The sequence below is a fragment of the Streptomyces sp. NRRL F-5630 genome, from assembly GCF_000719475.1.
In the GTDB taxonomy this organism is placed as follows: domain Bacteria; phylum Actinomycetota; class Actinomycetes; order Streptomycetales; family Streptomycetaceae; genus Streptomyces.
The window spans coordinates 1-57,671 of the sequence record NZ_JOGO01000032.1 but is presented as its reverse complement, the minus strand read 5'-3'; the positions used below and the strand labels follow the sequence as shown (position 1 = coordinate 57,671).

Here is a 57,671-nt window from a genome sequence, read left to right as displayed (position 1 = left end):
TCGGCACCGAGGGCCGTCTCGGCGGGCAGGCGGAGGTGCAGGGCGTCTCGGGCACGTGGAAGGACCTCACGCAGTCCGTCAACGGCATGGCGAACAACCTGACGCTCCAGGTGCGCAACATCGCCGAGGTGACGACGGCGGTGGCGCGCGGCGACCTGTCGAAGAAGATCACCGTCGACGCGAAGGGCGAGATCCTCGAACTCGTCACGACCGTCAACACCATGGTCGACCAGCTCTCCGCCTTCGCGGACGAGGTGACCCGTGTGGCCCGCGACGTGGGCACCGAGGGGAACCTCGGCGGTCAGGCGCGGGTGCCCGGAGTGACGGGCATCTGGAAGGACCTGAGCGACAACGTCAACATCATGGCGAACAACCTCACCTCGCAGGTGCGCGGCATCTCGCAGGTCGCGACGGCGGTCGCCAACGGCGACCTGACCAAGAAGGTCACCGTCGAGGCACGCGGCGAGGTCGCCCAGCTCGCCGACACCGTCAACATCATGGTCACGACGCTCTCCGCCTTCGCCGAGCAGGTGACGCGCGTCGCGCGCGAGGTGGGCACGGACGGCATCCTGGGCGGCCAGGCGCGCGTGCCGGGGGTCTCGGGGACGTGGAAGGACCTCACCGAGTCGGTGAACTCGATGGCGTCCAACCTGACGGGGCAGGTCCGCAACATCGCGATGGTCACGACGGCCATCGCCAAGGGCGATCTGACGAAGAAGATCGACATCGACGCGCGCGGCGAGATCCTGGAGCTGAAAACGACCATCAACACGATGGTCGACCAGCTCTCCAGCTTCGCCGAGCAGGTCACCCGCGTCGCCCGCGAGGTGGGCACCGAGGGCATCCTCGGCGGCCAGGCGCAGGTCCGCGACGTGGACGGTACGTGGCGCGAGCTGACCGACTCCGTGAACGAGATGGCCTTCAACCTGACCGACCAGGTACGGGGCATGGCCTCGGTCGCGACGGCGGTGACGCGCGGAGACCTCAACGTTTCGGCCAAGACGCAGGCGTCCGGCGAGATCCTGCGCCTCCAGGACACGATCAACACGATGATCGGCAACCTGCGGGACACGACGCTCGCCAACGAGGAGCAGAGCTGGCTCAAGGGCAACCTGGCGCGTATCTCCGGACTGCTCCAGGGCCGCCGCGATCTCACCGACGTCGCGCAGCTCATCATGAGCGAGCTGACCCCGGTCGTGACCGCGCAGCACGGCGCGTTCTTCCTCGCCGAGCCGCTGGAGGAGGGCGCGGAGGTCACGGATGTCGACGACGAGGCGTACCAGTTGCGGCTGATCGGCTCGTACAACTACGCGGCCGGCATGATGCCGACGACCTTCCGCCCCGGCGAGACCCTCGTCGGCACGGCGGCGCGCGAGAAGCGGGTCCTGACCGTCAACAAGGTGCCCGTCGACTACATCAAGATCTCCTCGGGGCTCGGGCAGGCGACGCCCGCGCAGGTCGTGGTGCTGCCGCTGCTCTTCGAGGGCAAGGTGCTCGGCGTCATCGAGCTGGCGACGTTCAGCCAGTTCACGCAGATCCAGCGGGACTTCCTCGCGCAGATCGCCGAGATGATCGCGACGAGCGTCAACACGATCAGCGTGAACTCGAAGACCGCCGTGCTCCTCACCCAGTCCCAGGAGCTGACGGCGCAGCTCAAGGACCGCTCGGCCGAACTGGAGCAGCGGCAGAAGGCGCTCCAGGAGTCCAACGCGGAACTCGAGGAGAAGGCCGCGCTCCTCGTGCGGCAGAACAGCGACATCGAGGTCAAGAACGGCGAGATCGAGAACGCGCGGCAGGTCCTGGAGGAGCGCGCCGAGCAGCTCGCGGTCTCGATGCGCTACAAGTCCGAGTTCCTCGCGAACATGTCGCACGAGCTGCGCACCCCGCTCAACTCGCTGCTGATCCTCGCGAAGCTGCTCGCGGACAACCCGGAGCGCAACCTCTCGCACAAGCAGGTCGAGTTCGCCGAGACCATCTACGGGGCCGGTTCGGACCTGCTCCAGCTCATCAACGACATTCTCGACCTGTCCAAGGTCGACGCGGGCAAGATGGAGGTCTCGCCGACGCGGATCGCGCTCGTCCAGCTCGTCGACTACGTCGAGGCGACGTTCCGGCCGATGACGGTCGAGAAGAACCTCGACTTCTCGGTACGGGTCTCGCCGGAGCTGCCGGCGACGCTGCACACCGACGAGCAGCGCCTCCTCCAGGTGCTGCGCAACCTGCTGTCGAACGCGGTGAAGTTCACGGGCAGCGGGGCGGTCGAGCTGATCATCCGCCCGGCGGGGGCCGATGTGCCGGACGCGATCAGGGAGCAGTTGCTCGAAACCGGCTCGCTCACCGAGCCGGACGGCAAGATGATCGCCTTCTCGGTCACGGACACCGGGATCGGTATCGCCGAGAGCAAGATGCGCGTCATCTTCGAGGCGTTCAAGCAGGCGGACGGCACGACGAGCCGCAAGTACGGCGGTACGGGCCTCGGACTCTCGATCAGCCGGGAGATCGCGCGGCTGCTCGGCGGCGAGATCGACGCGCAGAGCCAGCCGGGACGCGGCTCGACGTTCACGCTCTACCTGCCGCTGCACCCCGGTGACGTCCCGGCGCGGGGCGGCATGACGGACCTCGCGCCCGCCGTCGAGACGGGCGACCGCTTCGTGCCCGGCGAGCGCCCGATGACGCCGACGCTCACGGGCGGCGCCCTCACCCCCGTCCGCGACAACCGCAACGGCCCCGCCGAGAAGTTCCGCCGCCGCCGCAAGGCGATGCAGGCGGAGGAACTGCGGCGCAAGCGGGAGGAGAAGCGGGCGCGCGGGGAGACGGAGGACGCCGCGGACGCGGGCGACGGCGGGGAGTCCGCCGGGGTCTCCGACGGCGCCGGGACGAGTACGGGTTCCGGGGCGGCCGGTGACGCGGGCGCCGGTGACGCGGCCTCCGTCGGCCGGGCGGACGGCGCGGCGGCGGAGGGCGCGGCGCGGGACCTGGGCGCGGCGGAGGCCGGTGACGCGGCCGAGGCCGCTGACGCGGCGGGTGCCGGTGGCCCGGCGGACTCCGGGACGGACACGGGGGACGAGCGGGCCGAGGACGCGGCCTCCGGCGAGGACGCCGCGGCCGGTGGGGACCAGGTCCCCGGTGACGCGGACGCCGAGGACGAGGAGGCTCTCGACGACACGTCATGGGACGAGGAGGACGACGAGGACGGGCTGGAGGAGGCCGAGCCGTCCCGGCTCGCTCCCGGGGAGCTGCCGCCGCAGCGCCACACCTACACCTTCCACGACGAGAAGGTCCTCATCGTCGACGACGACGTGCGCAACGTCTTCGCGCTCACCAGCATGCTGGAGGAGAACGGGCTCTCCGTGCTCTACGCCGAGAACGGGCGCGAGGGCATCGAGGTGCTCGAACAGCACGACGAGGTCCGGGTCGTCCTGATGGACATCATGATGCCGGAGATGGACGGCTACGCGACGACGACCGCGATCCGGCGGATGCCGCAGTTCGCCGGACTGCCGATCGTCGCTCTCACCGCCAAGGCGATGAAGGGCGACCGGGAGAAGGCCATCGACTCGGGCGCGTCCGACTACGTCACCAAGCCGGTCGACCCCGACCGGCTGCTGACGGCCCTGGAGAAGTGGCTGCGCAAGAAGTGATCGCCCTGGCGATGCGCCGGTGGAAGTGCTGCCGTGCGCCCCGCCGTGCCCCCGGTCGTGCGCCGGGGGCACGGCGGCTCGGGCGCCCGGCCGGTGACGTGCGACGCCGGGGCGCCTGCCTCGGCGAAGCCGGAGCGTCAGGCGGCGCACGGAGCGGCCCCGGAGCAGGTGTGACCGGGGGGATGCGGGGAACTTTCCCCTGGGTCCGGGCGTTCTCACCTCGTACAGCGTGACTTGACGGTGACTGGGTGTGGCGACAAGTGGGGTGCGGCTACGATGACCGGCACAGGAACGGGCGGCGCCACAGAGCCGTCTACCGGGGCGGAACCCCACGGAATGCCGGAGCGAGGAGGGCGGGCCATGGTCCAGAAGGCCAAGATTCTCCTGGTCGATGACCGGCCGGAGAATCTGCTCGCGCTGGAGGCCATCCTCTCCGCGCTCGATCAGACTTTGGTCCGGGCGTCGTCGGGAGAGGAAGCGCTCAAGGCGCTGCTGACGGATGACTTCGCGGTCATCCTCCTTGACGTACAGATGCCCGGCATGGACGGCTTCGAGACCGCGGCGCACATCAAGCGCCGTGAGCGCACCAGAGACATCCCCATCATCTTCCTCACGGCCATCAACCACGGTCCCCACCACACCTTCCGGGGATACGCGGCGGGCGCGGTCGACTACATCTCCAAGCCCTTCGACCCGTGGGTGCTGCGCGCGAAGGTCTCGGTCTTCGTCGACCTCTACAAGAAGAACTGCAAGCTCAAGGACCAGGCCGCGCTCCTCCGCCTCCAGCTCGAAGGCGAGGGCGAAGGGGCGGGCGCCGAGGACACGGGCGGCGGGACGCGCCGCAACGGCAAGGCCAACGGCGGGGTCGTCGCCGAACTGTCCTCGCGGCTCGCGGCGGTCGAGGAGCAGGCCGAGGCGCTCTCCAAACAGCTCGACGACGCCGCCGACGCGGCAGCCGTCGCCACCGCCGCGCACCTGGAGCGCAAGCTGACCGGCCTGCGCCGCGCCCTCGACGCGCTGGAACCCGGCTCGGGCGGCTCCGGCACGCCGAGTCTCCCGGCCCAGGGCTGACCCGCGAGGCATGGCGCGGGGCGTGGGGGCGCGTTGCTCCTGATCCGGGCGCGGCAGGCGGCCCGCTCCGAATGCCGCACGCCGTCCGCTCGGTGCCGCGTGCCCCTGCCGGGCGGTCAGGCTTCCGTACCGGTCTCCGGCCGCTCCGCGTGAGGGCGCGTCAACCCGGCGTGCATCCACGGTGCGACACGAACGGGTGAAGCCGTAGTCACAGGTGTCCTCCGTGGTCGTGCCCGGTAACCTCAGCACATGGCTTCTCGTTCCTCCGGCAAGGGCTCTCCGAGCGCGGCGGGTCCCGCGCGACCGCGTGCCGGTGGAGGGGGCGGGGCGAGAGGCCCCGCGAAGAAGTCGGCCGCGGCGGCTCCCGCGAAGAGGACGCCCGCGAAGAAGGGCGCGGCCAAGGCACCGGCGAAGAAGGCCGCGGTCAAGAAGGCGCCCGCCAGACCGGCCCCCAGTCCCACCAACGGCATCTACCGGCTCGTCAGGGCCGTGTGGCTGGGCCTCGCGCACGGCATCGGGGCGATGCTGCGCGGCGTGGGGCGCGGCGCCAAGGGCCTCGACCCCGCCCACCGCAAGGACGGGCTCGCGCTGCTCCTCCTCGGCCTCGCCCTCGTCGTCGCCGCGGGCACCTGGTCCCGCCTCGACGGCCCCGTCGGCGAACTCGTCGAACTGCTCGTCACCGGCGCCTTCGGCCGCCTCGACCTGCTCGTGCCGATACTGCTCGGCGTCATCGCGGTGCGCCTCATCCGCCATCCCGAGCAGCCCGAGGCGAACGGACGCATCGTCATCGGCCTCTCCGCGCTCGTCGTCGGCGTCCTCGGGCAGGTGCACATCGCCTGCGGCGCGCCCAGCAGGGACGCGGGTATCGAGGCGCTCCAGGACGCGGGCGGGCTCATCGGCTGGGCCGCCGCCAGCCCGCTCATCTTCACGATGAGCGAGGTCCTCGCCGTACCGCTGCTGCTCCTGCTCACCGTCTTCGGGCTCCTCGTCGTGACCGCGACGCCCGTGAACGCGATCCCGCAGCGGCTGCGGCGGCTCGGGGTACGGCTCGGGGTCTTCAGCGAGGACCCGGCGGCCGAGGTGGAGTTCGCGGCACACGACGCGCGGGAGGACGACGCGGAGGAACTCGCGCACGCGAGGCGGCGGCGGGCGCCGTCGCGACGTCGCGCCGCCGCCCCGTACGACGTCGACGCGGAGGAAGCGGCGCTCGAACGCCGCCGCAAGGGCGGCAGCGGCGTCTTCGAGGACCGCGACCTCGACCCCGTGGACGTCGCGGCGCGCGCCGCCGCCGCGCTCGACGGCGCGGTGCTGCACGGCCTGCCGCCGTCCTCGCTCGTCGCCGACCTGACCCACGGTGTGGGGACGGGGCGGCGCGAGGGCGAGTCGACGACGCCCGTACCGACGCCGCGCGAGAAGGCGGCGACGTCGGACGAGGAGGCGGCGTCGCGGAATGCCGGGCGCGGGGGCGCCTCCCGCGGGGCCCCGGGGCGCGACGCAGGCGCGACGCCGCGCGGCGGACGCGAGGCCGGGGGCGAGGCGGCGTCCGGCGGCGTACCCGACCTGACGAAGAAGACGCCCGAGGCGCCGCGCGACCTCCCGCCGCGCGCCGAGCAGCTTCAACTCTCCGGCGACGTCACCTACGCGCTGCCGAGCCTCGACCTCCTGGAGCGCGGCGGCCCCGGCAAGGCGCGCAGTGCCGCCAACGACGCGGTCGTCGCCTCGCTCACCAACGTCTTCAGCGAGTTCAAGGTGGACGCGCGCGTCACCGGCTTCACGCGCGGCCCGACAGTGACCCGGTACGAGGTCGCGCTCGGCCCCGCCGTCAAGGTCGAGCGCATCACGGCGCTCACGAAGAACATCGCGTACGCCGTCGCGAGCCCCGACGTACGCATCATCAGCCCCATCCCGGGCAAGTCCGCCGTCGGCATCGAGATCCCGAACACGGACCGCGAGATGGTCAACCTGGGCGACGTGCTGCGCCTCGCGGACGCCGCCGAGGACGACGACCCGATGCTCGTCGCCTTCGGCAAGGACGTCGAGGGCGGCTACGTCATGCACAGCCTCGCGAAGATGCCGCACGTCCTCGTCGCCGGCGCGACGGGCTCCGGCAAGTCCTCGTGCATCAACTGCCTCATCACCTCGATCATGATGCGGGCGACGCCGGAGGACGTACGCCTCGTGCTCGTCGACCCCAAGCGCGTCGAGCTGACCGCGTACGAGGGCATCCCGCACCTCATCACGCCGATCATCACCAACCCGAAGAAGGCCGCCGAGGCGCTCCAGTGGGTCGTGCGCGAGATGGACCTGCGCTACGACGACCTCGCCGCCTTCGGCTACCGGCACATCGACGACTTCAACAAGGCGATCCGCGAGGGCAAGCTCACGACGCCCGAGGGCAGTGAGCGCGAGCTCCAGCCGTATCCGTACCTGCTCGTGATCGTGGACGAGCTCGCCGACCTCATGATGGTCGCGCCGCGCGACGTGGAGGACGCGATCGTGCGGATCACGCAGCTCGCGCGCGCCGCCGGCATCCACCTGGTCCTCGCGACGCAGCGGCCCTCCGTCGACGTCGTCACGGGGCTCATCAAGGCGAATGTGCCCTCGCGGCTGGCCTTCGCGACGTCCTCGCTCGCCGACAGCCGCGTCATCCTCGACCAGCCCGGCGCGGAGAAGCTCATCGGCAAGGGCGACGGGCTCTTCCTGCCGATGGGCGACAACAAGGCGACGCGCATACAGGGCGCCTTCGTCACCGAGGAGGAGATCGCCGCCGTCGTGCGCCACTGCAAGGAGCAGATGGCGCCGGTCTTCCGCGACGACGTCGTGGTCGGCTCGCAGCAGAAGAAGGAGATCGACGAGGAGATCGGCGACGATCTCGATCTGCTGCTCCAGGCGACCGAACTCGTCGTGACGAGCCAGTTCGGCTCCACGTCGATGCTCCAGCGCAAGCTGCGCGTCGGCTTCGCGAAGGCGGGGCGCCTCATGGACCTCATGGAGACGCGCAACATCGTCGGCCCGAGCGAGGGCTCGAAGGCGCGCGACGTCCTCGTCAAGCCGGACGAGCTGGACGGGGTCCTCGACGAGATCCGAGGGGGCGGGGGACCGGGGAGCGGTGGTGCCTCGGGGGCCTCCGGTACTGCCGGGACCTCCGGGGCCTCCGGGGCCTCCGGGGCCCCGGGCGCGGGGGACGGCGCGGGGGGCTGACGCGGCGCCGAAGGGGCGACGTGGCAGGGGGCTGATGTGGCGCCGAGGACTGACGTGGCGCGCAGAACTCACGCGGCGCCGAGGGCCGACGCGGCACGCAACCCTTTCGGCGGGTCGCGCGTCAACCGGGGGGAAAGCGATCCGGTGACGCGGCGCCGCCTCGTGGCCCAGTGCTCTTCATCCGTTCAGGTGCGGTGAGGGCGGGGGCCGGGCAGACGTGCGCGGAGTGCGGGATGTGTGGAGATTCCGGGGCCGGGGGCGTCCCGGGATTTCCGGGCATTCCGATGGCGTAAAACCCCGTCCGCCGGGTTGCCCGAGCCTTTTACAGCGCCCCTAGACTGAACCTCCAGCAGATGGCTGCACGCTCGAAAGGCGCTCTCGTGTCCATCGGCAACTCCCCAGCAGAAGAACGCCCTTCCGACGACGGTCCGTCCCTCGGCGAGACGCTGCGGCGAGCCCGCACGAAGGCCGGGCTGCGGGTCGAGGACCTGAGCGCCTCGACGCGTATCCGCGTCCCCCTCGTCCAGGCCATCGAGAACGACGATTTCTCGCGGTGCGGCGGCGCCGTGTACGCCCGGGGACACCTGCGGGCCCTCGCGCGCGCCGTGGGCCTCGACCCCGAACCCCTGCTCGCGCGCTACGACGCGGAGCACGGCGGTGCGCCGCTGCCCACGCCCGGCGCCCCGCTCTTCGAGGCCGAACGCATCCGCCCCGACCGCCGGCGCCCGAACTGGACCGCCGCCATGGTCGCTGCGATCGTCGCGGTCGTCGCCTTCGTGGGGTTCACCTTCGTGAGCGGCGGCGACGAGCCCGCGGGGGCGAAGCGCCACGCCGCCGAGGGCGCCCCGGCGGGTTCCAGCAGCCCGAGCCCCTCCGCGACCGCGTCGCCGAGCGAGAGCCCGTCGCCCGCGAATCCCGCCGAGAGCGCGGTGGCCGCCGTGCCCGCGGACAAGGTGACGGTGAAGCTGAGCGTGCCCGAGCGCCGCTCCTGGGTCTCGGTCAAGGACCACACCGGGCGCAGCCTCTTCGACGGGGTCCTGGAGCAGGGACAGCACAAGACGTTCACGGATGCCGAGCAGGTCGATCTCGTCCTCGGCGACGCGGGCGCGGTGCGGGTCTCCGTGAACGGCAAGCCCATCACGGACAAGTTCCGACCGGGCCAGGTCCAGCGGCTCTCGTACACCAAGGGCGACCCCTCGGAGGGCTGAGCGGGCGCGGGATACGGGGCGGGGACCGCGCGCACCGCGTGCGGGCAGCGGCGCGTCCACGGCGGGGGGCGTGCACGACGCGCACCGCCGCCCGGGACGTACCGCCGCCCCAGCCGCACCGCGCCGCCACCCCGTCCTGTCGCGTGTCCCCGCCGTACCGCGCGCCCCGGGGCCCTCGCCGTTTCGATACGTACACGTGCCCGAACCCGTACCGCCACCTGCGCGGAAGGCGCCGTCCGGGGACGAAGTAGTCTTGAGTCCATGCCCGAACGCCGCACCGTCGCTCTCGTCACCCTTGGCTGCGCCCGTAACGAGGTGGACTCGGAGGAGCTGGCAGGCCGCCTGGAGGCGGACGGCTGGGACCTCGTCGAGGACGCTTCGCACGCCGATGTCGCCGTCGTCAACACCTGTGGCTTCGTGGAGGCCGCCAAGAAGGACTCCGTCGACGCGCTCCTGGAGGCGAACGACCTCAAGGGCCACGGCAGAACGCAGGCCGTCGTCGCCGTGGGCTGCATGGCCGAGCGGTACGGCAAGGATCTCGCCGAGGCACTGCCCGAGGCGGACGGTGTGCTCGGCTTCGACGACTACGCGGACATCTCCGACCGCCTCCAGACGATTCTGAGCGGCGGCATCCACGCCTCGCACACCCCGCGCGACCGCCGCAAGCTCCTGCCGCTGAGCCCCGCCGCCCGTCAGGACACGGCCGGCGTCGCGCTGCCCGGCCACGCGCAGCAGGCCCCGGAGCCCGAGGACGTCGCGCCCGCCGACCTCCCCGACGGCCTCGCGCCCGCCTCGGGCCCGCGCGCCCCGCTGCGGCGCCGCCTCGGCGCCAGCCCCGTCGCCTCCGTCAAGCTCGCCTCGGGCTGCGACCGGCGCTGCTCCTTCTGCGCCATCCCCTCCTTCCGCGGTTCCTTCATCTCCCGCCGTCCCTCCGACGTGCTCGCCGAGACGCGGTGGCTCGCCGAGCAGGGCGTGCGCGAGGTCATGCTCGTCTCCGAGAACAACACCTCGTACGGCAAGGACCTCGGTGACATCCGCCTTCTGGAGACGCTGCTGCCCGACCTCGCCGCCGTGGACGGCATCGAGCGGGTGCGCGTCAGCTATCTCCAGCCCGCCGAGATGCGGCCGGGGCTGATCGACGTGCTCACCTCGACGCCGAAGATCGCGCCGTACTTCGATCTCTCCTTCCAGCACTCCGCGGCCGGTGTCCTGCGCGCGATGCGGCGGTTCGGCGGCACCGATAGCTTCCTCGGCCTGCTCGACCAGATCCGGGCGAAGGCCCCCGAGGCCGGGGTGCGCTCCAACTTCATCGTCGGCTTCCCCGGCGAGACCGAGGAGGACGTCGCCGAACTGGAGCGCTTCCTGACCTCGGCGCGCCTCGACGCGATCGGCGTCTTCGGCTACTCCGACGAGGAGGGCACCGAGGCGGCGACATACGAGACGAAGCTCGACGAGGAGGTCGTCGCCGCGCGCCTCGCGCGCGTCTCGCGGCTCGCCGAGGAGCTGACCGCCCAGCGTGCGGAGGAGCGGATCGGCGAGACCATGGAGGTGCTCGTCGAATCGGCCGCCACCGAGGACGAGCCGGCCCTGGGCCGCGGGCCCCACCAGGCCCCCGAGACGGACGGGCAGATCATTCTCACCGGCGGGGCGACGCTGCCGGACGGTGCTTCGCTCCGCGTCGGCCGTATGGTCGTCGCCAAGGTGATCGGCACCGAAGGCGTCGATCTCGTGGCGGAGTGTCTTGAGGAGGCAGGCAGATGACGGGAGCCCCGGCAACCGCCACGAGCGGCACCGGCGTCCCGGGCGGCAGCAGCGCCGCGGGAGCCGCGGGCACCCCCGGCGTCTGGAACATCGCGAACATCCTCACGATGATCAGGCTCGTCCTCGTTCCCGGCTTCATCGCCCTGATGCTCGTCGCCGGGGGTCACGACCCGGCGTGGCGCTCCGTCGCGTGGGCCGCCTTCACCGTCGCGATGATCACCGACCTCTTCGACGGGCACCTCGCGCGCACGTACAACCTCGTCACCGACTTCGGGAAGATCGCGGACCCGATCGCCGACAAGGCGATCATGGGCGCCGCGCTGTGCTGCCTCTCGGCCCTCGGCGACCTGCCGTGGTGGGTCACCGGCGTCATCCTGGGCCGTGAGCTGGGCATCACCTTGCTCCGCTTCGTCGTCATCAGGTACGGGGTCATCCCGGCGAGCCGCGGCGGCAAGCTCAAGACGCTCGCGCAGGGCGTCGCGGTCGGGATGTACGTGCTCGCCCTGACGGGGTGGCTCGCCTCGGCGCGGTTCTGGGTCATGGCCGTCGCGGTCGCGCTCACCGTCGCGACGGGGCTCGACTACGTGCGGCAGGCGATCGTGCTGCGCCGCGAGGGCATCGCCTCGCGGCGCGCCGTCGTCCTCGACGAGGAGCAGGCGCGTGACCTCCGCACGGGCGACCGCCTGGAGGCGGCGGTGCGGGGCACGGTGCCGCGTGAGGTGGCCACCGAGGACGCGGACGGTGCGGCGGCGAGCGGTGAGGTGTCGCGGGACGGCGCGGTGCGGGACGTGACGCCGCGGGACGGCGCGGTGCGCGGTGTCGTGGCGGAGGGCGCGGGCGCGGAGGGCGGTACGGCGCGGGAGGCCGCTCCCGGCGACGCCGCGGCGCGCGACGCCGCCGCGCGTGGACGGAGGAGCCAGGCATGAGCGCGACCGACGGCGACGGTTCCCTGCCCGAGAACGCGGCGGTCGACGTCATCGCGCTCGCGGCCGAGGCCGGGCGGACCCTCGCTGTCGCCGAGTCCCTCACCGGTGGCCTGGTCGCCGCCGAGCTGACCGCCGCGCCCGGGGCGTCCGCCGCCTTCCTCGGCTCCGTCACCGCGTACGAGACCGAACTGAAGCACCGGCTGCTCGGCGTCGACTCCGCTCTCCTGGCCCGCGAGGGCGCCGTCCACCCCGAGGTCGCCGCGCAGATGGCGGCGGGGGTACGGGACGCGCTCGGCGCGGACTGGGGCGCGGCGACAACCGGCGTCGCGGGTCCCGAGCCGCAGGACGGCAAGCCCGTCGGTACGGTGTACGTGGCGGTCGCCGGGCCCACCGACGGGCACGTTCCCGGCCCTCCGGCGGCCGACACGAGCCTCGACCACCATGGAACCGCTGAGGAGAGCACGAGCCTCGACCACACAAGTGGTGCGGAAGACGCTGAAAAGCGGTCGGTAACAGGTTTGACCGGTGCACGCGGCGAGAAAATTCTGGCACTGCGGTTGAACGGTGACCGTACGGAAATCCGTAGGGATAGCGTGCGAGCCGTGCTGGGCCTGCTCCGCGACGAACTGATCAGAAACGTGCGCGCACAGGATACGGAAGAAAACGGGGGGACTTGATGTTTACAGCCCTGAGTGAACACGTCTTCGCTCCCCGCACGGCCACTGTCCCAAGCGGTACGGTGGGGCGAGAAGGATGCGGTTACACGGTCCGAGGAGGGAGCCACCGATGATTCTGCTCCGTCGCCTGCTGGGTGACGTGCTGCGTCGGCAGCGCCAGCGCCAGGGCCGTACTCTGCGCGAAGTCTCCTCGTCCGCCCGGGTCTCGCTCGGCTATCTCTCCGAGGTGGAGCGGGGGCAGAAGGAGGCTTCCTCCGAACTGCTCGCCGCCATTTGCGACGCGCTTGATGTACGGATGTCCGAGCTGATGCACGAGGTCAGCGACGAACTCGCCCTCGCTGAGCTTGCCGAGTCGGCAGCCGCCGACCCGGTGCCGCCGGTACGCCGTCCGGTGCTGAATTCGGTGTCCGTCACGGGTGTCCCGCCCGAGCGGGTCACCATCAAGGCGCCGACCGAGGCAGTGGACGTGGTCGCGGCCTGAGCGGGCCGCACGACGCACGCGCCCCACGTATGGCGGAGCCCCCACCGGGTACTTCGGTGGGGGCTCCGCCTTTCGCGTTCCCGGGCACCGCCCGCCCGTCCATCCGGCCGCCTTCCGGCGCCGGACCGGGTTCCTCGGTGTGACCTGCTTCACCGCGTTATGTCATGGTTGAAGGAACGGAACGGGGGCACCTGAGTCGTGAGTGAGATGGAGGAATTCGGATGTACGTAGTGAAGAGCCCCCTTGCCGAAGCCGATCTCAAGATCGTTTCCGACGCGCTCCAGGGCGCGCTGGTCGACCTCGTGGACCTCTCCCTGGTCGCCAAGCAGATCCACTGGAACGTGATCGGCCCGCGCTTCCGCTCGGTGCACCTCCAGCTCGACGACGTCGTGGACTCGGCCCGTACACACATGGACGAGGTCGCCGAGCGTGCCTCGACCCTCGGCGTCTCGCCGGACGGCCGCGTGGGCACCGTCGCCGCCACGAGTGGCATCGACAAGATCGGTGACGGCTGGATCAAGGACAACGACGCGGTCGCGGCCATGACCGACGCCCTCGCCGCCGCCATCACCCGGCTGCGCGAGCGGGTCGCGGCGACGGCCGAGCCCGACCCGGTCACCCAGGACCTCCTCATCGCGATCACCGCGGATCTGGAGAAGCACCACTGGATGTTCCAGGCGTCGAACAAGGAGTGACGTTTCCTCGCGGGCACCCGTACCCGTGGGGAGGAGCCGGGCCCCCATGTCGCGTTGAGCGGCGTGGGGGCCCGGCTTTGTCGTGGGGGAGGTGGGCCGGGGAGGGGGCGAGGCGGGACGTTGCGGGGGGCCTGTTAGACGTTTGGTGGGCGAGGCGTGATGGCGCGTGGCCAGGGGTGTCGCGTCAGGTCGCGCGGGTGGGGAGGACATGTCGCTCGCGGTGGCGGGCGTGTCGCCGAGGACGCACACGCCGCAGGTGGTGGCCCCTGGGGGCCGCCTTCGTCCGGCGCGTCCGCTCAGTGCGGGGCCGGGCCCTCCTGGCAGCCCGGGCACCAGTACGTGGGACGGGCCTTGGTGCCGTCGCCCTGGTCGGCCTCGCGGACGGTGGCGCCGCAGCGCAGGCAGGGGCGTTGGGCGCGGCCGTAGACGTACAGGGGGGTGTCGCGGCGGCCCGTCGTGTTGCGGCGGAAGGTGTCGCGGTTGGCGTGCAGGAGGCGCGCGGCGAGGGCGGGGGCGCGTTCGGGCGCGGGGACGTCGCCCACCGGGGTCCAGGGGGTGACGCGCAGCAGGAAGCACAGCTCGCTCTTGTAGACGTTGCCGATCCCCGCGAGATTGCGCTGGTCGAGCAGCGCCTCCCCGAAGGGACGCTCCGGCGCGGCGCGGAGCCGGTCGAGCGCGACGCCGCCGTCCCAGTCCGGGCCGAGGAGGTCGGGGCCGAGGTGGCCGACGGCGCGGTCCTCGTCGGCCGTCCGGAGCAGTTCGACGACGGGGAGGCGGTACCCGACGGCCGTACGGGCCTCGGTGCCGAGGATCGCGCGGATCTGGTGACCGGGACCGCCGCGCCAGCGCTCGCCCGCCTCGTACACGCGCCACGCGCCGTCCATGCGCAGGTGGGTGTGGAGTGTCAGTCCGCCGGAGAGGCGGGTGAGGAGGTGCTTGCCGCGCGGCGTCACGTCGTGCACCTCGCGGCCGGTGAGGTCCGCCGTCGCGAAGCGCGGCACGCGCAGGTCGGCGACCGTGAGCCGCTGGCCTGCGAGCGCGGCGTGGAGCCGCCGCGCCGTGTGGAACACGGTGTCGCCCTCGGGCATGGAACCTCCTCCTGCCGATGCCGATGCCGATGCCGATGCCGATGCCGATGCCGGTGTCTCAGCGTTCTACTGTGCCCGCAGCCGCAGCCCCCTCGGCGTCGCGTGGAAACCGGCCGACTCGAGGACCTGGGCGAGCGGCGCGGTGAGCGCGGGCGCGCCGTTGATCCGCTCGACGGTCAGGGTGCCGAGCGCCCCGGCCCCGGCCGCCTCCGCGAGGGCGCCGAGGGCCTCGGCGAGCCGGGGGTCGTCCGGGTCGACGGCCTCGTCCGGCGTGGCGGGCCATACGAGAAGCGTCTTGCCGCCCCGTTCGACGTACACGGTGAGCGCTCCGTTGACGAGGACGACGAGCGAGCCGGCCTTGCGGCCCGGTTTGTGCGGCGTGTTCTCGGGCGGTTCGGGCCAGGGCAGCGCGGCGCCGTAGGCGTTCGCGGGGTCGGCGGCGGCGAGGACCACGGCGCGGCCTGCCCGCTCGTCGCCGCGTTCGGCCGCCGTCGCGACGGCGCGCAGCCGGTCCACGGCGCCCTCGACGGCGAACTGCGCGGCACCGAGCCCTTCCACCACGTACCCCCGCCGCGCCTGCCCGTTCTCCTCGAAGGCGGCGAGCACCCGGTAGACCTTCGAGAAGCCGCCCTCGATACCCTCGGCCGCGACGGTGCCGCGCGTCACCACGCCGTAGCGGTCCAGGAGCGTACGGGCGAGGGCGTGCGCGCGGACCGTGGGGTCGCCCTCGCGCGGTGGGAGCAGGGACCAGCGGCCGGCGACGGTGGGCGGCCCCGAGCGCGAGGCGGTGCGCGCGGCGGCGGTGAGGGACCCGTACCTGCCGCGCGGCACGGTGCGGCGCGCGCGGTGCGCCGTCGAGCCCGCGGTGCGCCCGGAGCCGAGCAGGGCGCGCAGCGGCGCGAGCGTGTCGTTCGTGAGCCGGCCCGACCACACCAGGTCCCACAGGGCGTCGGCGAGTTGTGGGTCCGTCACCTCGGGGTGCGTCGTGCGGACCTGCCCGGCGATCTGGCGGAAGAAGAGCCCGTAGCCGCCGGAGAGCGCGTCCAGGAGCGACTGGTGCAGCGGGGTCGGTTCGAGCGGGAGCGGCTCGGGGAGGAGGAGCGGTGCGGAATCGGCCGGGTAGAGGCCGATCCAGCCGTCCTTGCCGGGCAGGGCACCCGCTCCGGCCCACAGCAGTTCGCCCGCCGAGGTCAGCTCGTCGAGGAGCGCGGGGCTGTACGCGGACAGGCGCGAGGGCAGGACGAGACGTTCGAGCGCCGAGGCGGGCACCGTCGCGCCCTGCAACTGCTCGACGGCGCGCACGAGGCCGTCGACGCCGCGCAGCCCGTTGCCGTCGAGATGCTGCCAGCGGGGCAGGAAGTCCGCGTACGCGCTCGGCGCCACCGGCTCCAGCTCGTGCCGCAGCGCGGCGAGCGAGCGCCGTCGCAGGCGCCGCAGCACCGTCGCGTCGCACCACTCCTGACCGCGTCCCGCGGGGTGGAACTCCCCGGCCACGACGCGTCCGCCCGCCGCGAGCCGCTGGAGCGCGCCCTCGGTCACGGCGGTGCCGAGACCGAAGCGGGTCGCGGCGTCCGCCGTCGTGAACGGGCCGTGCGTGCGGGCGTAGCGCGCGAGGAGGTCGCCGAGCGGGTCCTTCACCGGCTCCGTGAACGCCTCGGGCACGCCGACGGGCAGCGCGGTGCCGAGCGCGTCGCGCAGGCGTCCCGCGTCCTCGATCGCCGCCCAGTGCGCGCGGCCCGCGATGCGCACCTCGATGGCGCGGCGGGTCTCCGCCAGCTCCCGTACGTACGCGGGCTCCGCGCCGCGCGCCGCCAGCTCCTCGTCGGTGAGCGGCCCGAGCAGGCGCAGCCGGTCGGCGACGCCCTCGGCGTCCTTGACGGCGCGGTCCTCCGTGAGCCACTGGACCTCGCGCTCCAGCTCGGCGAGGACCTCCGGGTCGAGCAGTTCGCGCAGTTCGGCGCGGCCGAGCAGCTCGGAGAGCAGGCGCGAGTCGAGCGAGAGCGCGGCGGCGCGGCGTTCGGCGAGGGGCGAGTCCCCCTCGTAGAGGAACTGCGCGACGTATCCGAAGAGCAGTGAGCGGGCGAAGGGGGACGCCTCGGGCGTCGTCACCTCGACGAGGCGGACGCGGCGCGCCGCGATGTCGCCCATCAGCTCGCGCAGCCCCGGCACGTCGAAGACGTCCTGGAGACACTCGCGGACCGCTTCGAGGACGATCGGGAACGAACCGAACTCGCTCGCGACCTGGAGCAACTGCGAGGCGCGCTGGCGCTGCTGCCACAGCGGGGTGCGGCGGCCGGGGTCGCGGCGGGGCAGCAGGAGAGCGCGCGCGGCGCATTCGCGGAAGCGCGAGGCGAAGAGCGCGGAGCCGCCGACCTCGTCGGTGACGATCCGCTCGATCTCCTCCTGGTCGAAGAGGGTGTCGGAGGCCCCGACGGGAGCCTGCTCGCTGTCGTACTCGGTGCCCGGGGTCCTCTTCGGGGCGGCGTCGGCGTCGATGTCGAGCAGGTCGAGGCCGAGGAGGTCCGCGTCGGGCAGGCGCAGCACGATGCCGTCGTCCGCGTGCACGACCTGCGCGTCGAGGCCCAGCTTCTCGTGCAGCCGTGAGCCGATCGCGAGGGCCCACGGCGCGTGCACCTGCGCGCCGAAGGGGGAGTGCACGACGACGCGCCAGTCGCCCAGTTCGTCGCGGAAGCGCTCGACGACGATGGTGCGGTCGTCGGGGACGTGCCCGCAGGCGCGGCGCTGCTCCTCCAGGTACGCGAGGAGGTTGTCCGTGGCCCAGGCGTCGAGCCCGGCCGCGACGAGGCGCAGGCGCGCGTCCTGCGGCGACAGGCCGCCCAGTTCCCGTACGAAGGCGCCCAGGGCGCGTCCCAGCTCCAGCGGCCTGCCGAGCTGGTCGCCCTTCCAGAACGGCAGCCTGCCCGGGACGCCGGGCGCCGGCGAGACGAGCACGCGGTCGCGCGTGATGTCCTCGATGCGCCACGACGTCGTGCCGAGCGTGAAGACGTCGCCGACGCGCGACTCGTACACCATCTCCTCGTCCAGCTCGCCGACCCGCCCGCCGCCCTTCTTCGGGTCCGAACCGGCGAGGAAGACGCCGAAGAGGCCGCGGTCGGGGATCGTCCCACCCGAGGTGACCGCGAGCCGCTGCGCCCCTGGGCGGCCCGTGACGGTGCCCGCGACGCGGTCCCACACGACGCGCGGGCGCAGCTCGGCGAAGGCGTCCGACGGATAGCGGCCCGCGAGCATGTCGAGCACCGACTCGAAGGCGGACTCGGGCAGTGCGGCGAACGGCGCGGCGCGACGGACGAGCGCGAGCAGATCGTCGTACTGCCAGGTGTCCAACGACGTCATCGCGACGAGCTGTTGCGCGAGGACGTCGAGCGGGTTGGACGGGACGCGCAGCGCCTCGATGAGGCCGCCGCGCATCCGCTCGGTGACGACGGCCGACTGCACGAGGTCGCCGCGGTACTTCGGGAAGACGACGCCCGTCGAGACCGCGCCCACCTGGTGCCCCGCGCGGCCGACGCGCTGGAGCCCGGAGGCGACCGAGGGCGGCGACTCGACCTGCACGACGAGGTCGACGGAGCCCATGTCGATGCCCAGCTCCAGGCTCGATGTCGCGACGACGGCGGGAAGCCTGCCCGCCTTGAGGTCCTCCTCGACCTGCGCGCGCTGCTCCTTGGAGACCGAGCCGTGGTGGGCCCGCGCGAGCACGGGGGGCGCGCCCTTCGCCGGGCCCGATCCGCCCATGAGCTGCGCGGGGCCGTGGTCCTCGGGGAGGGCCTCGCCGGTGGCGCGCTCGTAGGCGATCTCGTTGAGGCGGTTGCACAGGCGCTCGGCGAGACGGCGCGAGTTGACGAAGACGATCGTGGACCGGTGTGCCTGCACGAGGTCCGTGATGCGCTCCTCGACCTGCGGCCACACGGAGGGCGACTCGCCCTTGTCGTCCTCACCGACGGGCGAGCCGCCCATCTCTCCGAGGTCGGGCACGGGGACGACGACGGAGAGGTCGAATTCCTTGCCGGAGACCGGCTGCACGACCTCGGCCTTGCGCTGCGGCGACAGGAAGCGCGCCACCTCGTCGACGGGACGCACCGTCGCGGAGAGCCCGATGCGGCGCGCGGGGCGCGGCAGCAGCTCGTCGAGCCGCTCCAGCGACAGCGCCAGGTGCGCGCCGCGCTTCGTGCCCGCGACGGCGTGCACCTCGTCGAGGATCACCGTCTCGACGCCCGTCAGCGCCTCGCGCGCCTGCGAGGTGAGCATCAGGAAGAGGGACTCGGGCGTCGTGATGAGGATGTCGGGGGGACGTGTGGTGAGAGAGCGGCGCTCCGCGGCCGGGGTGTCGCCCGAACGGATGCCGACGCGGATCTCCGGCTCGGGCAGCCCGAGGCGCACGGATTCCTGCCGGATACCGGTCAGAGGGCTGCGCAGATTGCGCTCCACGTCCACGGCGAGGGCCTTGAGAGGGGACACGTAGAGCACGCGGCAGCGCTTGCGGGCCTCGGCGGGAGGGGGTGTGGACGCGAGGCCGTCGAGCGCGGCGAGGAAGGCGGCGAGGGTCTTCCCCGAACCGGTGGGGGCCACCACCAGGACGTCCGACTCCTTCTGGATGGCGCGCCACGCGCCCTCCTGCGCGGCGGTCGGCGCGGAGAAGGCACCCGTGAACCAGTCACGGGTGGCGGCGGAGAACCCCTGGAGGGCAGAAGCGGCCATGCTCCCATCGTGCACCGTGGCACTGACAACGGCTGGGGGGTGGGGGTGCGCGTCGTCCGGGTGGTGCGGGGCGCGTCGGCTGCGTGGCGCGCGCAGGTCGGGGCGGGGACGTCGCGTAGCGCGGCGCGTACGGGGTGGCCGCACGTCGCGGCGCGTCCGCACCGTGGAACACTCGCCGCGCGCCGTCCGGTCCCTCGCACAATGGCGCCATGAGGGCGAGCGAGGGAACGGCGCGAGGAGCGGCCGAGCGGGCACGGCACTGGCGGTACGCGGAACTGCCCGGCGTCGACCTCCTGCGCGCCCGCTACGTCCGCAAGACCTTCGCGCCGCACACGCACGAGCACTACGTGATCGCCGCCGTGACCTCCGGCGTGGAGGTCTTCCGGCACCGCGGCAACGAGGAGTACGCGGGCGCGGGCAGCCTCGCCCTCGTCAACCCGGACACCCCGCACACCGGGCGCGCCCAGGGGCCCGAGGGCTGGCGGTACGGCGCCGTCTACCCGGCCCCCGCTCTCGTCGCGGAGATCGCGCGGGAGACGACGACGCTGCGCGGCGCCCCGGGCTTCGCCGCGCCGGTCCTGGCCGATCCGTACGCGACGCGCCTCGTCCACCGCGTCCTGCGCGCGGCGGAGGAGGGCGACGCGCTCGCCGCCGACACGCTGCTGCGCGTCACGGTCACCCGGCTGCTGCGCCGCAACGGGGGGCCGCTGCGTGCCAGGGCGGTGCGCGGCGCGGGGACGCGCGTCGCGGCCGAGGCGCGCGACCTCCTCGCGGGCCGCCTCGACGACCCGCCCTCGCTCGGCGAACTCGCCGCCGTGCTCGGCACCGGCCCGTACGCCCTCCTGCGTGCCTTCCGCGCCGCGTACGGGATGCCGCCGCACACGTGGCTCACCGACGCGCGGGTACGGGCCGCCCGCCGCCTCCTCGACGCCGGCCTCGCGCCCGCCGACGTGGCCCACGCCGTGGGCTTCAGCGACCAGCCGCACTTGAACCGCCACTTCACCCGGATCGTGGGCGTCCCGCCCGGCGCGTACCGCCGCGAGCGACTGCCGGGCGCGACGCCGCGTGGGGAGAGGGGGACGGGGCGGGCGGACGGCGCGACGTGGCGTGCGGACGACGGCGCGGCGCGGTGAGGGGGCTGACGTCGCGCGGTGAGGGCCTGACGCCGCCCGGCGACGGGGGTCTGACGTCGCATGTGACCTGGGGTGACGTCGCGGGGCGAGGCGGGCGACGTCGCGTGGGGTGGGCGCGCGGTGGCGCGCAAGAACGTACAAGACGCCGCGTGCGCGCGCTCCTAGCCTGAGCCCGTGAACAGTGAGAACCGGCCAACGCCGGACGGACCCGCCGCCTGGGCGCCGCCCGACGTCGCACCGCCACCCGACATCACGCCGCCTTCCGTATCCGACGCGGCGCCCCACGCCGCGTCCGGGGCGCACTCCATGGAGCGCAAGCCCGACGCCGCCGTCGTGCGCGACGCGCTCGGCGTGGGCATCGCGGTGGGCCTCTCCGGCTTCGCCTTCGGGGTCACCTCGGCGGGCGCCGGGCTGAGCATCGCGCAGACCTGCGCGCTGAGCCTTCTCGTCTTCACAGGGGCCTCGCAGTTCGCGCTGGTCGGCGCGCTGGCGGGTGGCGGGGGCGCGTACGCCGCGGCGGCGGGGGCCTTCTTCCTCGGCGTGCGCAACGCCTTCTACGGGCTGCGTCTGTCGCAACTGCTCCAGGTGCCGCGCGCGCTGCGGCCACTCGCGGCGCAGTGGGTCATCGACGAGACGACCGCCGTCGCGCTCGCCCAGCCCGACCGGCGCGGCGCCCGCATCGGCTTCACCGTCACGGGGCTGTGCCTCTACGTCCTGTGGAACCTGACGACGCTCCTCGGAGCGGTGGGTGCGGAAGCGATCGGCGACACCGACGCGTGGGGGCTCGACGCCGCGGGCCCCGCCGTTTTCCTCGCGCTCCTGGCGCCGATGGTGCGCGGCACCGCCGAGCGCGCGGTGGCCGCCCTCGCCGTCCTGCTCGGTCTGGGTCTCCTGCCGGTCCTCCCGGCGGGCGTCCCGGTCCTCGTCTCGGCGCTCGCCGCGCCCGCCGTGCTGTGGGCGCACGGCAGGCGGACGGCGCGCGGCGCGAGCGGCCCACGCCGCGCGGGCGCCGCGACGTCGCGCACGGATGCCGCCGCCCCTTCGCGTATCTCGGATGTCGCGCCATCGGACGCGAACGCCCCCGTGACGCCGCGTCGCGAGGCCGACTCCGGCCCCGCCGACTCGGACCCCGACGCCGCCCCGGTCTCCGAGGCCATCCCGGGGTCCGACGCCTCCGCGCCCGACGACGCCGCCCGTCCCGACGCCCCGCAGGAGGACGAACGATGAACATCTGGCTCGCCGTGGTGCTCACGGCGGTCGGCTGCTACGCGGTGAAGCTGGCCGGGCTCCTGGTGCCGGGCGGTGTCCTGGAGCGTCCCCTCGTGCGGCGGCTCGCGGCGCTGCTGCCCGTCGCGCTGCTCGCGGCGCTCACCGCGCAGCAGACCTTCGCGCACGGCACGTCGCTCGGCATCGACGCGCGCGCCGCGGGTGTCGGTGCCGCCGCGCTCGCGCTGCTGCTGCGCGCGCCGTTCCTCGTGGTCGTCGGCGCCGCGGTGCTCGTGACGGCGGGGGTGCGGGCTCTCGCGGGCTGAGCGCCCCGGCGCGCCGGACGTCGCGGTGATCGCGGATACTGGCCCCATGCGGTTGACGGTCTTCTGGAGCAAGATGACGGAGCACTTCGGCTCGGGGTACGTGGAGTCCTTCGCGCACGATCACGTCATGTCCCAGCTCGGCGGGCGCACCGTCGAGCAGGCGCTCGCCGACGGCTGGGAGGCGAAGGACGTGTGGCGCGCCGTGTGCGAGGCGGCCGACATACCGGAGAGCGAACGCTGAGGGGCTGTCTCCTACCCGTACCGCCGCAGGTGCCCCGTACCCGTCCCCCGCGGCGGGCGTGACCCACCCGCCCCGTACCGCCGCGACGGCCGCGGCCCCGCCCCCGTACCCCTGCGGACGAGAGGCCGATCCGGCCAGATCGTGGCCGGGAAGCGTCGGGGGGCCGGGCGATTGTCCGAATGTCCGAGGCGTAGGCGAGACTGACTGACGTGGCAGTGACAGATGAGACCACCGGAGGCACGGCTGTGCCGGGCGCGGACGCCCCCGGGCCCCCTGCCTCCGGCTCCGGGGCGGACGGGCAGGGCGGGCGCATGCCCCGCTGGCTGCCGCGTGCCATGGTCTCCGCGCTGCTCCTGATCGCCTGTTTCCAGCTCGGCACCTGGGCCTTCCACCGGCTCACAGGACTGTTGATCAACGTCCTGATCGCCTTCTTCCTGGCCCTCGCGATCGAGCCGGCGGTGAGCTGGATGTCGGCGCGCGGGATGCGGCGCGGCGCCGCGACGGGAATCGTCTTCCTGGGCGTCCTCATCTTCGCCGCGGGCTTCGTGACGCTGCTCGGCTCGATGCTCGCGGGGCAGATCCAGAACATGGTCGAGGACTTCCCGAAGTACCTCGACTCGGTCATCAAGTGGGTCAACGGGACGTTCCACACCGAGCTGTCGCGCCTTGAGGTGCAGGACAGCGTGCTGCACTCGGACTGGCTCCAGCGCTACGTGCGCAACAGCGCCTCCGGGGTGCTCGACGTCTCCGCCCAGGTGCTCGGTGGCCTGTTCCAGCTCCTGACGCTGCTGCTCTTCGCGTTCTACTTCGCGGCCGACGGCCCACGGCTGCGCCGCGCGCTGTGCTCGGTGCTGCCGCCCGCGAAGCAGGCGGAGGTGCTGCGGGCCTGGGAGATCGCGGTCGACAAGACCGGCGGCTACCTCTACTCGCGCGGCCTGATGGCGCTCATCTCGGGCATCGCGCACTACATCCTCTTCCAGGCCCTCGGCATCCCCTACGCGCCCGCGCTCGGAGTGTGGGTCGGGCTCGTCTCGCAGTTCATCCCGACCATCGGCACGTATCTGGCCGGGGCCCTGCCCATGCTGATCGCCTTCACCGTGGACCCCTGGTACGCGGTGTGGGTGCTGGTGTTCGTCGTGGTCTACCAGCAGTTCGAGAACTACCTGCTCCAGCCGAAGCTCACGGCGCGCACCGTCGACATCCACCCCGCCGTCGCCTTCGGCTCCGTGATCGCGGGCACCGCGCTGCTCGGCGCGGTCGGCGCGCTCATCGCGATCCCGGCCGTCGCGACCTTGCAGGCGTTCCTCGCGGCGTACGTGAAGCGGTACGACGTGACGGACGACCCCCGCGTCATGGGTCCCCGCCCCCGCCCCGGCGGCTCCCTGACGCTCGCCCGCGTCCGCCGCGCGCTCCGGGGCCCGAACGAGCCGGGCAGTCCGCCGTCGGCCGAGGCGGAGCGAGCACCGGAGGACTCGTCCCCGGAGACCTTGGGCGACGCCCCCTCGGAGACGTCAGGTGACGTCTCCCCGGGGACCCGGGACGAGGCGCCGCCGGAGATCGGCGGGCGACGCGGCGACGAGGACGGGGGCCAGCGCGGAGAGGGCCGCGAGGACGAAGGGCCACATCCGCGCCGCTGAATCCGCGCGGCGGGTACGGAGCACGTGTGCTCCGTGGCGTGTGCGGAGCGCGCGTCCCGCGCGGCGTACGTGTCAGAGCGTGCGGATCAGCAGCGAGCCGCCCATGACGAGCATGGTGGCCGCGACCAGCCCGTCGAGGAGCCGCCACGCGCCGGGGCGGGCCAGGACGCCGCCGAGGAGCCTGGCCCCGTAGCCGAGCGCGGCGAACCACACCAGACTGGCGAGCATCGCGCCCAGGCCGAAGACCCACCGCAGCGAACCCCGGCCGGAGGCGACCGAGCCGAGCAGCAGCACGGTGTCGAGGTAGACGTGCGGATTGAGCCAGGTCAGGGCGAGGCAGGTGAGGACAGCGGCGCGCGCGGAACCGGCCGCCGCGCCCCGCGCCGTCAGGGCCTGCGCCCCGGCGGGCCGCAACGCGCGACGGGCGGCGAGCACCCCGTACCCGAGCAGGAAGGCGCCGCCCGCGAGGCCGACCGCGGTCAGCGCGACGGGCCACGCGGTGACCAAAGCGCCGAGTCCCGCCACGCCGAGACCGATGAGGACCGCGTCGGACGCCGCGCAGATCCCGACCACCGCGAGCACCGCCTGCCGACGTGCCCCCTGGCGGAGGACGAACGCGTTCTGCGCGCCGATGGCGACGATGAGGGACATACCCGTCCCGAACCCGGCGAGAGCCGCCGAGAAGATGCCGTTGTTCACGCTCCGACGCTAGGGAGCGGCACCGCATGAGTACAGCTAAAGCTTTTTACGTAGCATTAGCGCTCGTGATGGATTACCTCCCCCACGACCAGGTCCGCACGCTCCTCACCGTCGTCGACGAGGGCACCTTCGACGCGGCGGCGGCAGCGCTGCACGTGACGCCCTCCGCCGTCAGCCAGCGGATCAAGGCGCTGGAGCAGCGCGCGGGGCGGGTGCTGCTCCAGCGGACGAAGCCGGTCAGGCCCACGGAGTCGGGCCAGGTGGTGGTGCGCTACGCCCGGCAGCTCGCCGCGCTGGAGCGGGACGCGTGGACGGAACTCGGCCTCGCTGTGGGAACGGCGCCCGCCCGGCTGCCTCTCGCGGTGAACGCGGATTCCCTGGCCACCTGGTTCCTGCCCGCTCTGACCCGGGTCCCGCAGAGCCCGCCGGTCTGTTTCGAACTGCGCCGCGAGGACGAGGCGTACACCGCCGCGCTGCTGCGTGAGGGGCGCGTGATGGCGGCGGTGACCTCCTCGGCGGAGCCGGTGGCGGGCTGCACCGTACGCGCCCTGGGCCTGGAGCGGTACCTCCCGGTCGCGAGCCCCGGATTCGTGGCGCGTCACCTGGCGGACGGGCCGCTGGAGGAGCGGCTGCCCCGCGCGCCGGTGATCGTCTTCGACCGGCGCGACGAACTCCAGGACCGTTTCGTGCGCTCCCTCGTCCCCGGCGCGCCGGGCGCGGGGCCGCTCCGGCACTACGTGCCCACGTCGGAGGGCTTCTGCGACGCGGTGGGCGCGGGACTCGGCTGGGGCCTCGTGCCGGAGCAGCAGGCGGAACCCCTGCTGCGCGCGGGGGTTCTCGTGGAACTGGTGCCCGGCCGGACGATGGACGTGCCGCTGTACTGGCAGCAGTGGAAGCTGGACGTCCCCGCGCTCTCGCTCGTCGCGGAGACGGTGGCGGCGGTCGCGGCGGAGTCCCTGCACGCCCCGAAGTGAGCGTTGTCGGCGGCGGTGGGTGCGGGCGGCCACCGCTCCCGCCCCGGCGACGGGCACGGGCGCGCGCCTCCGGTGCCGGGCGGCGTGCCGACTTGACACAGAAATCGAACACGCATTCTTATGAAAAACCTGATGCGCCGTTCTGCCCAGGTGGTGCCCCCTGTCCCACGCTTCGCGCGTGCCCGGGACCGGGAGTTATCCACAGGTCAGGAGGCGGTCGCGGCGCATTGTCAGTGGCAGGCAGTAGCGTCTTCGACGTGAAGCGATCGACTCAAGCAAATCGGGTGGAACCCATGGCAGGCACGGACCGCGAGAAGGCGCTCGACGCCGCACTCGCACAGATTGAGCGGCAGTTCGGCAAGGGCGCCGTCATGCGCATGGGCGAGCGGCCCAACGAGCCCATCGAGGTGATCCCCACGGGCTCGACGGCGCTCGACATCGCCCTCGGCGTCGGCGGGATCCCGCGCGGCCGCGTCGTGGAGGTGTACGGCCCGGAGTCCTCCGGCAAGACCACACTGACGCTGCACGCGGTGGCCAACGCGCAGAAGGCCGGCGGTTCCGTGGCCTTCATCGACGCGGAGCACGCGCTCGACCCGGAGTACGCGAGGAAGCTCGGCGTCGACGTCGACAACCTGATCCTCTCCCAGCCGGACAACGGCGAACAGGCCCTGGAGATCACGGACATGCTGGTCCGCTCCGGTGCCCTCGACCTCATCGTCATCGACTCGGTGGCGGCCCTCGTGCCGCGCGCCGAGATCGAGGGCGAGATGGGCGACTCGCACGTCGGCCTCCAGGCCCGCCTCATGAGCCAGGCGCTCCGCAAGATCACCAGCGCGCTCAACCAGTCGAAGACAACCGCGATCTTCATCAACCAGCTCCGCGAGAAGATCGGTGTGATGTTCGGCTCCCCCGAGACCACCACGGGTGGCCGAGCGCTGAAGTTCTACGCCTCGGTGCGCATCGACATCCGCCGCATCGAGACCCTCAAGGACGGCACGGACGCGGTGGGCAACAGGACCCGCTGCAAGATCGTGAAGAACAAGGTCGCCCCGCCGTTCAAGCAGGCCGAGTTCGACATCCTCTACGGCCAGGGCATCAGCCGCGAGGGCGGGCTCATCGACATGGGCGTCGAGCACGGCTTCGTCCGCAAGGCCGGCGCCTGGTACACGTACGAGGGCGACCAGCTCGGCCAGGGCAAGGAGAACGCCCGCAACTTCCTCAAGGACAACCCCGACCTCGCGGACGAGATCGAGCGGAAGATCAAGGAGAAGCTCGGCGTAGGTGTGAAGCCGGAGACGGCCGAGAAGCCCGAGGGCGAGCCTGCCGCGAGCGAGGAGACGGCCGAGACCCCGGCCGGCGCCAAGACCGTGCCCGCTCCGGCCGCGACCAAGGCACCCAGGGGAGCCAAGGCCACAGCCGCCAAGGGCTGAGCCGTGACACGACGCAGTGAGTACACGGCCCCCTTCGCGGGGGACGGGCACGGTGACGGTACGGAGGGAGGGGAGCCGCCGGCGGCAGGGTTCCCCTCCGCCCGGGCCAGGCGCCGCGATGAGCAGCCTCAGGACCCGGTGGAGCAGGCCCGGGCGATCTGCCTGCGCCTCCTCACCGGGACGGCGCGGACCCGCAAGCAGCTCGCCGAGGCACTGCGCAAACGGGAGATCCCCGAGGAGGCGGCCGAAGAAGTGCTCTCGCGCTTCGAAGAGGTCGGTCTCATCGACGACGCCGCCTTCGCCGGGGCCTGGGTCGAGTCCCGGCACCACAGCCGAGGACTCGCCCGCCGTGCCCTGGCGAGAGAGCTGCGGACGAAGGGGGTCGACAGCGGCCTCATCGACGAGGCGGTGGAGCAGCTCGACCCCGAGCAGGAGGAGGCGACCGCCCGCGAACTCGTCGACCGGAAGCTCCGGTCCACACGGGGACTCGACCGCGACAAGCGCCTGCGCCGGCTCGCGGGGATGCTCGCGCGCAAGGGCTACCCCGAGGGCCTGGCCCTGAGGGTCGTGCGACAGGCGCTGGAGGCGGAGGGGGAGGAGCTGGAGGACTTCCCGGACGGGGTGTAGCGGACGGGGCAGGACGCGGAGGTGTCACGAAGCGGGAGGCGCCGCCGGGCGGAAGGCAGCGGTCGCGCGGGCGCATCGGGCTCGGAGGGGGCGCGCGGGGCTGCCGGGATCGCCAGGACAAAGCGCTCGTCGGCGCGACGGCGTGGGGGTGGGCCCACGGCCATGGCACCCGGGGGTGGCGTGGCCAGGCGTGCGGCTCACTGGGGCGGAGTGTGTGGGGCGACGAGTGCCGCCGGTGGGAAATGCGCCCCGGGCGGGTATCGGCGCGCTCCCCGGGGCCTGGGCTGCGCGCGGGATGGCCGCGGGAGGCAGGAGGGCGGCGTTGGGCAGGGCGTCAGCAGGTGGAGGGACTTGGCATCCCCGCCTGCGCCCCGGGCATGCCCCGCACGCTTTCGCGTGTGGGGCCCCACCGTGCTCCAGCCGCCCTCAGCCCTCGACGGCGGGGCGGGCCACCGTGCCCGGACCCGGTTCCACCGGGAGGCCGGCCGCGCGCCAAGCCTGGAAACCGCCGTCCAGATCGGTGGCCCGGTGCAGGCCGAGACGCCGCAGGGACTCGGCCGCGAGGGTGGAGGCGTAGCCCTCGTTGCAGATCACCACGACCCGCAGGTCGGAGCCGCTCGCCTCCGGGAGGCGGTGGCTCCCCGTCGGGTCGAGCCGCCATTCCAGCTCATTGCGCTCCACGACCAGCGCGCCCGGAATCACGCCGTCGCGCTCGCGCAGTGCCGCATAGCGGATGTCTACGAGAAGGGCGCCCTCGGCGGCGGCGTCCCTGGCCTGGTGCGCGCTGAGCCGGTCCAGTCCGGCCCGTACCTGGTCGATGAGGCGGTCTATGCCGCTCGGCCCGGACGGCGGGGGAGTGGTCACTGCCAGTCCTCCGGACGCTCGACCTCTTCGAGCCGGAGCAGCGGCCCCGTACGGCTGTAACGGCGCATGAGCGGGAGCGGCGGGTAGTAGGCGTGCACGGAGACGGCGTGCTCGGCGCCGGATTCGTTGAGCACTTGGTGGACGTGGTGGCGGCCGAAGGCGCGGCCCTCGCCCGTGGAGAGTGCGCGGCAGCGGTCGACCCCGTTCTCCAGCTCCAGCGTGCGCCAGCCCTCGGTGGGCAGCCGCACGGCGAGCGAGTCCTCGCGCAAGGTTCCGGCGGCGGTCGCGAAGGCGCCCTGCGAGCCGCCGTGGTCGTGCCAGCCGGTGCCGGTTCCGGGCGGCCAGCCGATCAGCCACGCCTCGCTGCCGCCGGGCCCCACCAACTGGACCCAGGTGCGATTCCCGGGATCGAGGGGCAGGGTGGCGACGAGGTCGGCGTCGGCGGCCGTGGCGCGGACGAAGTCGAGGAGTTCGGCGGGGCTCGGCCCCGCGGCGGCAGGGGCCGGGGCGGCGGCCGGGAGGGTCGCGGTGCCGGGCGCGGGGACAGGCATGGCGGGCGTGGTGACAGACATGTGAACCGTCCTGGGTTCGCTGAGGGTGCGCAGCGCGAGAGGGGCCACGACAGGCCAGGTCGCGTACGCGGGGGAGGGCACAGAGGTGCCGGAAGGGGAGTTCAGCGAGAACGGCGACACACGCAGCCCGCGTAGCGCAGCAGGTCCATATGGACCCGTCGCCACAGGCGCACATCGGTGTCGGTCATGATCCGGAGTAGACCATGGCGGCGGAGAGCCGTCAATTCACCCGTACCCGGCGGCTGATGGCGCGCGGGGAGCGGGACGGAAGGCGGCACGCGCCTGCCGTCCGCCCCTCGCGCGCCCGCGCCGACCGCGCGCTCCCTCCCGTACCGCCTGCGGCGCTGCCCGCGCCCCTGCGTCGCGTACTGACCGCGCGCCGTGCGCCCCCGCCGCCGCAGAAACCTCCGCGCAAGCCCCGTGTCCTGGCCGCTCACTCGCTCCCGGGGCGCGTGATGAGCCGCCGGGTCTCGGTGTCGCCGCGTGCCCCGGAGACGGCGCCCTCGCGGGAGGGCTCGCCCCTGCGGGGCGCGGGCGGCTGGTCCGCCGCGCCGGGACCGGGCGCCGGACCAGGCCGCGCGCCCCGGGACGGCACGTCCCCGCCGCGGCTGCCGTGCGCGATCTCCGCGTCCCCGCCACGGCTGTCATACGCAGGCTCCGCCTCGGCGTCGCCGGGTGCTCCGCCGGACTCCGCGTCGCCCCGGGGGCCGTCGCCCGGCTCCGCCTCGTCCTGATACGCCCCGCCGGGCTCCGCGCCGTACGCGCCGTCCGGGTCGTCGCCGTACGCGTCGTCCTCCTCGGGCCGGCCGCTCACCGCGCCGTCCGGGTCGCTCGCACCGTCCCCGGGCGCGTCCGCGCCGCCGTACGCCGCTTCGGCCGCCCCGTAGAGCGCCGTCGGCTGGACTCCGTGCAGGGCCGTGACGAGATGGCCGTCGGGCCGGACGAGCAGCACCGTGTGGGCGGCGGCGCCCGGATAGCTCTCGGCGACGAGGAGTTCCGCGCGGCACGGCAGCGCGTCCACGGCGGCGGCGAGGCGCGGCATGATGCCCGCCGTCCGCCAGTGCCGGGCGTCCCACACGCCCGTGCCGGGAGCGATAAGCAGGACGAGGAAAACGCCGCGGCCGAGGCGCGCGGAGAGCGGCGCGGACGTGCCGTCCTCGCTCATGGCGAGCACGTCGGCGGCCGGGGCACCCGGAGCGGTGCCCACCGCGACCGCGGTGTCGGGCGCGCGGGGCGCGAGCGGTGAGCGTGCGTACGAGGGCGGGGCGCCGAGGGGGCCGTCGCCGAGGTGCGCGTCGCTCAGCAGCGACTCGTGCCCGCGCGCCGTGCCGGGCACCAGTTCGCGCAGCAGACCGCCGCCGCGCAGTATCGGCAGCGACTGGTCGGCGGCGCGCAGCCGTGCCGCGACCGCGCCGAGCCGCTCGGCCTGGTAGCTGTCGAGCAGCGCGGCGCCCGCCTCGCCGCGCGCCGCGGCGGCGAGCTTCCAGGCGAGGTTGCGCACGTCGCGCAGCCCTTCGTCGAGCCCCTGTGTGCCGACCGCGCCGACCAGGTGGGCGGCGTCCCCCGCGAGGAACGCGCGGTCCACGCGCCAGCTCCGCGCGAGCCGGTGGTGCACCGTGTACACGCCGGTGTCAAGGAGCTCGTACGGCGGCGTCTCGCCCCCGCACCACCCGGCCAGGGTCTCCCGTACCCGCGCCACGAGGGCGTCGGGTGTGACGAGGTCGCCCTCGGCGGGCAGCAGCCAGTCGAGGCGCCACACGCCGTCCGGCAGCGGACGCGCCGCGATCTCCGGGCTCGCGCCGCGCCACGGCGGCGAACGGTGCAGCAGCGCCTCGCCCGGGTGCGGCAGTTCCGCGCGGAGCGCCGCGACCGCGTGCCGTTCCAGGCCCGAACGCCCGGGGAAGCGCACGCCGATGAGCTTGCGCACCGTGGAGCGCGGCCCGTCGCAGCCGACGACGTGACTGCCGCGCCACCAGTTGCCCCCCGCGCCGCGAGTGCGCACCGTCACGCCGGCCGCGTCCTGCTCCACCGCGACGACGCGGCTGTCGGCGACGAGCGTCACGAGCGGCGAACCGATGAGCGCCCGGCGCAACGCCACGGCGAGGGCGTGCTGCGGGATGTGCAGCGGTGCGGCGAACAGCTCTCCCGCACGCGACCTGGCGGCGCCCTCCGCGGCGTCGCCCTCGCCGAACACGATGTGTCGCACCGTCTGCTTACGGCGCATCAGGCGCCAGCCCGACCACCGGCTCCCGGCAGGGTCGACGTCGCCCTGCGTGACCGGCGACGCGGGGGGAAGGGCGGCGCGCGCGATGTCGGCCGGACCACCGCCGCGCGGATCGGCGCGGACGGGGCCGGGGGCCCGCGGCGGGCCGGAGAGCGCGGCGCCCGTCAGCTGTTCGAGCCAGTTCGCCGTGTCGGCGCGCAGCACCGCCGTACGCGCGAGTCGTTCCTCGTCCTTCCACGAGCCCTCGTCGAGGACGACACAGGGGACGCCGTGCCGGGTCAGGGCCAGCGCGAGCGCGAGACCGACAGGACCCGCGCCCACCACGATCACCGGTTCCACGGCAGCGCTCCGGTGGGGTCCCGGTCGGAGGAGGCTTCGGTGATGCGTGCGAGTGGAAACCGGTGCGTGATCACAGACCGTATGCAACCTATTGCCGGTGCCCGCGTCAAGCGAAGCACCCCCGGGCGCGCGGGGCACGAACCCGCCGACGGCTCCGCCGGGCGCGGCGTCGGCGCGGCGAGGGGGCGCGGGGGAGCACGTACGGGGAGCCGACGCGCCCTTGGCGCGGTGACGCGCGCACGCCCCGGCGCCGCCAGCACGCGTACGCGCGACGCCCTCAGCACGCGTACGCGCGACGTTCCCCGCCCCCGGCGTTGCGACGCCTCCCCCGCGCGAAGCACCACGCGCAAAGGCGGGACGAAAGCCCCCCAAGGCTCTCGTCCCGCCCTCTTGTGCGCGTCCGCTTCGCGTGCCCCGCCGCCGACGGGGCACCCGTAGCGGGAGACCGGAGCCTCCCGCGTGCGGGCCGCGAGACCCGGATGTACCGGGAGTCTGTGGCAGGCCGTCAGGCGTCGGCCTTCACCGGCTGGACGCCGGTCGTGCCAGTGCCGCCGGTGTCCACCGCGGTGGCACTCAGGACCGCTCCGGTGGACTTCTTGCCCGCGCGCAGTCGCTTCTCCAGCCACGTCGCGAAGCTCGTGAGCGCGAAGTTCACGACGATGTAGATCAAAGCGACGATGGTGAAGCACGCGATCGTGTTGGCGCCGTAGGCGGCCGACAAGGGGCGCACGGAGTTGATCAACTCGGAGAAGCCGAGGAGCGAGCCGCCGATCGCGGTGTCCTTCACGATGACGACGAGCTGGCTGACGATCGCGGGCAGCATCGCGCTGACCGACTGCGGCAGCAGGATCGACCGCATCGTCTGCCCCTTGCGCAGCCCGATCGCCTGCGCGGCCTCGGTCTGGCCCTTGGGGAGCGAGAGGATGCCGGCGCGAACGATCTCGGCGAGCACCGAGGCGTTGTAGAGCACGAGGCCGGTGACCACCGCGTAGAGCGGCCGGTCGTCGGTGGAGACCGAGGTGTACTCCGCGTAGACCTCGTTGGCGACGAGCATCATGATCAGGACCGGGATCGAGCGGAAGAACTCGACGAGGGTCGCCGAGGGCACTCGCACCCAGACGTGGTCCGAGAGCCGCGCGATCCCGAACACCGCGCCGAGCGGCAGGGCGATGACCATGGATATGGCCGCGGCGAGGAGCGTCTGCCCGAGGCCGGGCAGCAGGTACGTGGTCCACGCCTGGCTGTCCGTGAAGAAGGGCTTCCACTTGACCCAGTCGAGCTGGTTCTTGTCGTTCAGCTTCACGACGAGCCACCACACGACGAGGGCGGCGACGACGACGAAGAGGACGGAGTAGACGACGTTGCGTGTCTTGGCCCGGGGGCCCGGGGCGTCGAAGAGCACCGAGGTCATCGCTTGATCGCCACCTTCTTGCTGACCCAGCCGAGAATGAGCCCGGTGGGGAGTGTGAGTACGACGAAGCCGAAGGCGAAGACGAGCGAGATGAGCACGAGCTCGGCCTCGTTCTCGATCATCTCCTTCATGAGCAGGGCGGCCTCCGCGACGCCGATGGCCGCCGCGATCGTCGTGTTCTTGGTGAGTGCGATGAGGACGTTGGCGAGCGGGTTGACCACCGAACGGAACGCCTGCGGAAGGATGATGAGCGTCAGGACCTGGCGGAAACTCAAGCCCAGCGCGCGGGCCGCTTCCGCCTGCCCCATCGGGACCGTGTTGATGCCCGAACGGACCGCTTCACACACGAAGGTGGAGGTGTAGAGAACGAGCCCGAGCACTGCCAGGCGGAAGTTGATCGCCTTGAAGTCGCTCGCGCCCAGATCGATGCTGAGCGTCTGGAACAGGCCGAGCGAGGTGAAGACGATGATCACCGTGAGCGGGATGTTCCGCACGATGTTGATGTAACCGGTGGCGAAGCCACGCATCAGGGGGACAGGGCCGACCCGCATGGCGGCGAGCACGGTGCCCCATATCAGGGAGCCCACGGCGGAGAGCACGGTGAGTTGCACCGTTACCCAGAACGCCCCGAGCAGGTCGTAACCTTCAAGAAAGTCGAACACGATCTCCCGTGCTTCCACGCGGGGGATGGGCCCGGCGCGTGGGCGTCACCGCCCGCACACCGACCGCACCCCGACTACTGTCCCGCGCGGTCCCCGCCCGCCGCCGCGTGGTGGCGGGCGGGGAAGCGCACGCGAGCTGTCATCTGCTGAGCGCCGTCGCCTACTTCTTGACGTCGCCGATCGCCGGGGCGGGCTCGTTCTTGTAGTTCGCCGGGCCGAAGTTGTCCTGGACGGCCTTGTCCCAGGACTTGTCCTCGACCATCTTCTTCAGGGCGTCGTTGATCTTGCCCTTGAGGTCGCTGCCCTTCTTGACGCCGATGCCGTAGTTCTCGTTCGTCATCTTGAAGCCGGCGAGCTTGAACTTGCCCTGGAACTCCTTCTGGGACGCGTAGCCCGCGAGGATGGAGTCGTCCGTGGTCAGCGCGTCGACGGCCTTGTTCTCCAGGCCGGTGAGGCACTCGGAGTAGCCGCCGTACTCCTGGAGCTGGGCCTTCGGGGCCAGCTCCTTCTTGATGTTCTGGGCGGAGGTGGAGCCGGTGACCGAACAGAGCTTCTTGCTGTTCAGGTCCTTCGGGTCCTTGATGTCCTTCTCGTCCGCACGGAGCAGGATGTCCTGGTGGGCGAGGAGGTACGGGCCCGCGAAGTCGACCTTCGCCAAACGCTCGTCCGTGATCGAGTACGAGGCGGCGATGAAGTCCACGTCGCCGCGCTCAAGCATCGTCTCGCGGTCGGCGCTCTTCGCTTCCTTCCACTCGATCTGGTTCGTCTTGTAGCCGAGGGCCTTCGCGACGTACGTGGCGACATCGACGTCGAAGCCGGCGAACTTGCCGCTCGGCAGCTTCTGGCCGAGACCCGGCTGGTCGAACTTGATCCCGATGGTGATCTTCTTGCCACCGCCGGAACCGCCCGAAGCCTTGTCGTCGTCGTTCTTGCCACAGGCGCTGGCGGCGAGGCCGACGGTGAGGACCACGGCGACGGCGGCGGAAACCTTACGGAACTTCATGGTGAGTCCTTCGATAACGGTCGATCGTGATCGACGGCGGATCGGAATCGGTGGAACGGCGGTGGCGGGTACGGGCCTGGAAGGCCCGCCGGCCTGCACGGCGCACGCCGGTGAACGGCGGCACCGTGCGGAGGTGCACCGACGCCTTTGGGGGGAGGCGCGGGGTGTTCGTGATGCGGGGTGTTCCTGATGGGGACCGGCGACCGGCGGAGCGGCGATCCGCAGGGTGCGGGGCCCCTAGGCGAGTCGGCCCGGGGGCCGGTGCTGCGTCCGGTGGCTTCGGCGCCCGGTGGGGCCCTGCGTCCGGCGGTACCTATGCGGTGGTCCCTATGCGGTGGTCCCGCGTGTGCCGGGTGCCGAAGGCCGCTCGGCGCGGGGGACCGCTCGGCGCTGAGGATCGCTCAGCGCCGCAGGCCGGTCAGTGCTGGAGGATCTTCGACAGGAAGTCCTTGGCGCGGTCACTGCGCGGGGCGCTGAAGAACTTGTCCGGGGTCGCCTCCTCCACGATGCGCCCGTCGGCCATGAAGACGACGCGGTTCGCCGCGGAGCGGGCGAAGCCCATCTCGTGCGTGACGACCACCATGGTCATGCCCTCCTGGGCCAGCTGCTGCATGACCTCAAGGACCTCGTTGATCATCTCCGGGTCGAGCGCGGAGGTCGGCTCGTCGAAGAGCATGACCTTCGGGTCCATCGCCAGCGCCCGCGCGATCGCGACGCGCTGCTGCTGACCACCGGAGAGCTGCGCGGGGTACTTGTCGGCCTGCGAGCCGACGCCCACCCGGTCCAGGAGCTGCCGCGCCTTCTCCTCCGCGGCCCCCTTCTCGACCTTGCGCACCTTCACCTGGCCGAGCATCACGTTTTCGAGCACGGTCTTGTGGGCGAACAGGTTGAACGACTGGAAGACCATGCCCACGTCGGCGCGCAGCCTGGCCAGTTCCTTGCCCTCCTGCGGCAGCGGCAGCCCATCGATGGTGATGGCACCGTCGTCGATCGTCTCCAGGCGGTTGATGGTGCGGCACAGCGTGGACTTCCCGGACCCCGAGGGACCGATCACCACGACGACCTCGCCGCGTCCGATCGTCAGCTCGATGTCCTGAAGCACATGGAGTGCGCCGAAGTGCTTGTTCACCTTGCTCAGGACCACCAGGTCCTCGCTCGTGGGCGCGGCGTCCTTCGACACCGATACTGCGGTCATCGGCTCACAACTCCGTCCTCCTCGGTTGCCGTGGACCCTAGTGAGCAGATGGGAGCACCGTCAGCACTTCTGAGCGGAAATTGAGCATCACGATCCGGGACCGTTTGCGCACGTCGCGTGGCTGTCGCACCGCCTCCTCGTACCGGCTGCATAACGGAACGCGCCCCGGCCCCGAACCCTCTTGACGCGTACCGGGCTGATCGGAGTACATGCCAAAGCGCCCCGCGCGCGCTCCCGCCCGTGCCTCCCGTGTGCCCCGTGCCCGCGGGAACCGTCCGTGCCGCGGATCGCGTGCGTACCAGCACACGCGGACCCGCTGGGGCCCGGGCCACCCCAGCCGACGGAGGTGACGGACGGTGAGACTGCTGCTCGTGGAGGACGACAACCATGTCGCCGCCGCTCTCTCCGCCGTACTGACCCGTCACGGCCTGCGGGTGACGCATGCCCGCAACGGCGAGGACGCGCTGCGCGCCCTGCTCCCCGGCGGGGAACAGGAGGAGCCGTACGCCGTCGTCCTCCTCGACCTGGGCCTGCCCGACCAGGACGGCTACGAGGTCTGCGGCAAGATACGCACGCGCTCCGCCGTACCCGTCATCATGGTTACGGCGCGGGCCGACGTCCGCTCCCGCATCCACGGACTCAACCTCGGCGCCGACGACTACGTCGTCAAGCCGTACGACACCAGGGAACTCCTCGCCCGCATCCACGCCGTCGCCCGCCGTACCCACTCCAGCGCCTCCGAGCCCGGCACGACCGCGCTCGGCCCCGTCCGCCTCACCCCGGAGACCCGTGAGGTGAGCGTCCACGGCCGGCCCGTCCAGCTCACCCGCAAGGAGTTCGACCTCCTCGCGCTCCTCGCCCTGCGCCCCGGCGTCGTCTACCGCCGTGAGCAGATCATCAGCGAGGTCTGGCGCACGAGCTGGGAGGGGACGGGGCGCACCCTGGAGGTCCACGTCGCCTCGCTGCGCGCCAAGATCGGGGTACCCGCCCTCATCGAGACCGTCCGCGGCGTGGGGTACAAGCTCGTCGTTCCCGGCGCCTAGCGGGTTCCTGTGCGCACGCGGCTTCTGCCCCTCCTCATCATCCTGCTCGCCGGGGTCCTGCTCGCTCTCGGCTTCCCGCTCGCCATCAGCATGGCGTCGGGGGAGCAGCAGAAGGTGATCGTCGACCGCATCGACGACTCCGCGCGGTTCGCCTCGCTCGCCCAGTTCGTCAACACGGACGGCGGTGGCGTGGGCGAGACCGTCGAGGACGCCGAACGCAGTGCCACGCTCGACACCGAGCTCGGCCGCTACTACCGCCTCTACGGCATCCACGTCGGCGTCTTCGACCGCCTCGGCGAGCCCTTCGCGACCGCCCCGCACAGCTGGCATCTGCCGGCCGCGAAAGCGGACACCTCCCTTCCCGGGACGACCCTTTCCTCCGGTGGACAGGGCGCGTCGGCCCTTCCGGAGCCCACCGGCTCCGTGCACAGTCGCGCGCGGCCCTTCCAGGACGCGGGCGAGGAGGCGCGATCCGCCTATGACGAGGCCCTCAACGGGCGGCGCAGCCCTGACCCCGAGCAGATCTGGCCCTGGCAGTCGAGCCGCCGCCTTGTCGTGGCCTCGCCGGTGATACGGGACGGCGATGTCATCGCGGTCGTCGTCACCGACTCCCCGACCGACGCCCTGCGCTCCCGCACCCTTCAGAGGTGGTTGCTCGTCGCCGTCGGCGAGGGCGCGGCCATGCTCCTCGCGGTCGGCGCCGCCCTGCGACTGACGGGGTGGGTGCTGCGCCCCGTCCGCGTCCTGGACGCCACGACCCACGACATCGCCACCGGCAGGCTCAAGTCCCGCGTCGCCCCCACCGGCGGCCCGCCCGAACTCCGCCGCCTCGCCACCTCCTTCAACGAGATGGCCGACAACGTCGAAAGCGTCCTCGAACAGCAGCGCGCCTTCGTCGCCGACGCCTCGCACCAACTCCGCAACCCCCTCTCCGCACTCCTGCTCCGCATCGAACTCCTCGCCCTCGAACTCCCCGAGGACAACGACGAGATCGCCTCCGTCCGCACCGAGGGCCAACGCCTCGCCCGGGTGCTCGACGACCTCCTCGGCCTCGCTCTGGCCGAGCACACCGAGGCCGACCTCACGCTCACCGACATCGGCGACCTGGCACAGGAACGCCTCTCTTCCTGGCGGCCCCTCGCCGAGGAGAAGGGCGTCCGGCTCACGGGCACCTGCCCCGCCGTCACCGGCTGGGCCGACCCCATCGCGCTGTCCAGCGCCCTCGACGCCGTGCTCGACAACGCCCTCAAGTTCACCCCCGCGGGTGCCGCCGTGGAACTCACCGTCGAGGCCCGGCCGGGCGAGGTCGTCATCACCGTCACCGACGAGGGGCCCGGCCTCACCGAGGAGGAACTGGGCCGTATCGGCGACCGGTTCTGGCGCAGCAACCGCCACCAGAACATCCACGGCTCCGGTCTCGGCCTCTCCATCACCCGCGCCCTCCTCGAAGCCGGCGGCGGCGCCCTGGAGTTCCGCCACCACAAACCCCACGGCCTCAGCGCCGACCTCGTCATCCCCCGCAACCGCCCTGCGAAGACGACACCGTTGACGGGGGGATAGGGCGGACGGGGCGAGCGACGGAGAGGCCGGGGGCGGGGAGACGGGGAGGAGGACGGGGTGCTGGAGGAGGGCGTCGTTGCTCCCGCAGGTCCCGTCCCGGCCCTACCGCCTCACGACTTCGCCGCGTGACGGCCGTTGGCGACACACGCCGTCCGGCAGCCGCGACGTCAGGCCGCCACGCCAGCGATCACGCCACGGCCGGTCACGGCACCGGCGATCACGGCACCACGCGGTCACAGCACCCCGCGGGCCACGGGGCCAATGACGCCACGTGGTCACAGAGCCACCACGGGGTCATGAGCTCATGCAATGACGTCCTCACGAAGTCACGGCTCACGGGGTCATGGTTTCACCGACCGGTAGTACTGCTGCGCGCCTTTGTGCAGTTCAAGGGGGTCCGTATAGATGGCGGTGCGCAGATCAACCTTCTGGGCGGCGTGCACCTGCTGGCCTATGCCGTCGCGGCTGGCGATGACAGTCCGCGTGACTCCCTCCGTCAGGTCCGGCTCCAGGGAGTCCCGGGTGACCAGCAGATTCGCGACCGCGAGTGTCATCACTGTGCCGTCGTTGTGCGCCGCGGGGTAGGCGTCGCGCGGCATGACGGCCGTCCGGTAGAAACGTCCCTCCCCGCCCGCGTGCCGCAGGGCGTCCACGAGGTCACCGAGCGGGACGAACCGCACGGGAAACGTCTCGGACAGCTCGCGCACCGAGACCGTCGGGAGCCCGCCGGACCAGAAGAAGGCGTCGATCTTTCCGCGCCTCAGCTGCTCGTTCATCGTGTCGATGCCGATGCCCAGTGAGGTGATGTCGTGCTCCGGATCGAGACCCGCCTTTTTGAGCAAGCGGTCCGCTATCAACCGCACGCCGGACCCCACTTGCCCCACCGCGACGCGCTTGCCCCGGAGGTCGGCGACCTTGTGGATGCCGGAGGACTCGGCGACGACGAGCTGCAGATAGTCGTCGTAGAGCCGCGCGCAGCCACGCAGACTCTCCGCGCCCTGGCCCCCGTCTTCCCGGTACTTCTCGACGGCGTCCGCCGCGGCGATGGTGAAGTCAGCCTTGCCGGTCGCCACCCGGGCCACGTTCTCCTGCGAGCCCTCGCTCGCGCGCAACTCCATCCGGACGCCCGGCAGATCCCGGTCCACGGCGTGCTTGAGGAGTTCGCCGTACTTCTCGTAGACGCCGGAGCGCACCCCCGTGCTGAACACAGCAGTCCCGCGCGGCTCCGCACTCCCGAGGGGCAGCAGCCACCACAGCAGCAGCCCGATCACGAGGGCGCACACCGCCGCGCCGCCGAGCACCGTGCCCCGGCCGAACCGGGAGAGGAACGTGGTCATGGCGACGATCCTGCCAGTCACACAGGGTGAACACCAGGGGGTGCCGCAGAGATCAGGGACGCTTCAGGGTTCTCCCTGACCCGCCCTCGGGGACAACCCTCAAAGATCACCCGGGGACATCCCTGGAAGATCCCTGAGCCGCTGCTCCGGCCGTCTCAGGGTTCGGCTCCGGGGGAACTCAGGGTCCGCATCCTGCCTGTAGGGCCGCTGCCCGGCGTTCCCCAGGGTCGCGCGGGGCCGCGCACCCCGAGGCCGGTTTCCCCGGCTCTCAGGGTTGGCCGTGCAGGCCACACCACCGGCGGTCGGCCGCTTCTCCTCGCTCGCCTACCCTTGTCCGCATGAGCAGCAGCGACCGGAGCCCCGTGGTGGACGTTCAGCAGGCCGGGACACAGGCCAGGACATACGAGATCCGCACCTACGGATGTCAGATGAACGTGCACGACTCGGAACGGCTCGCCGGCCTCCTGGAGGGTGCCGGGTACGTACGCGCCCCCGAAGGCGCCGAGGACGAGGGCGCGGACGTCGTCGTCTTCAACACCTGCGCGGTGCGCGAGAACGCCGACAACCGCCTCTACGGCAACCTCGGCCGCCTCGCCCCGAAGAAGACCGAGCGCCCGGGGATGCAGATCGCCGTCGGCGGCTGCCTGGCGCAGAAGGACCGGCAGACCATCGTCGACCGCGCTCCCTGGGTCGATGTCGTCTTCGGGACCCACAACATCGGCAAGCTGCCCGTCCTCCTCGAACGCGCCCGCGTCCAGGAGGAGGCCCAGGTCGAGATCGCCGAGTCTCTGGAGGCGTTCCCCTCCACGCTGCCGACCCGCCGCGAGTCCGCCTACGCCGCCTGGGTCTCCGTCTCCGTCGGCTGCAACAACACCTGCACCTTCTGCATCGTCCCCGCTCTGCGCGGCAAGGAGAAGGACCGCAGGCCGGGCGACATCCTGGCCGAGGTGGAGGCGCTCGTCGCCGAGGGCGTCAGCGAGATCACCCTCCTCGGCCAGAACGTCAACGCCTACGGCAGCGACATCGGCGACCGCGAGGCGTTCAGCAAGCTGCTGCGCGCCTGTGGCCGCATCGAAGGGCTGGAGCGCGTCCGCTTCACGTCCCCGCACCCGCGCGACTTCACCGACGACGTCATCGCCGCCATGGCCGAGACCCCCAACGTGATGCCCCAGCTGCACATGCCGCTCCAGTCCGGTTCGGACACCGTGCTGCGCGCGATGCGCCGCTCCTACCGCCAGGACCGCTACCTCGGCATCATCGAGAAGGTCCGCGCCGCGATCCCCGACGCCGCGATCAGCACCGACATCATCGTGGGCTTCCCCGGCGAGACCGAGGAGGACTTCGAGCAGACGCTGCACGTCGTGCGCGAGGCGCGCTTCGCCGCGGCCTTCACCTTCCAGTACTCGAAGCGGCCCGGCACCCCGGCCGCCGAGATGGAGAACCAGATTCCCAAGGAGGTCGTCCAGAAGCGCTACGAGCGGCTCGTCGCCCTCCAGGAGGAGATCTCCTGGGAGGAGAACAAGAAGCAGGTCGGCCGCACCCTGGACGTCATGGTCGCCGAGGGCGAAGGGCGCAAGGACGGCGCGACCCACCGCCTCTCGGGGCGCGCCCCCGACAACCGCCTCGTCCACTTCACGAAGCCGCAGGAGCCGGTGCGCCCCGGGGACGTCGTCACCGTCGACATCACCTACGCGGCTCCCCACCACCTCCTCGCCGAGGGCACTCCCCGCGGGGTCAGGCGCACCCGCGCGGGCGACGCCTGGGAGAAGCGCACGACGGCCGAGACCGCCAAGCCGGCGGGCGTCATGCTGGGCCTCCCGACCATCGGCGCCCCGGCCCCCCAGCCGACCGCCGCCGTTGCGCAGGGGTGTGGCTGCGACTGACCCCGACCCTCTGAGAGGGCCTTCACTGTGACGTGCCGGGCGACTGGCTGGGCCGGGGTATTGACCTGAGCCTGGACGGGGGATCGGGCCTGGGGCGGGGCCGAGTCGGCGCTTCGAGCGGCTTGGGCAGGGGCGAGGACTGGGCACCCGGAGCCGGGTCGGCGCATCGAGCCGAGCCCGGGCATGGGCCGGGGCTGGCCTGACCACACTGGGGCCGAGCTGGCGACTTGAGCCGAGCCTGGGCACGGGCGAGGCCTGGGGCGCACCGGGCTGGGCTGGCGCCTTCGGCCGAGCCTTGGCATGAGACCGGAGCCCCGGAGCGGGACCGGGGTCGGAGCTGGACCGAGGATCTGGGCAGGAAGATCGATCCCGCGCGGCGGATCGCGCCCGGCGCAGGCGGGCAGCGGCGGACCAGGGCAGGCGACAGTCAGGCGCCCCGTTCGCGAAAGCCGGGGGAGCACTGGCGCACCCAGCGCGCCCAAGGTCCCCATCCGCGCGCCCAAGATCCCGCTCCGCGAGCGCCCGCCGTGCGCGGATTTCCCCCGCGCGGAACGTGCGCCCGCCGCTGCACTGGCCGGAGGACCCTCTGGAGCGCCGCCTTGCGACGCCCTGGCCCCCCACCCGTCCGCCGCACCCACCGCCCTTGCCCCGCAAACCCCGCACCCTGTGCGCCCACGGGCTACGCTGCCGATCATGCTTGTCGCCGCAGCCGTCTGCCCGTGCCCTCCGTTGCTGGTTCCCCGGATCGCGGCGGGGGCCGCGGCGGAGCTGGAAGCCTTGCGGGCGGCGTGTGCCGACGCGCTCTCGGTGCTCGCCGCGTCGCGCCCCGACCGGCTGCTCGTCCTCGGACCCGTGACGGGGACCGGGGCTGTTCGCCACGCTGAGGGTGCGTCGGGCGGCTTCCACGGGTTCGGGGTGCCTCTGTCCGTACGGCTCGCGCGGGCGGGGCAGGCGGAGCCGCCGCGTGCGGCGGACGACGGGGCGGCCCTGCCCGCTTCCCTCGCCGTGGGCGCGTGGCTGGTGGAGAAAGCCGCCTGGGCGGCGGCCCCGGTGTCCGGGCTCGCGGTCGGCGAGGAGAGCGGCACCGAGGAGTGTCTCGCCCTGGGGGAGTCGCTGCGCGTCCCCGACGAGCGCCTCGCGGTGCTGGCCCTCGGCGACGGCAGCACGACACGTACGGTCAAGGCGCCGGGCTACCTGGACGAGCGGGCCGCGCCCTGGGACAGCGCCGTCGCGAAGGCACTCGCCGACGCGGACACCGAGGCGCTTGCCGGACTCGATCCCGTCACGGCCCGGGCGCTGGGCTGCGCCGGGCGGGCCCCGTGGCAGGTCCTCGCGGGCGCGGCGCGCGGCGCGGACCTCACCGGCAGCCTGCTGTACGAGGAGGCGCCGTACGGAGTGGGCTACTTCGTCGCCGCGTGGTCCTGAGCCCCCTCCGCCCGCGCAACGCGACGCCCGGCGGGGATGGCTCGACGTCGCGCCCGAGAGGCGCGGACGGCCCGCGCGCGGCGGGCGGAGCGGCGCGGACCCGTGCCAACCGGTACCGGTCCGGCCGAGCCGTCGGCGGCCGTAGGACGTGGGCGCGGATGCTCAGCCTCGCGGCGAGTTCGGTGGCTGCTGCGAGCCTCCGCTCCCGCCCCTGCCACCGTCCTCGCCGTCCTTCTTGCCCATCCGCTCGACGGCGCCCTTGGCCTTGTCCGTGCCCGACTGGATGCGGTCGGAGTACTTGCCCTTCGTGCGGTCGTCGACCGTCTTGGCGGCCTTGTCGAGGCCGTCGCCGATCCTGTCGCCGTGCTGCCGGGCGAGATCGGCCACCTTGTCCTTCGCCGGGGACAGCCGTGCCCGCATGTTGTCGATGAAACCCATGGGGTCCCTCCTCGCAGGAAACCGGGCAGTAGGCGCCCCAGGCAGAGCGCCTACTGCTGGCTTACTACGGATCGGCCGCGCGCGCCTGTCGGGCTCCCGGGGCCGGTGGCCCGTCCCGGCGGGCTCGACAGGCGCGCGGAGCGCCGCTCGCGTCTCAGCGACGTACGTGGTCGGCGGCCTCGCGCTCGGCGGCCTCGTCGACCGACTGCTGCTTGGGGATGCCGCCCTCTGCCGTCTCGCTGTCGTCCGCGTCGTCGGCGGTGCCGGCCGCCTCCTTCGCCGCGACGGCCCCCTTGTCGGTGGCTTCCGCGCCAGGGGCAGCACCGTCCGCCTCCGCGCCGTCTGCCTTCGTATCGGCCTTCGCGTCGGCGCCTTCGTCCTCCGCAGCGGCCTCGGCCGGGCCCTTGCCCTCAGCCCCGGCCGTTTTCGCACCGGCTTCGGCCTTGTCGGCGTCAGCAGCGGCGGCATCCGTACCGGCAGCCTCCGCGTCGGCGGCGTCCTTACCGGCGATGTCCTTACCAGCGGCATCCGTGCCGGCCGCCTCCGCCGCAGATGCCTTCGTGGTGCCCTCACCGGCTTCTTCGGTCGCCGGAGCCCTCCCCTCCTGCGGGGTTGACGCGGGGTCGGTCGCCTGCGACTTGCGGCGGAGGAAGGAGAAGAGGCCCATTGAGTGCTCCTGGGGACGGGTGGTGACAAGTGGATACGGGCCGGGGCGGCGCAGGGACTGCGCGCGGCCACGGCTCCGGCGGCCCGCGACCGACGGTCGGGACCTCGCAACGGCAAACGAGGCGGCCCGCGTCCCGTCACGTAACTCGTTCGAGGCGCTCCTCCTGGTTTGGGACACTGGGGCGGTGAGTACCGCACCCCCCACCCCACGGGTCATCGCCGTCGTCGGGCCTACCGCCGCGGGCAAGTCCGATCTCGGCGTCTTCCTCGCCCAGCGACTCGGCGGTGAAGTCGTCAACGCCGACTCGATGCAGCTCTACCGTGGGATGGATATCGGGACCGCGAAATTGACGCTCGCCGAGCGCGAGGGCGTTCCGCACCACCTCCTCGACATCTGGGACGTCACCCGCACCGCGAGCGTCGCCGAGTACCAGGCGCTGGCGCGCGCCGAGATCGACCGCCTTCTCGCCGCAGGCCGCGTACCCGTGCTGGTGGGCGGCTCGGGACTGTATGTGCGAGGTGTCGTCGACCGGATGGAGTTCCCCGGCACCGACCCGGCCGTCCGCGCGCGCCTGGAGGCCGAACTGGAGGAGGCGGGGCCCGGCGTGCTGCACGCGCGGCTCGCGGGCGCCGACCCCGAGGCCGCCGCCGCGATCCTCTCCAGCAACGGGCGCCGCATCGTGCGCGCCTTGGAGGTCATCGAGATCACCGGCAAGCCCTTCACCGCGAACCTGCCGGGACGTGAGGCGTACTACGAGACGCTCCAGATCGGTGTCGACGTCGCCCGGCCCGAACTCGACGCGCGCATCGCCCGGCGCGTCGACGTGATGTGGGAACGCGGCCTCGTCGCGGAGGTCCGCGCGCTGGAGGAGGCGGGACTGCGCGAGGGCCGCACCGCCTCGCGCGCGCTCGGCTACCAGCAGGTCCTCGCGGCGCTCGCCGGGGAGTGCGGTGAGGAGGAGGCACGCGCGGAGACGGTGCGCGCCACGAAGCGTTTCGCGCGACGTCAGGACACGTGGTTCCGGCGTGACCCGCGCATCCACTGGCTCGACGGGGGACTCACCGGACGAGCGGAACTTTCCGGACGTGCTCTGGCGTTGGTCGAACGGGCGGTTACAGCCTGATCACGTCATGGCATCGGGACGCTCCGGGCGCCGTGCGGGCCGCTGACGCCGTGCCATCATCAAGCTGCGATCGACCTGGCGGAGTCCGAGTGGGAGGGCACAGTGGCGATGGAGGCCGGCCCTCGTGACACCGGACGCGAAGAGCGGGAGCAGCTTGTCCAGGACGGCCCGGCCGACGATCCTCCCGGGGGCCCCGACGTGACGATGACGGACCGTAGCGCGGTGGCCATGGGTGCGCTGCCGCCGGGCCGCGACGGCGTCGCGGCGGATGAGGCGGTCGACGAGGACGCCGCCGTGGAGGTCGAGCTGCGGCCGCAGCGGCGACTGCGCCTGTGGCAGCTGGCTCCCATCGTCGTGCTCGCCGCGATCGGCTCGCTCATGTTCGCCTTCCCGCTCGCTTTCGAGGCCGGTGACGGAGGCGCTGTCGTCGCGATGCTCGGCCTCCTGCTCAGCTCGTCGGCAGCGGGCGGAGCCGTCATGGCGGCCCGCCGCGTCGGTTACAGCTGGCCGGGGCTCGGCCGGGGCGGCGAAAGGCCGCAGTGGCGCGCCATGGGCCTCTACGCGCTCCTCGTGCTCGTCGTCGCGGGCCTCGCCGTCTGGCGCGTCGCGCGGCTGCGCTGAGCCCCCGGGCCGTGGGGCCCCAACGGCCGCCCCTGGCGCCCGTACACCCACGACCCGTACTCCTGCGGACGGACCACGGCCGTTCGCCCGCGAACGTTGCCCTGCCAGCCCTGCCAGCCCTGCCAGCCCTGCCAGCCCCGCCAGCCCTGCCAGCCCTGCCAGCCCTGCCAGCCCCGCACGGCCGCCCGGCCGCGCGGACCGCGGAGACCGGGCCGCTCCCCGGCCGCCTGCCACGGCCCGTCGGCCCCGCACGGCCGCGCGGACCCCGCCTCCCGCCCCGTACGATCGAAGGATGAGCACCGCGATCGGCTTCCTCAAGGGCCACGGCACGCAGAACGACTTCGTGATCATCCCTGACCCGGAGAACGGCATCGACCTGGGTCCCGGCGAGGTCGCCGCGCTCTGCGACCGGCGCGCGGGGATCGGTGGCGATGGGCTGCTGCACGTCGTGCGCTCCGCGGCGCACCCGGAGGGGCACGCGTACGCCGACGAGGCCGAGTGGTTCATGGACTACCGCAACGCGGACGGCTCCGTCGCCGAGATGTGCGGGAACGGCGTCCGGGTCTTCGCGCGGTATCTCCAGCGCGCCGGGCACGTGGACGCCGGGGAGCTGGCGGTCGCGACGCGGGCCGGGATCAAGCGGGTCCACCTGGCCAAGGAGGAGACGCCGGGGGCCCCCGGCGAGATCACCGTCGAGATGGGTGTCGCGCGGCTGCCCGAGGGCGACGTCGAGGTGCGGGTCGGCTCCGGGTTGCGCCCCGCCACGCACGTCGACATGGGCAATCCGCACGCGGTCACCTTCGTGACCGACCTCGCCGAGGCGGGTGAGCTGCGCTCCGCCCCCGAGGTGCTTCCCGCGAGCGCCTACCCGCACGGCGTCAACGTCGAGTTCGTCGTGGACCGGGCCCCCGGAGCGCTCGCGATGCGCGTGCACGAGCGCGGCTCCGGCGAGACGCGCTCCTGCGGTACGGGAGCCTGCGCCGTGGCCGTGGCCGCCGCGCGCAGGGACGGCCTGGACCCCGCGCGTACGGGCCGCCCCGCCACGTACACCGTCGACCTGCCCGGCGGCCGGCTCACCATCACCGAACGCGCCGACGGCGTCGTCGAGATGACCGGGCCCGCGGTCCTCGTCGCCGAGGGCACGATCGACCCGGGCTGGCTGGCGGCGCTGACTGCCTGAGCGCCCCCTTCGGGCCTCGGGATGCGCAGGAAAAACGCCCCGGGGCCGACCGGCCCGCGCTCCCCGGCCCGACCGGAGCGCCGGAGAGGCTGGCCGCGCGGGCGCCGCACCCCCCGGCGCGCGCCCGACGCGTATCCGGGGCAACGCGCGAACGCCGTAAAGGTCACTCTCCGCGCTCGTGTCGCCTGCGGACTTCCCTCGAATGGGTGATCCCTTTCACGCTCGGCGAGAGGCGGTCGGCGGCGCGTGGTGGGCTCGATAGCATCAAGCACCGGCCCGGACGGGGACACCGCCCGCTGTCCCGGGGCCCCGCGCTCCGGGCACCCCGTCGACCGGTCGACGCAGCCGGAGGTGCCCATGAGTGCGGAGGCAATGAATCCTGTGACGCCCGGGGGGCCTCCCGAAGCCCTCCCGGCGGCCGGTGCCGCGCAGCCCCGCAAGCGCGCCCGGCACCGCATCGACCTGCGCCGTCTCGGCCGCGCGGCCCTCCTCGGCCACGCCGGGCGCGACCGCGCCCCCGACGCGATCGCGCATGTCGTCGACGCCCACCGCGCCCACCATCCCGACGCCGATGTGGACACCCTGCGCCGCGCCTACGTCCTCGCCGAGTCCTCGCACCGCGGCCAGACGCGCAAGAGCGGCGAGCCCTACATCACGCACCCTCTCGCCGTCACGCTGATCCTCGCGGAACTCGGCGCGGAGACCACGACCCTGACGGCGGCGCTTCTGCACGACACGGTCGAGGACACCGACGTCACCCTCGACCAGGTCCGCGCCGAGTTCGGCAGCGAGGTCGGCTATCTCGTCGACGGGGTCACGAAGCTGGAGAAGGTCGACTACGGCGCGGCAGCCGAGCCCGAGACCTTCCGCAAGATGCTCCTCGCGACCGGCAACGACGTACGCGTCATGTCGATCAAGCTCGCCGACCGCCTCCACAACGTCCGCACCCTCGGTGTCATGCGGCGCGAGAAACAGGTCCGGATCGCGAAGGTCACGCGCGACGTGCTCATCCCGCTCGCCGAACGCCTCGGCGTGCAGACGCTCAAGACCGAACTGGAGGACCGGGTCTTCGCCATCCTCCACCCGGAGGAGTACGAGGAGACGCGCCGCCTCATCGTCGACCACTTCGCGTCCCCCGATCCCCTCGCCGCCGTCGCGGAGCGGGTGCGCGAGGTGCTGCGCGAGGCGAACCTCTCGGCGGACGTGCAGTTGCGGCCCCGTCACTTCGTCTCCGTCCACCGCGTCCACCGCAAACGCGGCCGGCTCGGCGACACCGACTTCGGGCGCCTGCTCGTCCTGGTCGGCGAGACGGCCGACTGCTACGCGGTGCTCGGGGAGCTGCACACGTGCCTGACCCCGGTGGTCGCGGAGTTCAAGGACTTCATCGCGGTCCCGAAGTTCAACCTGTACCAGTCCCTGCACACCGCTCTCGCGACGCCGGAGGGCGGCATCGCGGAAGTCCTCATCCGTACGCGGCAGATGCACCGCGTCGCGGAGGCGGGCGTCGTCGCGCTCGGCAACCCGTACGCGGCGGGCGGTGAGCCGGGACGCGAGCGTACGGAGGGAGGCGCCGCAAGTCGTGCGAACGGCGGCAGGCGCCCGCAGGACAGGCCGGGCCCGGCCCTTCCCGACGGGGCAGCCGTCGGCGCCGAGGCCGGGGACGCCGCCGACGCCGAGCGGGCCGACCCGACCCGGCCCGGCTGGCTCTCGCGCCTCCTGCAATGGCAGAGCGCCGTGCCCGATTCGGAGCTGTTCTGGTCCGTGCTGCGCGAGGACCTGGCCCACAACCGCGAGATCACGGTCTTCCGCCAGGGGGGCGGCGCGCTCGGGCTGCCCGCGGGCGCGAGCTGCGTCGACGCGGCGTACGCGCAGTACGGCGAGGACGCGCACGCGTGTATGGGCGCGGTCGTCAACGGCCGCCTCGCGCCGCTGAGCACCGTCCTGGAGGACGGCGACACGGTGCAGCTCCTGATGGGCCAGGACGTCGTGGGCGGAGGCCCCTCGCCGGACTGGCTCGACCACGTACGTACCCCGGCCGCCGGGCTGGCCATCCGCCGCTGGCTCACAGCGCACCCCGCGAACGCCCCCGCCGAGGACGCGCGGCGCGAGGAGCCCCTGCCCCGCCCCACGCTTCCCGCCCCCGCCGCGCGGCCCCTGGCCGCGAGCGTCATGGTCGACCAGCCCGGCGCGACGGTACGCCTCGCGGGCTGCTGCACCCCCGTGCCCCCCGACGCCGTCACGGCCTTCGCGGTACGGGGCAACGCCGTCACCGTGCACCGCGCCGAGTGCCCCCGGGCGGTGCGCATGGCCGCGGCCGGCCGCCGCACGGTCGGTGCGGACTGGGGCGACACCGGCGACTGCCGCGTCACCTTGCGCGCCGCGTCCTTCGGACGGCCGCACCTGCTCGCCGACCTCACGGAGGCGATCGCCGGGGAGGGCGTCGCCGTCATCTCGGCCACGGTCGAACCTCCGAGTGAGCACGGGGTGCGCCACACCTACACGCTGCACCTCCCCGACGCCACGCGCCTGCCGGGGCTCATGCGGGCCATGCGGGACGTGCCGGGTGTGTACGACGTGAGCAGGGCGCGGAGCGCGGCGCCGACGTCCGGGGTGTGAGAGGGCCAGGGTCCGAGCGCGGCAGAGAGGTTTCTGCACCGGGGGCACGCGGCCGTACGGAGTGCGGGGGCGGTGACGGCGCGGCGTCGGCCGGGCGCCGTAGACGTCAGCACAGCGTGAACGAACTGACTCCTTCGGGTTGTTCTGCCCGCCGGTTGGTTGCTGTGCGTATCCAGTGCGGTAACTCGGAGTCATGGACCTGGAGCGCATTCCCGCGAACACCCTGGCGAGGCCGGGGCCCGGTGCCGACGCGGAGCACGCGGCGGGCGGCGCGGCCCCGCCCCGCCCGCGCCGCCGCGCCCGCCGCACGGCCCGCGTGCTCGTGCCGGTGTTCGCCGTCTGCCTCGCGCTCATGGCCGCCGCCGCGCCTACCCCGGCGCCGCAGGGGATCGGTGACCGGCTTTTTCCCGCCCTCGGCAACCCCGGCTACGACGTGCTCGCCTACGACCTCTCACTGACGTACGACGGCGACAACCGGGCACCGCTCGAAGCCGTCACCCGGATCACCGCCAGGGCCGAGGCCCCCCTCGACCGCTTCAACCTCGACTGCTCCCACGGCAAGGTCCACTCCGTCACCGTCAACGGCCGCGCCGCCCGCCACACAGGCGCCGGACAGGACCTCGTGGTCACCTCCGAGAAGCACGTACGGCCCGGAGAGCGACTGCGCATCGTCGTCCGCCACACGAGCGATCCGCGCCCACCGGCCGCCGGACAGGGCGAGGGCGGCTGGGTCCGGACGAAGGACGGCCTGGCCATGGCCAACCAGGCGGACGCGGCCCACCGGGTCTTCCCCGGCAACGACCACCCCTCCGACAAGGCGGACTTCACCTTCCGCGTCACCGCGCCACGCGGCGTGACCGTGGTCGCCAACGGCCTCCTCGCGGGCCGGGCCGAGGCGGCGGGCGGCGCCACGACCTGGACGTACCGCACCCTGCATCCGATGGCCACCGAGCTGGCCCAGGTCTCCCTCGGCCGCTCCGCCGTCCTCCGCAGGCCGGGGCCGCACGGCCTCCCGATCCGCGATGTCGTCCCCGCGGCCGACCGCGAGCGCCTCGAACCGTGGCTGCGCGGGACACCCGCCCAGCTGCGGTGGATGGAGAAGCGCGTGGGGACCTTCCCCTTCGAGACGTACGGAGTGCTCGTCGCCGACACCAATACCGGCTTCGAGCTGGAGACCCAGACGCTCTCGCTCTTCGAACGGCGCCTGTTCACCGACAGCCGCTACCCCGACTGGTACGTCGACTCCGTCCTCGTGCACGAGATGGCGCACCAGTGGTTCGGCGACAGCGTGAGCCCCCGCACCTGGTCGGACCTGTGGCTCAACGAGGGCCACGCCACCTGGTACGAGTCCCTTTACGGGGAGGAGCGGGGCGGTCCCTCCCTGGAGCGGCGGATGCGCGAGGCGTACAGCGCGAGCGACGCATGGCGTGCGGAGGGCGGCCCACCGGCCCGGCCCAAGGCCCCGGGCAACGGCAAGATCAGTATCTTCCGGCCCGTCGTCTACGACGGCAGCGCCCTCGTGCTCTACGCCCTGCGCCAGGAGGTCGGGACCGACGCCTTCGCCCGCATCGAACGCCGCTGGGTCGCGGAGCACCGCGACGGCACGGCGGACACCGCCGCCTTCGTGCGGCTCGCCTCCGACGTGGCGGGACGCGATCTCGGGGCCTTTCTCCACCCGTGGCTGTACGGGGCGAAGACACCGCCGATGCCCGGCCACCCGGACTGGACCGTCGACGCGCCCGGCACCGAGCAGCCGCGGAGCCCGACCCCGCACCGTCTCACCGAGCCACCACGTATCCGGTGACCAGGGAGGTTACGCGCCCTCCTTGCGCCCTTGCCGCGCTCGGCCCGCGTGGCGGCCCGCCCACTGGCCCGTGTGCCGGCCCGCGAGCTCTCCGGAGCCGGCGGCCCGCCGGGTAACTCGCGTGACTCCGCGGGGAGCGCCGTGGGACCATTTCCGGGCGAGCGGCGCCCACGGGGCCGGGAATTCCGGGGCCTCTCCGGGCGTTGCTCACATCGGCGGACCGAGTCCGCTCGTCGACCGCACTCGTCATTAAGGAACCAATGACCCACACCCCTCCCTTTTCCCAGGACACTTCCGGAGACCAGGACGCGCCGCTCGGCGCGGAGGACACCGTGAACGAGACGCACCCGCGGGGACAGCAGCCGCCCCACAGCCACGGCCTGCGAGCCGATGCCCTGATGGAAGAGGACGCCGCCTGGAGCCACGAGGTCGACGGCGCGCGGGACGGCGAGCAGTACGACCGCGAGGAGCGCGCGGCCCTGCGCAGGGTCGCCGGGCTCTCCACGGAACTGGAGGACGTCACCGAGGTCGAGTACCGCCAGCTGCGTCTGGAGCGGGTCATCCTCGTGGGTGTCTGGACCTCTGGCACCGTCCATGACGCGGAGAACTCCCTGGCGGAACTCGCCGCGCTCGCGGAGACCGCGGGCGCCGTCGTCCTCGACGGGGTCATCCAGCGCAGGGACAAGCCCGATCCGGCCACCTACATCGGCTCCGGCAAGGCCGTCGAGCTGCGGGACCTGGTCCTGGAGAGCGGTGCCGACACCGTCGTCTGCGACGGTGAGCTGAGCCCGGGGCAGCTCATCCATCTCGAAGACGTCGTCAAGGTGAAGGTCGTGGACCGCACGGCGCTGATCCTCGACATCTTCGCCCAGCACGCCAAGTCCCGCGAGGGCAAGGCGCAGGTCTCGCTCGCGCAGATGCAGTACATGCTGCCGCGCCTGCGCGGCTGGGGTCAGTCGCTCTCCCGGCAGATGGGTGGCGGTGGCTCCGGTTCCTCGGGCGGTGGCATGGCGACCCGTGGTCCCGGTGAGACCAAGATCGAGACCGACCGTCGGCGCATCCGCGAGAAGATGGCGAAGATGCGCCGGGAGATCGCCGAGATGAAGACCGGGCGTGACCTCAAGCGTCAGGAACGCCGACGCAACAAGGTCCCCTCGGTGGCCATCGCCGGCTACACCAACGCCGGCAAGTCCTCGCTCCTCAACCGCCTCACGGGCGCCGGGGTACTGGTGGAGAACGCCCTTTTCGCGACCCTCGACCCGACCGTGCGCCGGGCCGAGACGCCGAGCGGCCGGCTCTACACGCTCGCGGACACGGTGGGCTTCGTGCGGCACCTGCCGCACCACCTCGTCGAGGCGTTCCGTTCCACGATGGAGGAGGTCGGCGACTCCGACCTGATCCTCCACGTGGTCGACGGCTCGCACCCGGCCCCCGAGGAGCAGCTGGCCGCCGTGCGCGAGGTGATCAGGGAGGTCGGGGCCACCGACGTGCCCGAGATCGTCGTGATCAACAAGGCGGACGCGGCCGACCCCGTGGTCCTCCAGCGGCTCCTGCGCGTCGAGAAGCACTCGATCGCCGTCTCCGCCCGCAGCGGGCAGGGCATCGAGGAACTGCTCTCGCTCATCGACGAGGAACTGCCCCGTCCCGCCGTCGAGGTCGACGTGCTCGTCCCCTACACCGAGGGCAAGTACATCGCCCGGGCGCACGCCGAGGGCGAGGTCCTCTCCGAGGAGCACACCCCCGAGGGCACCCGGCTCAAGGCGCTGGTGCACGAGGAACTGGCCGCGGAACTGCGCAGGTTCAGCCCCGTCGGCTCGCACTGAGCCCGCGGGCGGCCCCCGCCCGTACCGCGCCCAGGCGCCGCAGACGGCCGAAGGGCCCGCACCCGGAGAGGGTGCGGGCCCTTCGCCTCGTGTGAGGGGAGCGCGGCGGTCAATTCCCGTGCTGCCGTTACTCGATGGCAACGGCAGCCCGCCCGCCTGGCGACTGCGCCCCTTGTCGCAGTAGTGGCCCGCCTCCTGGGGAGCGGTGGCCTGCCCACGGCCGCTCAGCGGTGCCGCGAGCGGTGTGGCGGTCCGCCGCCTCCCGTTCCCACCGCACTTCGGGCAACTGTGGTTGGCATCCCCCTGGTACCCGCCGAGCGTGGGTGACGGTTGGCCGGTCTCCGCCTCCGGTACCCGCCGAACGCGGGCGACGGCGGCCGAGTACCCCCGCCGTACCGCCGAGGAGCCCTCTCGACCGCAGTCGCTCCGCCTGAGACTTCAGGGCTCAGGCCTCAGGAGAGGCTGTCGGCCTTGTCGCTCACCGCGCGGTAGATGTCCTCCGCCTCCTTGCCCAGGCGCGGACCCGCGAGCCAGCCGCCCGTCACGGGGCCGATCGAGGTGTTGGAGACGAGCGCCGGCTTGCCGTCCGCGTTCTTGCCGACCCAGCCGCCGCCCGAGGCGCCGCCGGTCATGGTGCAGCCGATGCGGTACATCGTCGGCTGCGCCGGGCCGAGCGAGAGGCGCCCCGGCTTCGCGGGGCACTGGTACAGCGCCTGGCCGTCGAAGGGCGGTGCCGCCGGGTAACCGGACGCCGTCAGGGAAGGTGTCTTCGCGGCCGAAGGCGCGGCGAAGTCCACGGGCAGCGCGCCGCCCACGGTCTCCTCCAGCGACTTCCCGCCGCCGTTCTCCGGTGTCACGTGCAGGACGGCGAAGTCGTAGGGCGCCCCCGCGCCGCCCGTGGGACCGCCGCTCGCGATCCACTCCTTCGAGGTCTGGGCCCAGTCGCTCCACCACACCCCGAACGGAGCGATCTCCTCGCGCGTCGCCGTCTCCAGCTCGGCGGTCGGCTTGCCCGCGTTGTTGTAGGCGGGGACGAAGGCGATGTTGCGGTACCAGCCGCCCTTCTGCCCGGCGTGCACGCAGTGGCCGGCCGTCCACACGAGGTTCGACTTCCCCGGGTGGGCGGGGTCCTGGACGACTGTCGCCGAGCAGACCATCGAGCCCTCGGGGGAGTCGAAGAGGACCTTCCCCGCCTCGGGCAGCGCGTCGTGGTACGGCGGGGGCACCGCCGCGGCCTTCACCGGCGCCGGTGCCGGGTCGGTCACACCCTGGTCGCCCGCGAGATCGCCGGCGTCCACCCTCTTCTGCGGGTCCTCGGCCCGCCGCATCCGGTCCGGGTCCCACAGGCCGTCGATGATCGGGTTGACGTAGTCCTCGGCCTTGCGGAGCCAGGCGTCCTTGTCCCACTTCCGCCAGGCGCCGTCCTCCCACTTCCCGAGGTCGATGCCGTGTTCCTTGAGCCGGTCCCGCAGGCCGTCGGGGATGCGGATCTTGTGATCGCCGGCCGAGGAGTCCGAGGCGACGGGCTTCGCGCCGTCGTCGCCGCCCGCCGAGTCCTCGCCGGGACCGCAGGCGGTCAGCGTGAGCGTGAGGGTCAGGGCGGCTCCGATCGCTATCGGCCAGGAACCGCGACGCGGCCCCCGCCCCGTCCGTGCCCGTGTGGTGCGCATGCTCAATCCCCCTGGGAGTGCCCGACCTTGCCGCTCCACACTATGCCGGGGCCTCAACAGCCCTGCCGCGCGACGGCAACAGTTGGGTCACGGTGGGGACGCACCGGCCGGATGCCGGTCTCGGCGTCAACCTTCTGCCCCAGCCTCAATCCTCAGCGCCAGCCGTCGCGTTCCGGTCGCATCGTCGGTTTCCGGCCGACTTCGCCGAGCCCGGCAGGGATCTCCCGATGAGCCGTTATCCGCAGCGGCCCGCGTCGTTGGTACGTACGGGGGCCGTCGCCATGCCCGCTCTCGGCCCTGACACGCCCTTCGCACCGCGGGAGGACCTACCACCTTGTCCGTGACCGAGTCCGTGCCCATCGCACCGACGAACACGCAGGAAGGGGTACTGCGCAGGCAGTCCCTGCGCGAGTCGGCCGCGAGGACCTACGCCCGCGCCCTGCCCATCGTCCCCGTCCGGGCCAGAGGTCTGACCATCGAAGGCGCGGACGGCCGCAGGTACCTGGACTGCCTCTCCGGGGCGGGCACCCTCGCCCTCGGTCACAACCATCCCGTGATCCTCCAGGCGATCAGGGACGTCCTCGACTCCGAGGCCCCCCTGCACGTCCTGGACCTCGCGACCCCGGTCAAGGACGCCTTCGTCACCGAACTGTTCCGCACCTTGCCGGGCGAGCTGGCCGCACGCGGCCGCATCCAGTTCTGCGGGCCCGCGGGCACAGACGCCGTCGAGGCCGCGCTCAAGCTCGTACGGCGCGCCACGGGCCGGCAGCCGGTGCTCGGCTTCACCGGCGCTTACCACGGCATGACCGCCGGGGCGCTCGACGTGTCGTCGGCCGCCGCGTCGGTACGGGACACACTGCGCCTTCCCTATCCCCAGGACTACCGCTGCCCCTTCGGTGTGGGCGGCGAGGCGGGTGCCGCGCTCGGGGCCAGGCTCGCCGAGAGCTACCTCGACGACCCGAAGTCCGGGGTGCCGGACCCGGCCGGGATGATCGTCGAGCCGGTCCAGGGCGAGGGCGGTGTGCACCCGGCGCCGGATGCCTGGTTGCGGCGGATGCGTGCCCTCACCCGCGCGCACGGACTGCCCCTCATCGCCGACGAGGTGCAGACGGGCGTCGGCCGCACGGGCGCCTTCTGGGCCGTCGACCACGCGGGTGTCGTGCCGGACGTCATGGTCCTCTCCAAAGCGATCGGTGGCAGCCTCCCGCTCGCCGTCATCGTCTACCACGAGGATCTCGACGTCTGGGAACCCGGCGCCCACGCGGGGACCTTCCGCGGCAACCAGCTCGCGATGGCCGCGGGCGCCGCGACCCTCGCCTACGTCCGCGAGAACGGGCTCGCCGAGCGGGCCAGGGTCCTGGGAGCCCGCATGCTCTCCGCCTTGCGCTCCCTCGCGACACGCCACGCCTGGATCGGGGATGTGCGCGGACGCGGACTCATGCTCGGCGTCGAACTCGTCGACCCGGAGGGTGCCAGGCCGGGAGCCGAGGGACCGCCGCCCGCCGACTCCGCGCGCGCCGTCGCCGTGCGCCGGGAGTGCCTGCGCCGCGGTCTCATCGTGGAGCTGGGAGGCCGCCACTCCGCCGTGGTCCGGCTGCTGCCCCCGCTCACCCTCACCGACGACCAGGCCACCGCCGTCCTGGACCGCTTCGCCGACGCACTGGACGCCGTGGACCGCGATCCGCGCGTACGAGCGCCCCGCACCCCACCCGTCTGAGCGCGCCCCTCCGCGTGCCATTCCCCCCACCGGCCCCGTCCCCCCAGCCGCAGGGCCAACGACCACGTCCCTCAAGGAAGCGCCCGTGAACCCGAACACCGCCCCCGACGGCCGGTACCCCCTCGCCCCCGAGGCCGGAAGTACGAGTTCGGCATGTGCCGAAGACGGTGTCGTCCCCCGGCAGCACACGGCCGCCCCCGCGGAACACCTCGACGGCGCCGCGGCCGACCTCCTCGAACACCCCGATGTGCCGACCGCCGCCGAGGCCGCTGCGCTGGAGTCGCTGCTGCGCTGCTGGGTCCGCGAGACCGGTGTCGACGCGGCGGAGCACGGGCCGCTGCGCATCTCCCTGCCGGCGCAGGAAGCGACGCTCGTCGTCCCGGTGCGGTACTGGTCCGCAGCCGGACTGCACCGCTTCGGCCTCCCCCGCCTCGAACACCACGGGCCCGCCCCGGTCCCCACCGACGGCGCCTTCGCGCGCCGCGCCGTCGTCCGGCAGGGCAGGGCGCCGCGCCTCACCGCGCCACTGGACGCCGCCACGGTCGCCGAGGTCCTGAGCAAGGAGGTCCGCGCGGGCACGGTGACGGACGGCGCGGGCCCGGGCGCGACGGCGACGGACGGTACGGGCCACGGCATGACGGGAACGGACGGTGCGGGCCGGAACACCACGGTGACCGAGGGTGCGGGGCAGGACGGGACCCGTGGTGCTCAGGCCGCCCCCGTTCCGCCCGCCACCCCCGGCGAGCCCGCCCCCAC

Annotated in this window: 42 protein-coding genes and 2 pseudogenes (1 of these 44 running past the window's edge); 29 read left to right on the top strand and 15 right to left on the bottom strand. The window is 73.0% G+C overall.

Annotated features, from left to right (window positions below; translation table 11 throughout):
* From IF99_RS0116715 to IF99_RS0116675, 9 genes are all read left to right on the top strand, one after another.
* Positions 1 to 3,641: the 3' portion of a HAMP domain-containing protein gene (locus IF99_RS0116715; protein ID WP_030997301.1), read on the top strand. Its footprint begins 2,269 nt before the window's first position; only the last 3,641 of its 5,910 coding nucleotides appear in the window; its start codon lies off the left edge, out of view; it ends in the stop codon at positions 3,639 to 3,641.
* A 360-nt stretch (positions 3,642 to 4,001) separates the two neighbouring features.
* On the top strand, positions 4,002 to 4,712 hold the full coding sequence (locus tag IF99_RS0116710) for a response regulator (RefSeq protein WP_030997300.1): 711 nt from the start codon (positions 4,002 to 4,004) through the stop codon (positions 4,710 to 4,712).
* A gap of 249 nt (positions 4,713 to 4,961) precedes the next feature.
* Entirely contained in the window at positions 4,962 to 7,913 is a 2,952-nt protein-coding gene (locus tag IF99_RS0116705) for a DNA translocase FtsK (protein ID WP_051703528.1), read from the top strand.
* 380 nt (positions 7,914 to 8,293) lie between these two features.
* The gene (locus IF99_RS0116700) at positions 8,294 to 9,121 is read left to right on the top strand and encodes a helix-turn-helix domain-containing protein (RefSeq protein ID WP_030997298.1); all 828 of its coding nucleotides are present in this window, start codon (positions 8,294 to 8,296) and stop codon (positions 9,119 to 9,121) included.
* A 261-nt stretch (positions 9,122 to 9,382) separates the two neighbouring features.
* The gene (rimO, locus tag IF99_RS0116695) at positions 9,383 to 10,882 is read left to right on the top strand and encodes a 30S ribosomal protein S12 methylthiotransferase RimO (protein ID WP_030997297.1); all 1,500 of its coding nucleotides are present in this window, start codon (positions 9,383 to 9,385) and stop codon (positions 10,880 to 10,882) included.
* Positions 10,879 to 11,808 carry a CDP-diacylglycerol--glycerol-3-phosphate 3-phosphatidyltransferase gene (gene pgsA / locus IF99_RS0116690; protein WP_030997296.1) on the top strand — a complete coding sequence of 310 codons (930 nt, stop codon included), beginning with the start codon at positions 10,879 to 10,881 and terminating at the stop codon, positions 11,806 to 11,808. The genes rimO and pgsA overlap by 4 nt, the downstream gene beginning before the upstream one ends.
* The gene (locus tag IF99_RS0116685; RefSeq protein ID WP_051703527.1) at positions 11,805 to 12,485 is read left to right on the top strand and encodes a CinA family protein; all 681 of its coding nucleotides are present in this window, start codon (positions 11,805 to 11,807) and stop codon (positions 12,483 to 12,485) included. Before pgsA ends, IF99_RS0116685 begins: the two co-directional genes overlap by 4 nt.
* Before the next feature lie 109 nt (positions 12,486 to 12,594).
* On the top strand, positions 12,595 to 12,966 hold the full coding sequence (locus tag IF99_RS0116680; RefSeq protein WP_007821437.1) for a helix-turn-helix domain-containing protein: 372 nt from the start codon (positions 12,595 to 12,597) through the stop codon (positions 12,964 to 12,966).
* Positions 12,967 to 13,187: 221 nt separating this feature from the next.
* Positions 13,188 to 13,661 carry a Dps family protein gene (locus IF99_RS0116675; RefSeq protein WP_030997294.1) on the top strand — a complete coding sequence of 158 codons (474 nt, stop codon included), beginning with the start codon at positions 13,188 to 13,190 and terminating at the stop codon, positions 13,659 to 13,661.
* 296 nt (positions 13,662 to 13,957) lie between these two features.
* Here the strand turns inward: IF99_RS0116675 and IF99_RS0116670 are convergent, their stop codons facing one another.
* Positions 13,958 to 14,749, bottom strand: coding sequence for an Fpg/Nei family DNA glycosylase (locus tag IF99_RS0116670; protein WP_030997293.1), 792 nt, complete (start codon positions 14,747 to 14,749; stop codon positions 13,958 to 13,960).
* Between the two features lie 66 nt (positions 14,750 to 14,815).
* Positions 14,816 to 19,465, bottom strand: a complete 4,650-nt coding sequence (locus tag IF99_RS0116665) for an ATP-dependent helicase (RefSeq protein WP_030997292.1) — start codon at positions 19,463 to 19,465, stop codon at positions 14,816 to 14,818.
* A 209-nt stretch (positions 19,466 to 19,674) separates the two neighbouring features.
* On the opposite strand from IF99_RS0116665, the gene IF99_RS0116660 reads away from it, so the two are divergent.
* The 5 genes and pseudogenes from IF99_RS0116660 to IF99_RS0116640 all read left to right on the top strand — a co-directional run bounded on the left by IF99_RS0116660 (position 19,675) and on the right by IF99_RS0116640 (position 24,008).
* Complete coding sequence (locus IF99_RS0116660) at positions 19,675 to 20,598, top strand: AraC family transcriptional regulator (protein ID WP_030997291.1); 924 nt, start codon at positions 19,675 to 19,677, stop codon at positions 20,596 to 20,598.
* A gap of 306 nt (positions 20,599 to 20,904) precedes the next feature.
* Positions 20,905 to 21,609, top strand: a pseudogene (locus tag IF99_RS30835) (AzlC family ABC transporter permease); the annotation flags it as partial.
* A 212-nt stretch (positions 21,610 to 21,821) separates the two neighbouring features.
* Positions 21,822 to 22,130, top strand: coding sequence for an AzlD domain-containing protein (locus IF99_RS0116650; RefSeq protein ID WP_030997289.1), 309 nt, complete (start codon positions 21,822 to 21,824; stop codon positions 22,128 to 22,130).
* A 46-nt stretch (positions 22,131 to 22,176) separates the two neighbouring features.
* A complete protein-coding gene (locus IF99_RS0116645) occupies positions 22,177 to 22,371 on the top strand; it encodes a DUF3046 domain-containing protein (RefSeq protein WP_030997288.1) in 195 nt (64 codons plus the stop codon).
* A gap of 311 nt (positions 22,372 to 22,682) precedes the next feature.
* Positions 22,683 to 24,008 (top strand): AI-2E family transporter, encoded by a 1,326-nt coding sequence (locus tag IF99_RS0116640; protein WP_030997287.1) that lies wholly within the window; start codon positions 22,683 to 22,685, stop codon positions 24,006 to 24,008.
* A gap of 72 nt (positions 24,009 to 24,080) precedes the next feature.
* On the opposite strand, the gene IF99_RS0116635 is transcribed toward IF99_RS0116640, so the two are convergent.
* Positions 24,081 to 24,707, bottom strand: coding sequence for a LysE/ArgO family amino acid transporter (locus IF99_RS0116635; RefSeq protein ID WP_030997286.1), 627 nt, complete (start codon positions 24,705 to 24,707; stop codon positions 24,081 to 24,083).
* A gap of 68 nt (positions 24,708 to 24,775) precedes the next feature.
* Between IF99_RS0116635 and IF99_RS0116630 the strand changes: the two genes are divergently transcribed.
* The 3 genes from IF99_RS0116630 to recX all read left to right on the top strand — a co-directional run bounded on the left by IF99_RS0116630 (position 24,776) and on the right by recX (position 27,738).
* The gene (locus IF99_RS0116630) at positions 24,776 to 25,681 is read left to right on the top strand and encodes a LysR family transcriptional regulator ArgP (protein ID WP_030997285.1); all 906 of its coding nucleotides are present in this window, start codon (positions 24,776 to 24,778) and stop codon (positions 25,679 to 25,681) included.
* Between the two features lie 293 nt (positions 25,682 to 25,974).
* Positions 25,975 to 27,111: a recombinase RecA gene (gene recA, locus IF99_RS0116625; protein ID WP_030997284.1), complete on the top strand. Its 1,137-nt coding sequence runs from the start codon at positions 25,975 to 25,977 to the stop codon at positions 27,109 to 27,111.
* 3 nt (positions 27,112 to 27,114) lie between these two features.
* Positions 27,115 to 27,738 carry a recombination regulator RecX gene (gene recX, locus IF99_RS0116620; protein WP_078655117.1) on the top strand — a complete coding sequence of 208 codons (624 nt, stop codon included), beginning with the start codon at positions 27,115 to 27,117 and terminating at the stop codon, positions 27,736 to 27,738.
* Between the two features lie 426 nt (positions 27,739 to 28,164).
* Here recX and IF99_RS0116615 read toward each other — a convergent pair whose 3' ends face one another.
* The 8 genes from IF99_RS0116615 to IF99_RS0116585 all read right to left on the bottom strand — a co-directional run bounded on the left by IF99_RS0116615 (position 28,165) and on the right by IF99_RS0116585 (position 36,008).
* Positions 28,165 to 28,602 carry a rhodanese-like domain-containing protein gene (locus IF99_RS0116615; protein ID WP_030997282.1) on the bottom strand — a complete coding sequence of 146 codons (438 nt, stop codon included), beginning with the start codon at positions 28,600 to 28,602 and terminating at the stop codon, positions 28,165 to 28,167.
* Positions 28,599 to 29,174, bottom strand: a complete 576-nt coding sequence (locus IF99_RS0116610) for a cysteine dioxygenase (protein WP_030997281.1) — start codon at positions 29,172 to 29,174, stop codon at positions 28,599 to 28,601. Before IF99_RS0116610 ends, IF99_RS0116615 begins: the two co-directional genes overlap by 4 nt.
* 101 nt (positions 29,175 to 29,275) lie before the next feature.
* Positions 29,276 to 29,362: a putative leader peptide gene (locus IF99_RS35605; protein WP_324603596.1), complete on the bottom strand. Its 87-nt coding sequence runs from the start codon at positions 29,360 to 29,362 to the stop codon at positions 29,276 to 29,278.
* A 245-nt stretch (positions 29,363 to 29,607) separates the two neighbouring features.
* A complete protein-coding gene (locus IF99_RS0116605; RefSeq protein WP_030997280.1) occupies positions 29,608 to 31,737 on the bottom strand; it encodes an FAD-dependent monooxygenase in 2,130 nt (709 codons plus the stop codon).
* Between the two features lie 505 nt (positions 31,738 to 32,242).
* On the bottom strand, positions 32,243 to 33,148 hold the full coding sequence (locus IF99_RS0116600) for an amino acid ABC transporter permease (RefSeq protein WP_030997279.1): 906 nt from the start codon (positions 33,146 to 33,148) through the stop codon (positions 32,243 to 32,245).
* Entirely contained in the window at positions 33,145 to 33,810 is a 666-nt protein-coding gene (locus IF99_RS0116595) for an amino acid ABC transporter permease (RefSeq protein WP_030997278.1), read from the bottom strand. Before IF99_RS0116595 ends, IF99_RS0116600 begins: the two co-directional genes overlap by 4 nt.
* A gap of 160 nt (positions 33,811 to 33,970) precedes the next feature.
* Complete coding sequence (locus IF99_RS0116590) at positions 33,971 to 34,813, bottom strand: glutamate ABC transporter substrate-binding protein (RefSeq protein WP_030997277.1); 843 nt, start codon at positions 34,811 to 34,813, stop codon at positions 33,971 to 33,973.
* A 418-nt stretch (positions 34,814 to 35,231) separates the two neighbouring features.
* Positions 35,232 to 36,008, bottom strand: coding sequence for an amino acid ABC transporter ATP-binding protein (locus tag IF99_RS0116585; protein WP_030997276.1), 777 nt, complete (start codon positions 36,006 to 36,008; stop codon positions 35,232 to 35,234).
* A gap of 356 nt (positions 36,009 to 36,364) precedes the next feature.
* Between IF99_RS0116585 and IF99_RS0116580 the strand changes: the two genes are divergently transcribed.
* Together IF99_RS0116580 and IF99_RS0116575 are read left to right on the top strand one after the other, a co-directional pair.
* Positions 36,365 to 37,051 (top strand): response regulator transcription factor, encoded by a 687-nt coding sequence (locus IF99_RS0116580; RefSeq protein ID WP_030997275.1) that lies wholly within the window; start codon positions 36,365 to 36,367, stop codon positions 37,049 to 37,051.
* Between the two features lie 9 nt (positions 37,052 to 37,060).
* The gene (locus tag IF99_RS0116575) at positions 37,061 to 38,611 is read left to right on the top strand and encodes a sensor histidine kinase (RefSeq protein WP_030997274.1); all 1,551 of its coding nucleotides are present in this window, start codon (positions 37,061 to 37,063) and stop codon (positions 38,609 to 38,611) included.
* Positions 38,612 to 38,952: 341 nt separating this feature from the next.
* Here the strand turns inward: IF99_RS0116575 and IF99_RS0116570 are convergent, their stop codons facing one another.
* On the bottom strand, positions 38,953 to 39,948 hold the full coding sequence (locus tag IF99_RS0116570; protein WP_030997273.1) for a TAXI family TRAP transporter solute-binding subunit: 996 nt from the start codon (positions 39,946 to 39,948) through the stop codon (positions 38,953 to 38,955).
* Positions 39,949 to 40,286: 338 nt separating this feature from the next.
* Here IF99_RS0116570 and miaB point away from each other — a divergent pair, with 338 nt between their 5' ends.
* Positions 40,287 to 41,831, top strand: a complete 1,545-nt coding sequence (gene miaB, locus IF99_RS0116565; RefSeq protein WP_030997272.1) for a tRNA (N6-isopentenyl adenosine(37)-C2)-methylthiotransferase MiaB — start codon at positions 40,287 to 40,289, stop codon at positions 41,829 to 41,831.
* A gap of 693 nt (positions 41,832 to 42,524) precedes the next feature.
* Positions 42,525 to 43,256, top strand: a complete 732-nt coding sequence (locus IF99_RS0116560) for a class III extradiol dioxygenase subunit B-like domain-containing protein (RefSeq protein WP_030997271.1) — start codon at positions 42,525 to 42,527, stop codon at positions 43,254 to 43,256.
* A gap of 162 nt (positions 43,257 to 43,418) precedes the next feature.
* Here IF99_RS0116560 and IF99_RS0116555 read toward each other — a convergent pair whose 3' ends face one another.
* Both IF99_RS0116555 and IF99_RS0116550 read right to left on the bottom strand, forming a co-directional pair.
* Positions 43,419 to 43,694: an antitoxin gene (locus IF99_RS0116555; protein ID WP_030997270.1), complete on the bottom strand. Its 276-nt coding sequence runs from the start codon at positions 43,692 to 43,694 to the stop codon at positions 43,419 to 43,421.
* Between the two features lie 154 nt (positions 43,695 to 43,848).
* Complete coding sequence (locus IF99_RS0116550) at positions 43,849 to 44,361, bottom strand: hypothetical protein (protein WP_030997269.1); 513 nt, start codon at positions 44,359 to 44,361, stop codon at positions 43,849 to 43,851.
* 184 nt (positions 44,362 to 44,545) lie between these two features.
* On the opposite strand from IF99_RS0116550, the gene miaA reads away from it, so the two are divergent.
* From miaA to hflX, 6 genes are all read left to right on the top strand, one after another.
* On the top strand, positions 44,546 to 45,484 hold the full coding sequence (gene miaA / locus IF99_RS0116545; protein ID WP_030997268.1) for a tRNA (adenosine(37)-N6)-dimethylallyltransferase MiaA: 939 nt from the start codon (positions 44,546 to 44,548) through the stop codon (positions 45,482 to 45,484).
* 108 nt (positions 45,485 to 45,592) lie between these two features.
* On the top strand, positions 45,593 to 46,105 hold the full coding sequence (locus tag IF99_RS0116540) for a hypothetical protein (RefSeq protein WP_030997267.1): 513 nt from the start codon (positions 45,593 to 45,595) through the stop codon (positions 46,103 to 46,105).
* Positions 46,106 to 46,397: 292 nt separating this feature from the next.
* Positions 46,398 to 47,285: a diaminopimelate epimerase gene (gene dapF / locus IF99_RS0116535; RefSeq protein WP_030997266.1), complete on the top strand. Its 888-nt coding sequence runs from the start codon at positions 46,398 to 46,400 to the stop codon at positions 47,283 to 47,285.
* A 357-nt stretch (positions 47,286 to 47,642) separates the two neighbouring features.
* On the top strand, positions 47,643 to 49,901 hold the full coding sequence (locus IF99_RS0116530; RefSeq protein WP_199806504.1) for a RelA/SpoT family protein: 2,259 nt from the start codon (positions 47,643 to 47,645) through the stop codon (positions 49,899 to 49,901).
* A 193-nt stretch (positions 49,902 to 50,094) separates the two neighbouring features.
* The gene (locus IF99_RS0116525; RefSeq protein ID WP_030997264.1) at positions 50,095 to 51,705 is read left to right on the top strand and encodes a M1 family metallopeptidase; all 1,611 of its coding nucleotides are present in this window, start codon (positions 50,095 to 50,097) and stop codon (positions 51,703 to 51,705) included.
* 260 nt (positions 51,706 to 51,965) lie between these two features.
* Entirely contained in the window at positions 51,966 to 53,528 is a 1,563-nt protein-coding gene (gene hflX, locus IF99_RS0116520) for a GTPase HflX (protein WP_107048969.1), read from the top strand.
* A 452-nt stretch (positions 53,529 to 53,980) separates the two neighbouring features.
* Here hflX and IF99_RS0116515 read toward each other — a convergent pair whose 3' ends face one another.
* Positions 53,981 to 55,198, bottom strand: coding sequence for a trypsin-like serine peptidase (locus IF99_RS0116515; RefSeq protein ID WP_030997262.1), 1,218 nt, complete (start codon positions 55,196 to 55,198; stop codon positions 53,981 to 53,983).
* Positions 55,199 to 55,532: 334 nt separating this feature from the next.
* On the opposite strand from IF99_RS0116515, the gene IF99_RS0116510 reads away from it, so the two are divergent.
* Positions 55,533 to 56,915, top strand: coding sequence for a diaminobutyrate--2-oxoglutarate transaminase family protein (locus IF99_RS0116510; protein ID WP_030997261.1), 1,383 nt, complete (start codon positions 55,533 to 55,535; stop codon positions 56,913 to 56,915).
* Positions 56,916 to 57,000: 85 nt separating this feature from the next.
* Positions 57,001 to 57,671 (top strand): annotated as a pseudogene (locus IF99_RS0116505) (iron transporter); the annotation flags it as partial.

Excerpts from the sequence above, each read along its gene's own strand:
- IF99_RS0116710 (WP_030997300.1), top strand. The coding sequence starts at position 4,002 with ATGGTCCAGAAGGCCAAGATTCTCCTGGTCGATGACCGGCCGGAGAAT.
- IF99_RS0116705 (WP_051703528.1), top strand. The coding sequence starts at position 4,962 with ATGGCTTCTCGTTCCTCCGGCAAGGGCTCTCCGAGCGCGGCGGGTCCC.
- rimO (WP_030997297.1), top strand. The coding sequence starts at position 9,383 with ATGCCCGAACGCCGCACCGTCGCTCTCGTCACCCTTGGCTGCGCCCGT.
- pgsA (WP_030997296.1), top strand. The coding sequence starts at position 10,879 with ATGACGGGAGCCCCGGCAACCGCCACGAGCGGCACCGGCGTCCCGGGC.
- IF99_RS0116685 (WP_051703527.1), top strand. The coding sequence starts at position 11,805 with ATGAGCGCGACCGACGGCGACGGTTCCCTGCCCGAGAACGCGGCGGTC.
- IF99_RS0116680 (WP_007821437.1), top strand. The coding sequence starts at position 12,595 with ATGATTCTGCTCCGTCGCCTGCTGGGTGACGTGCTGCGTCGGCAGCGC.
- IF99_RS0116675 (WP_030997294.1), top strand. The coding sequence starts at position 13,188 with ATGTACGTAGTGAAGAGCCCCCTTGCCGAAGCCGATCTCAAGATCGTT.
- IF99_RS0116670 (WP_030997293.1), bottom strand. The coding sequence starts at position 14,749 with ATGCCCGAGGGCGACACCGTGTTCCACACGGCGCGGCGGCTCCACGCC.
- IF99_RS0116665 (WP_030997292.1), bottom strand. The coding sequence starts at position 19,465 with ATGGCCGCTTCTGCCCTCCAGGGGTTCTCCGCCGCCACCCGTGACTGG.
- IF99_RS0116660 (WP_030997291.1), top strand. The coding sequence starts at position 19,675 with ATGAGGGCGAGCGAGGGAACGGCGCGAGGAGCGGCCGAGCGGGCACGG.
- IF99_RS0116650 (WP_030997289.1), top strand. The coding sequence starts at position 21,822 with ATGAACATCTGGCTCGCCGTGGTGCTCACGGCGGTCGGCTGCTACGCG.
- IF99_RS0116645 (WP_030997288.1), top strand. The coding sequence starts at position 22,177 with ATGCGGTTGACGGTCTTCTGGAGCAAGATGACGGAGCACTTCGGCTCG.
- IF99_RS0116640 (WP_030997287.1), top strand. The coding sequence starts at position 22,683 with ATGCCCCGCTGGCTGCCGCGTGCCATGGTCTCCGCGCTGCTCCTGATC.
- IF99_RS0116630 (WP_030997285.1), top strand. The coding sequence starts at position 24,776 with ATGGATTACCTCCCCCACGACCAGGTCCGCACGCTCCTCACCGTCGTC.
- recA (WP_030997284.1), top strand. The coding sequence starts at position 25,975 with ATGGCAGGCACGGACCGCGAGAAGGCGCTCGACGCCGCACTCGCACAG.
- IF99_RS0116610 (WP_030997281.1), bottom strand. The coding sequence starts at position 29,174 with ATGTCTGTCACCACGCCCGCCATGCCTGTCCCCGCGCCCGGCACCGCG.
- IF99_RS35605 (WP_324603596.1), bottom strand. The coding sequence starts at position 29,362 with ATGACCGACACCGATGTGCGCCTGTGGCGACGGGTCCATATGGACCTG.
- IF99_RS0116600 (WP_030997279.1), bottom strand. The coding sequence starts at position 33,148 with ATGACCTCGGTGCTCTTCGACGCCCCGGGCCCCCGGGCCAAGACACGC.
- IF99_RS0116590 (WP_030997277.1), bottom strand. The coding sequence starts at position 34,813 with ATGAAGTTCCGTAAGGTTTCCGCCGCCGTCGCCGTGGTCCTCACCGTC.
- IF99_RS0116585 (WP_030997276.1), bottom strand. The coding sequence starts at position 36,008 with ATGACCGCAGTATCGGTGTCGAAGGACGCCGCGCCCACGAGCGAGGAC.
- IF99_RS0116570 (WP_030997273.1), bottom strand. The coding sequence starts at position 39,948 with ATGACCACGTTCCTCTCCCGGTTCGGCCGGGGCACGGTGCTCGGCGGC.
- miaB (WP_030997272.1), top strand. The coding sequence starts at position 40,287 with ATGAGCAGCAGCGACCGGAGCCCCGTGGTGGACGTTCAGCAGGCCGGG.
- IF99_RS0116560 (WP_030997271.1), top strand. The coding sequence starts at position 42,525 with ATGCTTGTCGCCGCAGCCGTCTGCCCGTGCCCTCCGTTGCTGGTTCCC.
- IF99_RS0116555 (WP_030997270.1), bottom strand. The coding sequence starts at position 43,694 with ATGGGTTTCATCGACAACATGCGGGCACGGCTGTCCCCGGCGAAGGAC.
- IF99_RS0116550 (WP_030997269.1), bottom strand. The coding sequence starts at position 44,361 with ATGGGCCTCTTCTCCTTCCTCCGCCGCAAGTCGCAGGCGACCGACCCC.
- IF99_RS0116540 (WP_030997267.1), top strand. The coding sequence starts at position 45,593 with ATGGAGGCCGGCCCTCGTGACACCGGACGCGAAGAGCGGGAGCAGCTT.
- dapF (WP_030997266.1), top strand. The coding sequence starts at position 46,398 with ATGAGCACCGCGATCGGCTTCCTCAAGGGCCACGGCACGCAGAACGAC.
- IF99_RS0116530 (WP_199806504.1), top strand. The coding sequence starts at position 47,643 with ATGAGTGCGGAGGCAATGAATCCTGTGACGCCCGGGGGGCCTCCCGAA.
- IF99_RS0116525 (WP_030997264.1), top strand. The coding sequence starts at position 50,095 with ATGGACCTGGAGCGCATTCCCGCGAACACCCTGGCGAGGCCGGGGCCC.
- hflX (WP_107048969.1), top strand. The coding sequence starts at position 51,966 with ATGACCCACACCCCTCCCTTTTCCCAGGACACTTCCGGAGACCAGGAC.
- IF99_RS0116515 (WP_030997262.1), bottom strand. The coding sequence starts at position 55,198 with ATGCGCACCACACGGGCACGGACGGGGCGGGGGCCGCGTCGCGGTTCC.